Raw genomic sequence first — 57,671 nt, forward strand, 5'->3', positions numbered from 1 at the left:
TCTAATGGTTCTGCTTCGGTGACTCCTTCTGGTGGTGCTGGTGGATATACTTATTCTTGGTCGCCTTCGGGTGGAACGGTTGCGACAGCTACTGGATTAAGTGCAGGAACATATACTGTAACAGTAACCGATGCTAACGCATGTACTGCTACTAGAAACTTTACAATTACACAACCAACGGTTATCAGTATGGCAACAGCTATGCAAACAAACGTATCTTGTAATGGTGAATCTAACGGTTCTGCTTCGGTGACTCCTTCTGGTGGTGCTGGTGGATATACGTACTCATGGTCGCCATCTGGCGGAACGGCTGCGACTGCGACTGGACTTACAGCTGGAACTTATACTGTAACAGTAACCGATGCTAACGCATGTACAGCTACTCGAAGCTTTACAATTACACAGCCAACTGTTCTTATCGCAACCGCTGCTGCACAAACGAACGTTTCTTGCAATGGAGATGCTGACGCATCTGCTACCGTAAGTGTGTCTGGAGGAACAAGTGGTTACTCGTATGCATGGTCGCCATCTGGCGGAACGGCTGCTACAGCAACTGGATTAAGTGCAGGAACTTATACTGTTAATATTACAGATGCTAATGGTTGTTTAACGACTCAAGGTTTTACCATTACACAGCCAACAACAATTGATTTCACAACAACAGTTTTGTCTGGTTATGATTATAATACTGGATATAGTCAAAGTATTGTAGCTTCAGGAGGAACAGGGGCTAAAACATATGCAGTTACAACAGGAAGTTTGCCTTCTGGTTTTTCACTATCAACAGCTGGACAGATAACAGGTACTTCAACTCAAATTGCTGATAGTAATTTTACCGTTACTGCTACTGATGCTAATAATTGTACTGCTACATTTAATTATGTACTGAATTTAAACCAAATACCAGTTACTGTAACTGCTTCACCTTCGCAAACTAAAGTATATGGGGAAAGTGATCCTGTTTTAACTTATACAGTATCACCAAGTTTACTTTCTGGAGATTCTTTTACAGGATCTTTAACAAGAGTTAATGGTGAAAATATTGGTAATTATGCAATTAATCAAGGTTCGCTTTCAGCTGGGTCTAAATATTTAATTACCTATGTCGGTACTAACCTTGCCATCACAGCTAAACCAATTACAGTGACAGCAACTACATCACAAACAAAAGTTTATGGGGAAATAGATCCAGTTATTGCTTATACCGTTTCACCAAGTTTAGTTAGTAGTGATTCTTTTACAGGAGCTTTAACAAGAGTTGCTGGAGAAAATACAGGAACTTATGGCATTAACCAAGGAAGTTTGAGTGCGGGATCTAATTATATGATTAGTTATGCAGGTGCTAACTTTACTATTACTGCAAAACCAATTACAGTGACGGCAACTACCTTACAAACTAAAGTTTATGGAATAGCAGATCCTTCTTTTGCGTATACACTTTCACCAAGTCTAGTAGGTAGTGATGCCTTAACAGGAACTTTATCAAGAACTGCTGGTGAAAATATTGGAAACTACGCTATCACACAAGGTAGCTTAAGTGCAGGATCTAATTATAATATTACTTATGTAAGTAGAGATTTTACAATTACGGCAAAACCGATCACAGTAACTGCAAATGCTTCACAAACCAAAGTATATGGCACTACGAATCCAGTTTACTCTTATACTTTCTCACCAAGTCTAGTTAGTGGAGATTCTTTCACGGGAACTTTAACAAGAACAGCTGGAGAAAATATTGGAAACTATGCTATCACACAAGGTAATTTAAGTGCAGGGGCTAATTATAACATTACTTATGTAAGCAGAGATTTTACTATTACGGCAAAACCGATCACAGTAACTGCAAATGCTTCACAAACCAAAGTATTTGGTACAACGAATCCGGTTTACTCTTACACTGTTTCACCAAATTTAGTTAGTGGCGACTCTTTCACTGGAGCGTTAACAAGAACTGCTGGAGAGAATGTGGGAACGTACACCATTACACAAGGTACCTTAAGCGCCGGTACTAATTATACCATTACTTATAACGGCTCTAATTTCACGATTACGAAAGCAGATCAGTTGATAACTTGGAATCAGACTTTAGGATTTGGTTGTAATGGAGAAACTAGTATTGTTTTAACTGCTGTTTCAAATAGTGGTTTAGCAGTAAATTATACTTCTGCAAATGCGAACATTGCTTCTGTTTCAAATAATTCATTATTTTTCCAAAATTACGGATCTACAAATGTAACAGCATCGCAACCTGGAAACATGAATTACAACGCAGCTCCGACAGTTATTTTACCAGTAGTATCAAGTCAGCCCAACCTGATTAGAAAACAATTTGAAAATATTATATTCTTTGACAACAGTTCGAAGAATTTCAAATCGTACAGCTGGTATAAAAATGGAGTTTTAGTTCCAGGACAAACTTCACAGTATTTTAAAGAAAATGGTGCTTTGAATGGAACTTATTACGCAGTAGCAACAAAACTGGACGGAACATTAATTACAAGCTGTCCATTGACCCTCTCTCCAACAAGAGAAGAAGAGTACATGAGAATTGTTCCAAACCCTGTTAAAAGCAATACGAGTTTCCAATTAATGACTAATATTAGTGCAAGCAGAATACAAAATGCACGTGTTGAAGTTTTTAACTTAACAGGAAACTTGTTAACAACTGTAAATACAAGTCAAAACAATATTGACATGATAGCTCCGAGTGTTGAGGGAATATACATTGTAAAAATTACCTTAGCAAATGGTACCTATTTTACTAAAAATCTTTTAGTAAGAAAATAAAATAATTTAAAGAATATGACATCCTCATTTTTAATGAATGGGGATGGATTATTCTAATTTAAAAAACAAGTATGAAATCGCCATTACCAAATAGTTTTCGTGAGCAATAACCAACAAATAAAAGGCGATGACGCATAGGAATGCTAAAAAATAAATTTTATATCTATGAAATTCAATATTAAAAACATAATAGGAACTATAGCTTTCTTAATTTCACAAGGTATAGCTGCACAGTTTTATGTAGGAATACAGTCGGGAATAGGAAATATTCAGAGTGATATTGCTGGTATACAAACAGGTAATCGCCTTGGAGGAGCTATAAAAGCAGGCTATATCTACTCTTTAAATAGTCATTTTGGAATTGGTACAGGGTTAGAGTTCTCGCAATACAAGCAAGAAGTATCTTTTTCTCGGCCTACTGCAACACTTTCAAATTTTGAAGTTGATGCTTCAACTTCGGCATTTGTATATAACATGACTACAAACAATTATAGAGAAAAACAAACATTACAGGCTGTGCAAATTCCTCTTTTTGTGCAATATAAAAAAAACATAAATACTGGTGTTGACTTTAATTTTAGAGCTGGTGCTAAATATTTTTTACCTGTAAACTATGAAATTAATGCAACTGCCGATTATGCAAATGGTACTGCTTATTATCCAGATGTAAACCTGACTATTTTTGATTTACCAGAATTTGGTTTTGGTCAACAAAATAATTATTCCGCATCAGGAGAATACAAAACTAAAGGAATTGTAATGAGTTCTTTTGAGTTAGGATTTACATTTGATATGGGAAAAAAGAGTTCTTTGTATGCAGCCATGTTTTTGGAAAATGGATATGGTACAATCTTAAACCAAAACAAAAATGAATCTTATATTGGTTACAGCCCAACATCTACAGCTGAAAGGAAAGCTAATGGCTTGTACAGTACTGATAAAGATGCTGAAATTAAACCGGTAGCTTTTGGTGTAACGCTAGGATGGAATTTTAAATAATCTCATTTTTTAAAATAATGAAAAGGTCTTGACTCAAAATCAAGGCCTTTTTTTTTGCAGAAAACATCTTTTCAAAGTGGTTAAACTGTAATTAAAATTTGCAGACGGTATTACCATCACTTTGGCCCATATTACTGAGAGATTTCATAGTACTATTGATTTTGAATCAACTCTTGTTGTGGTTATTTACCCAAATCAAAGTTAATAAATTTATAACGTATAATCTGGCATAAATGCAGAATTTCTAGAAATCAATCTTTCTGATCAAGTACTAAAAACTTTTTAAACAGAAGCTGGTGTCAACAATATAATTGACTTGCAAAACTTTAGTACTACCATTTATTTTATAAAACAAATTAGTATTCTTAAAGCAAAACACACCGAATTATAATTTTAAAAAAAATCTCTATTTCCAATTTATGTTGTTTAAGAAAATCTTGAATAGCTTTTTTTGTTAGGCGGAAACCTTACTAATTGAAAAAGATCTGATACTTTTAATAACTTTCTAAATCCTTCAAAATTTAATTAAAAACCTGTAACATATAATATTGGCTTAACTTTGGGAATTGTAAATTTGCAAGATAATTACAATTGTAACCCTATGAAACACAATTACACATGGAACCATATTATGGTTTTATTTATTTTTTTTATGGGCTTCACGCCAAATCTTGAAGCACAAGTAACCCAACCTACACCTCAAGACTTACCTTTTACTCAAAACTTCTCTACACTTGATGCCACATCAACTACCTATTCAGCAGGATTTCAGGGGTGGAAAGCAAGTATTTTACCGACAAGCAGTTTCGTTACGACGGGAACGTTGGTAGGAGATACTCCTTTAACAGCAAGTAGTACGGCAGGAACAACTTCTGGTAACGTACATAACTACAATGGTAAAATTGGTTTTTTGAACTCAGGATCACTAGATTTAACAATAGCTCTAGCTTTAAAAACAACTGGAAAAACAGGGATTTTTGTAGAGTATGATGCCATGGTCATTCGTAATCCTTATAATGGAACCAACAATACCCGCATAAATGACCTTGTAATGCAATACAGAGTAGGCACTACAGATGCTTTTGTTACCCTTTCATCAACATTGTATTCTAGTACCACTACTCCACAAACCTCAGGAACTACAGAACAAAATCTACAAAAAATAAGAGTACAACTTCCAGTAGATTGCGAAGATAAAGACGTAGTACAAATAAGATGGATATCAAGACAAGCATCGGGCACTGGTTCAAGACCTTCATTTGCAATAGACAATATTAGGGTGATAAATGATGTAATTGCACCAGTATACGCAACTGGATTCCCAAAAATAAGTGATATCCTCTCAACAGGTTTTGATTTTGTAACTAAAATCAATGAACCTGGAAAAACTTTTTATGTTGTGCTACCTGTTGGTAGTGCTGCACCTAGTATCGCGCAAATAAAGGCAGGAACAGATGCTACCAATACCATTGCTTTTAAAGCTGGATTACTAACTATTACTGACCCAGAGGTTGAGTATATACAAAGTATAACTGGTTTGTCTATAGGTACATCTTATAATTTATATACCATTTCAGAAGACGGATCTGGTAATACGCAAGCGTCAAGTACTTTATTGCCTGTTACTACATCATCAGTGGCTGTACCTTCTATCAAGCCAACAGTATCAAATTTAAACTTTGGTTTCGTTGAACAAAATACAACCAGCGCTCCACTACAGTATGACATTCAAGCTGAAAATTTAAGCAATGATATCACAGTAACGGCAACGGGTAATTACGTTATATCTAAAACAGAAACTGGTACTTATGCAAACAGTTTAAATTATGGTGCTAATGAATTTACTAATGCAGCTTTAGCAAAAGTCTTTGTGAAATTCACACCAACAGCTATAGGAACGGTAACAGGAACTATTACCCACCAAACAACTGGTGGATCTAATAAAACTGTTACTCTTACAGGTAAAGGAATAAATCCATATTTCCAAGATTTTAATGATCCAAATGTACTTACTAATAGTGGCTGGACAGAATACAGTGTTGCTGGAAATAACTTAAAATGGACTAGTACGAATACACGCTTTAATAGTTCTCCTGCAGCCGTTCAAATGAATGGATATGCAGAAAACGGAGCTAGCAAAGACTGGTTGATTTCTCCCGTATTGCGTTTAAATGCTTTTGATAAATTTCCATTATTATCTTTTTACGCTCGAAAATTTTTCTCAGGAACGTCTCTTAAATTAATGGTTTCAACTAACTATGATGGAAAAAGCAATCCCGATACTGCAACTTGGACCGCCATTGAAGGAGATTTTCCAACAACTACAGGAACGTTCAAACAATCACAGTTTATTAACCTTGAAGCCTATAAAACAAATAGTACGTATGTGGCTTGGGTATATGAATCAGCTACATCTGGAGGAACTGATAGTGCCGAGTGGACTATTGATGATGTGATTATATCAAATGAAGCTACTTTTATTGCCTCAAATCCTAATTTAAACTTTGGAGAAATTAATCCTAATACCACTTCTGCTAGTCAATCGTTTATATTCATGGCTGGTGGCTTTGGAAACATAACTATTAATGCTCCAGCAAACTATGAATTATCAACAGACAATATTGTTTTTACAACTAGCCTAGTTGTAACTGCTGCCGATGCTGTGATAGGTAAATTAGTATATGCGCGTTTCGTACCAATTTCAAAGGAATTGAGTATCTCTGGCCCATTAAAAATTACAGGAACTGGACTAAATCAAGAAATTGGTTCTTTTAAAGGGTCTTCATTACCAAAAACTGAAACTTTTGACATTGTAACCTATAATTTAGAATTTTTTGGTACTGATGTTAAAGATACCAGCGGAAGTGAATTCGGTCCAACAAATGATGTACTTCAAATAGATAATGTTGCAAAAGTAATTAATACAATGAACGCTGATGTGTATGCAGTTCAAGAAGTATCAGATGATGCCGCATTAGAAACTTTGATCCAAAAAATAAGCGTGAATGGTAAAACTTTTGCAAAAGTAGTTTCTCCTGTATGGTCTCGCTCCTTTCAAGCACCAGATCCTAACTTTCCTCCACAAAAACTGGTAGTACTATATAATACACAAACTACAACCGTAAAGAAATCTCGTGTCATGTTTAGTAAACTTTATGATGAAGTACGTGCAGGAACTAAAACGTTACCTAACTACCCAAGTACAGGTGATAGCTTTTATTCGTCTGGTCGTTTGCCGTATATGGTTGAAATAGAGACAAACATTAACGGAATTAAAAAAGACCTTACCATTATTAATCTTCACGCTCGTGCAAATAGCGGTAGTGATATTGCTAGATACAACATGCGTAAGTATGATGTTGAATTGTTAAAAGACAGTCTTGATGTAAATTATCCTAATGCAAATATTATTCTTCTTGGCGATTACAATGATGATGTTGACCAATCTGTAATTGCAGGAAATCCGTCTTCTTATCAAAAATTAGTAGAAGACACAGCAAGATATAATACACTGACCTTAGATATTAGTAAAGCTGGTGCATTTAGTTATTTGTCATCTGGAGGATTTTTAGATCATATTTTAGTATCTAATGAACTTACTGATGAGTATGTTACAAATTCTACAGTAGTATATGATCCTAGAAATGATGTTCCAAATTATGTTACTACAACCTCAGATCACGGTCCTGTAATTGCTCGTTTTGAATTAAAAGCTGATCCTGTGTTGAGTGTAAATGATGTTTTACCAACGAATAAAACAATCGTGAAAATGTATCCAAACCCAGTATCCGATATATTAAACGTTTCAATGAATTCATTTGAAAATGAAAACGTGAAACTTCAATTTTATAATGTTTTAGGAAGAGCCATTGGAATGCCAATAGATTTGAGTCCAAAATCAAACAGAGATAATTCCTCTATTGATGTATCTCAACTACCTACAGGCATATACATCTACTCGCTTTCCGTTGGAAATAAAATTATTCAAACTGATAAAATCATAAAAAAATAATTTAAAGTAGATCCATAAAAAAAGCCAGATTTCATGTATTTGAAATCTGGCTTTTTTGTTACGATAAAACTAAAAACAAGTTAATATACTTGCGAATTATTTTGAAACAGTTATTTGATTTAGTATCTAAATAGCTAGAAAGTTTTTCTTAATTTTACAGTCTTACAAAAGAAATTTTATGTCAACTTTACTTCCTTTTTTATTTATTTTTTTGGTTGCATTAGGTCTCGGAATTTTTCTGGGAAAACTCATTTTTTCTGCTCGATTTCAGTCTGAAAAAATTGGATTAGAAGAAAAACTAATTGCTTACACCAGCCAATTCAATCAACTTAAGGAACAAGTTCAAGTAGACAAAGCAACTTTTGAAAAACAACTGGAGAGCGCCACAATTGCGAAAGAAGCAATTCGGAATGAAAAAGACAGTTTAGCGATTCAACTTTCAAAAAAAGAAGTAGATTTCGAAAATCTTTGGGAACGAAATAAAGAACAAAAGGACGAAGTAGAAAAACTACAAGAAAAATTCACCAAGGAATTTGAGAACCTTGCCAATAAAATATTAGACGAAAAATCGAATAAATTTACGGAGCAAAACAAAGAAAATATGAAAAACATCTTGTCTCCACTACAAGATAAAATTCAGTTATTCGAAAAGAAAGTAGAAGATACACATAAAGAAAGCATTGATTATCATGCAGCTTTACGCCAACAAATACTGGGCTTGCGCGAAATGAATATTCAAATGAGCAAAGAAACCATCAACCTTACCAAAGCATTAAAAGGCGATAGCAAAATGCAAGGAAATTGGGGCGAATTAGTTTTAGAACGCGTTCTAGAAAAGTCAGGCTTAGAAAAAGGTCGTGAGTATGAAGTACAACAAGCCTTTACTACCGAAGATGGAAACCGCGTTTTTCCTGACGTTGTTATTAATTTGCCGGATGGTAAAAAAATGATTGTCGACTCTAAAGTTTCCCTTACGGCTTACGAAAAGTACATTAATGAAGAGGATGATGCTGCAAAAGCTGGATTTTTACGCGAGCATGTCAATTCAATTAAACGTCATGTGGAGCAATTAGGCAATAAAAATTATCATGACTTATACCAAATGGAAAGTCCTGATTTTGTTCTGCTTTTTATTCCGATAGAGCCAGCCTTTGCTATGGCACTTAATGAAGATACTACGCTGTACAACAAAGCATTCGAAAAAAACATAGTCATTGTAACTCCAGCCACTTTATTAGCTACCTTACGAACTATTGATAGTATGTGGACCAACCAAAAACAACAGGAAAATGCACTAGAAATTGCGAGACAAGCTGGTGCACTTTATGATAAATTTGAAGGATTTGTTGCTGATTTAATCAAAATTGGTAAAAAAATAGACGAAAGTAAAACTGAATATTCAGGTGCTATGAACAAGCTAGTTGATGGAAAAGGGAACTTAATTGTCAGCGTCGAAAAATTGAAAAAAATGGGAGCCAAAGCTAAAAAAGCACTTCCAGAAAGCATATTAAATAGAGCCGAAAAAGACGATAATCAATTACTAAACTAAATAAAATGAGAAAATTTTTAATGATTACAGCAGCAATGATTATATTATTTATTGTTGGATATTTCACTTTTTTATACAATGCTACCTATAGTGAAGGAGTTCGTTCTGGCGAATTAATTAAAGTCAGTAATAAAGGAGTCGCTTTTAAAACTTGGGAAGGAGAAATCAGCCAAGGTATTTCAGGAGCACAAATTTTCACCTTTTCAGTATTAGATAGCGAGGAAAAAGTAATCTCAGATTTACAGTCGTTAGAAGGTCAATATGTTCAAGTAAATTACGTAGAACGATACCGTACTTTTCCATGGTGGGGCGATACACGCTATTTCATTACTGATGTTAAAAAAGTCAACTCGCCATTTAAAATAAAATAAATGAATCAGACATTTAAAACTGTTGCTTCGTCAAACATTACTATTTCTGAACTCATGTTGCCTTCGCATACCAATTTTAGTGGTAAAATACATGGTGGTTATATATTGTCGCTTTTAGATCAAATTGCTTTTGCTTGTGCCTCAAAATTTTCAGGAAATTATTGTGTAACCGCCTCGGTTGATACCGTAAATTTCTTGAAACCCATTGAAGTTGGTGAACTAGTGACCATGAAAGCTAGTGTGAATTATGTGGGTAAAAGTTCTATGATTGTGGGCATCAGGGTAGAAGCCGAAAACATTCAAACGGGAAAAATAAAACACTGTAATTCCTCCTACTTTACCATGGTGGCAAAAAACAGCGACGGTGAAAGCGTTACCGTACCTGGACTTATATTGTCTAACCAGAGTGATTTGAGACGCTATTTTAACTGCGTTAAGCAAATTGCTTTAAAGAAAGAAAAAGACTTACACGAAGAAATTTTTGACCATAATTCACCTGCAGCCATTGCTAGCCTTGATGGCCACAATGTAAAGCTCGATATAGAATTTCACTAATAAAGGTTTTGAAAAAATAAAGATATTTCAGAATTTCTAGAATGAAACTATATCAAATTAAGGAGTGAATTTTTAAAACAAAAAAAATGTTAACTGAATGTGTTATTTCGTTAAACAATTCCTCAAAGCACCTTCTAGATTTTTAAACTGAAATTGAAAACCTGTTTGCTCTATTTTCTCAGACGAAACTCTCCTACCGGTAAGTACAATTTTTGACATTTCTCCCATCATAAACTCTAAAACAAATACAGGAACATTGGGCAACCAAATAGCGTAACCGTATACACAGGCAAGGGTTTTCGAGAAAATAGTATTAGTAGTATTGTCTTGTATGGCAGCATTGTAGGCTCCGTTCATGGTTTCATTTTGCATGGCATGAAAATACATCTCACATAAATCATCTACATGAATCCAAGGCATGTACTGTTTTCCAGTACCAAGTGCAGATCCTAACCGAAGTTTAAAAACTGTGGATAACTTATTCAATACACCATCCTTTTTACCCAATACTAAGCCTGTTCTTAACTTAACAGTTCTAATATTTCTATTCTCTATAAAATCAATTGCGTCCTCCCATTTTTGACAAGTGTACCCTAAAAAATCATTTTCTGGAAGCATTGTTTCTTCACAAATCTCCTCGCCATTAATAGCACCGTAAATACCAACTGCAGAGGCAGATATAAATGCGTCAAGCTTTTTATTGTGTTTCTTGATCGTAGTGTATAATAATAAAGTAGATTGTTCCCTACTTTCAATTATAGCAGCTTTACGTTTTGCAGTCCATCTTTTCTCAGCGATGTTCTCTCCAGCAAGGTGTACAATAAAATCTGCTCGCAAAACTGCTTGTTCATCAATGGTTTGATTTTCAACGTCCCACTTATAATAAAAAACCTTTTCAAGGTTAGGTCTCAAAGTCCTTGTCAAAATGGATACTGTAAAGCCTTTTGATAAAAGCAAAGTCGTCAATTGCTTTCCTATAAATCCTGTTCCGCCACTTATTAATACGTTCTTTTTCATAATAGTGTAAAGCTAATGATTTTTTAAAGATATAAAATTATAATAAATTTTGTTTAACTTTATTAATATATAGTTAAACATTCACTACCTTTATACCTTAATTTGAAATAAACACTAAAATGGCTACCAAGAAAACAGCAATTACAAAAGATAAAATAGTTTCATTGTATATGGATTATGTACTAGAACACAGTGAAAAACCTAAGTCCGTATACAGTTTTAGCAAATCAAATGATTTTACTGAGACTGATTTTTATGCCTACTTTGGAACTATTGAGAGCATCGAAAAGGAAATTTTCAAAATGTTTATAGAAAAAACAGTAGAACTACTGCATAAAAACAAAGAATATGAGATGTATGACATGAAGAGTAAAATGCTAAGTTTTTATTTTACTTTTTTTGAGATTCTTACTGCCAATAGAAGTTATGTAGTTTTAGTTTTAAAAGAACACAACAATCAGCTCAAGAAAGTGATGCAACTATCTGGATTGAGAAACAGCTTTAAAAATTTCCTTACCGAGATTATCGCTGATGATTTTAGAACACAACAGGAACGTTTACAAAACTTTCAAGAAAAAGCTTTTCAAGAAACGTCTTGGATACAACTTTTATTAACCTTAAAGTTCTGGCTTGATGATGCTAGTCCCGCATTTGAAAAAACAGATATCTACATTGAAAAATCTGTTAAAGTAACTTTTGAGTTGATGAATATTGCTCCGATAGACAGTTTAATCGATTTTGGAAAATTTATTTTCAAAGAAAAAATATACAACAAGTAATGAAAACAATAGACTATATACCCACTTCAAAAATTGAGCGGGCAACTAAATTAGTACAAACAGGTGCAAAAGTTGGCGTAAACTACCTTAAATATTATGGTGGCAAAATGGTCAACTCTGATATGACTCGTGATCAATTGAATGAAGATAATGCAGAGGATATTTATGATGGGCTTAAAAGTTTAAAAGGAAGTGCACTTAAAGTAGCCCAAATGTTAAGCATGGATAAAAGTTTTTTACCACAAGCTTACGTTGAAAAATTCTCACTGTCTCAGTTTTCAGTGCCTCCATTATCTGCTCCATTGGTTTTAAAGACATTCAAAACTAATTTTGGTAAAACACCGTATGAAATATTTGATGAATTTAATGCTAACTCTGTAAATGCGGCTAGCATAGGACAAGTACACGTTGCAGTTAAAGACGGTAAAAAATTAGCGGTAAAAATTCAGTATCCTGGTGTGGCCAATAGCATATCATCTGATTTGTCAATGGTAAAACCTATTGCGATCAGAATGTTTAATCTACAAGGTAAAGATTCAGACAAATATTTCAAGGAAGTTGAAGATAAATTGATTGAAGAGACTAATTACTTACTGGAACTAAAACAAAGTCAAGAGGTAGTTGAAGCGTGCCAAAAAATTGAAAATTTAGTTTTTCCGAGTTACTATCCAGAGTTTTCGTCAGAGAAAATCATTACCATGGACTGGATGACCGGAAAACACTTATCTGAGTTTACAAAAATAAACATAGATCAAGTGGCATCTAATAAAATAGGTCAGGCATTATGGGATTTTTACATGTACCAAATTCATATTCTGAAAAAAGTACACGCAGATCCTCATCCAGGAAACTTCTTGGTAGATGAAAACAATAATCTTGTAGCACTCGATTTTGGATGCATGAAAAAAATTCCTACCGAATTTTACATTCCATATTTTGAGCTTATTGATAAAAAAGTAATCAACGACCCTAAGATATTTAATGCTAAATTATTTGAACTTGAGATTTTAAGAACAGATGACACCAAAGAGGAAATAGCTTATTTCACAACTATGTTTCATGATCTGTTATCCTTATTTACACAGCCATTTCAAGCATCAACATTTGATTTTTCTAATGAAAGCTTTTTTGAAGATATTGCAGCACTAGGGGAACGTTTTTCAAAAGACACTAACCTAAGAAAGATGAATGGAAATAGAGGTTCTAAACATTTTATATACATGAACAGAACATTTTTCGGGTTGTACAATTTAATGTTTGACTTAAAGGCTACAGTAGTTGTCAATGAGTTTGAAAAATACAAGTAGTGAAAAAAGAGCATTTGCCATCAAAGATGTGTCTAGTTTGTAATAGGCCCTTCAACTGGCGGAAAAAATGGGAAAAGGTTTGGGAAGACGTAAAATATTGTAGTGAAAAATGCAGAAGAAACAAAAAGGTTTAGTTTGGTTTAGAAATGATTTAAGAGTTCAGGATAATGAATCACTTAACAATGCAATTGATACTAATGAGACGGTTGTTGCTGTATATTTTTTTGACCCAAGACAGTTTGAAGAAACGCAATTTGGATTTAAAAAAACAGAAAAATTTAGAGCCAAATTTTTAATTGAATCTGTGGTTGCTTTACGCAAAAATCTAGAAAAACTAAACATTTCATTATTAGTTTACCAACAAAAACCTGAGGATGTAATTCCAGATTTAGTTCAAAAAAAAGAAATTAATTCTGTTTATTTTCAAGAAGAATGGACAAGTGAAGAAAAGCAAGTTGAACAAAATGTTAAAGAAAAAACAAAGGCTACAGTAGAATTTATAACTTCTTACAACCAGTTTTTGTTTCATCCTGATAGCATTCCGTTTGATATTGAATCGATACCAAATGTTTTTACACAATTTAGAAATAAATGCGAAAAATCAGCTCGAGTTAAATCTTTATTTGTGCCAAAAAGTAAATCTAAAGAGAATATAGAACCGAATGACACTAAGATTCCTACTCTACAAGACTTGGGATTAGAAGATTTTGAACTTGATTCAAGAACTGCATTTCCGTTTTATGGTGGTGAAGATGCAGCTTTGTCTAGATTACAAGGTTATTTTTGGGATAGCGAAAAGTTAAGCGTTTATAAACTCACTCGCAATGGATTGATTGGCGCCGATTTTAGTTCGAAATTTTCGCCTTGGTTGGCTAATGGTTCTATTTCGGCCAAAACTATTTATTGGGAAATCTTACAATACGAAAAAGAGGTAGAGAAAAACGAATCTACATACTGGTTAATTTTTGAGTTGATTTGGAGGGATTATTTCAAATACATTTCATTAAAAAACGGGAATTCTATATTTAAACTTGGTGGGATTTTAAACCGAGATTATGAATGGAAAAATAATAAATATGCAATTACTAAATGGATAAATGGTAATACCGAAGAGTCATTTGTAAATGCAAATATGATTGAATTAAAAGAAACGGGCTGGATGAGTAATAGAGGCCGACAGAATGTTGGGTCTTATTTTGCCAAGGAACTATGTTTGGATTGGCGTATTGGCGCTGCCTATTTTGAATCGCTACTACTTGATTATGACGTACACAGTAACTACGGAAACTGGATGTATGTTTCTGGAGTGGGAAACGATCCTAGAGATCGCAAATTCAACATTAAGTTACAAGCGTCTAATTATGACGGACAATCCAAGTTTCAAAATTTATGGTTGCAAAACAAACTATTCTAATATAAATGAATACCAATAAAAAAAATATCAATGTAGTCTGGTTGAAAAGAGACCTTCGTTTGCAAGATAACGAAGCTATTTTCAATGCAACAAAAACGGGAATACCTACTTTGTTGTTATATGTGTTTGAAAAATCATTAGAAAATGATACGCATTACAGTACAAGACATTGGAATTTTATAAAACAATCTATTGTAGATTTAAACAAGCAATTAGAAAAATCTAACACAAAAATATTAGCAGTTTCATCAGAGGTGATTCAAGTATTCAATTTTCTTGAAGAAAATTATAAAATAATAACTGTCTATTCACACCAAGAAACAGGAATTAAAATAACCTATGAACGAGATAAAACGTTCAAGAGATATTGTAAAAACAACTTTATTCAATGGCAAGAAAATATCAATAATGGTATTTTTAGAGCTTTAAAGAATCGTTCCAACTGGGTACAAGACTGGGAGCAATATATGAATTCACCGTTACTACATTTTGATTTTGATCCGAATAAATACATCTCAGCTGAAGAGATTAACGAAATAGAAAAAACATTAGAAAAACAGAATCTAGAAACCGTACCAGATACCATTTTTCAAAAAGGAGGTACCACAATGGGGCGTAAATATCTAGAAACATTTTTTAATGAAAGGTATTTTAATTATGGCTCGCATATTTCTAAACCGTTATTGGCTAGAAAAAGCTGTAGTAGGTTATCCCCTTATATTGCATGGGGAAATTTATCCACTCGCGAAGTATTGCAAAAAGCAGCTACTTTTAGATTAAATTGTAGTGATCCCAAACAAATTGATTCGTTTGTTTCTAGACTAACATGGCAAGCCCATTTTATTCAAAAATTTGAAATGGAAGAAATTATGGAGTTTGAGAGTGTTAATAAAGGATTTCATTCTTTACAAAAAAAGGTGAATTTGAACTATATAGAAGCGTGGAAAACGGGTAACACTGGATTTCCGCTTATTGATGCTTGTATGAGGTGTTTAAATGAAACGGGCTATTTAAATTTTAGAATGCGCGCCATGTTAGTGTCCTTTTTTACACATAATTTATGGCAACCTTGGCAAGAAGCTACGCATCATTTATCACAAATGTTTTTAGACTTTGAGCCGGGAATTCATTTTCCGCAATTGCAAATGCAAGCAGGAGAAACAGGTATCAACATGCTACGCATTTACAACCCTATAAAAAACAGTTATGAACATGATCCAGAAGGAGAGTTTATAAGAAAATGGGTTCCTGAGTTGCAAAACATTCCGCGTAGCTTTATCCATGAGCCATATAAAATGACATATCTTGACCAAAAGTTTAATGATTTTGAAGTTGGTGTTGATTATCCAAAACCAATTGTAAACATGGAGAGAACTAGAAAATTTGCAAGTGATTTTTTATGGAAAATGAAAAAAAATCCGCTCGTAAAAGAAGAGAGTTCCCGAATCTTAAAATTGCATACTATGGCCGATATAGGGGATAGTGAGGCTTAGATTAAAAAAAGAATAATATAAAAACTTAGTATCGTGACTATAAAAAAAGAACTTACTGATTTAGATAAAGACCGCGTTATAGAAATGGCTTGGGAAGACCGAACTACGTTTGACGCTATTTTATTGCAATTTGGACTCAAAGAACAAGAAGTAATCAATTTGATGCGCGCCGAAATGAAACCATCAAGTTTTAAAATGTGGCGTAAAAGAGTGCAAGGAAGAAAAACGAAGCATGAAAAACTAAGAGATTTTAGAGAAGGACGATTTAAATGCACCATGCAAAGACAAATCAACAACAATAAGATTTCAAAACGATAATTTACATACAACTACAAAAATAAATTTTAATAACTGATTGATATTAAACATGAAAAATATAGTAATCATTGGGGGAAGCAAAGGTATTGGTAGTGCTATACTATTACAACAATTAGAAAGCAATATCGTGTACAACATAAGTAGAAACAAGCCTGAAATAACCCATCCTAACTTAAAACACTTTTCAATAAATGTTCTACAAGATGCTTTACCTGATATAGAAAACGTAGATACTTTAATCTATTGTCCTGGTTCTATAAATCTAAAACCAATAGGAAGTTTAAGTATTGACGATTTTAGAAATGATTTTGAAATAAACGTAATAGGAGCAGTAAAAGCTATTCAAAAATACTTACCCGCTTTACGAAAAGGAACTAATCCGTCGATTGTTTTATTCAGTACGGTTGCTGTAAAATTAGGAATGCCATTTCATGCAAGTATTGCTACCGCCAAAGCAGGAATTGAAGGACTTGTAAAATCATTGGGAGCTGAATTAGCATCTGTGATTAGAATCAATGCCATTGCCCCTACTATTACCGAAACGACTTTAGCAGCGGGAATATTAAGAAACGATCGAATGAAAGAAAATATGGTAGAACGCCACCCGATGAAAGGGTATTTAAAACCTGAAGAAGTTGCGAATATGGCTAACTTCCTGATTTCTGAAAATGCAAAATCCATATCAGGTCAGATATTCGAAATGGATTACGGCATCGTATCTTTTAAAATCTAAAAATAATTCACCCAAAATAAAAATTGAAACCCAGAATAGAATGATCAAAGAAATGAAAAGTTACGAAAAAATTGAACAGTACGATACCGAAATAACAAACGCATTGGCGGATAATTATAAAGTAATAATCGACAATTTAGGTGAGGATGTGACTCGTGAAGGACTTGAAAAAACACCTGAACGCGTTGCAAAAGCAATGCAATATTTAACACATGGGTATGGCTTAGATCCTTTAGAAATTCTAAAATCAGCTATGTTTACTGAAGATCACCAGCAAATGATTGTTGTAAAAGATATTGAAGTATACTCTATGTGTGAGCACCACATGCTTCCGTTTTTTGGAAAAGCACACGTTGCTTATATTCCAAACGGTAAAATTGTAGGTTTGAGTAAAATACCTAGAGTTGTTGATGCATTTGCTCGAAGAATGCAAGTACAAGAACGATTGACAGACCAAATTAAAAACTGTATTCAAGAGGCCTTAAATCCATTAGGAGTGGCAGTTGTTATTGAAGCTCAACATATGTGTATGCAAATGCGTGGAATTCAAAAACAAAATTCTGTAACAACCACTTCCTCATTTACAGGTGCTTTTGAAAAAGACAAAACCAGAAAAGAGTTTATCAGTTTGGTATCTAATAAACTAAGTTAATTGTATCTTTAGATAAAAATTATAATCCTACCATAAATTCACAAAAGGAAATTACAAGATTTAAATATTGCGTAGTTTCCTTTTTTTGTTAACCTAATTTATAAAGCCATGAAAATTCTCTTAACTGGTGCCACAGGATACATAGGAAAAAGACTTTTACCCTTATTAGTAGAACAAGGTCATGAAGTCATATGTTGTGTACGAGATAAGAATAGGTTTTATTGCCCTATTGAATTTCAAAGTAAAATTACGGTAATTGAGGTTGATTTTTTAGACGAACTATCGGTTCAAAATATTCCGAATGCCATAGATGTAGCGTATTATTTGATACACTCCATGTCAGGATCTGCTACAAACTATGACGAACTAGAAAGTTTATCCGCTAAAAACTTTGTTTCCAAGTTAAACCAAACTCGCGTTCAACAAGTAATTTATTTAAGTGGTATTGTAAACGACCAAGCCTTGTCAAAACACCTTTCTTCCCGAAAAAAAGTAGAAGATATTTTGACCACCGGAACATTTGCTACCACTACCCTACGGGCTGGAATTATAGTAGGATCTGGTAGCGCCTCATTTGACATAATCAGGGATTTAGTCAATAAACTACCTGTAATGATCACCCCTAAATGGCTCAATACAAGATGCCAACCCATAGCCATCACTGATGTGTTGGATATTTTAATGCGATCCTTATTGAATCCAAAAACGTTTGATCAAAGTTTTGATATTGGTGGACCAGATATTTTAACGTATAAAGAGATGCTTTTAGGTTTTGCTGCAGCAAAAAATTTAAAAAGATGGATTTTCACAGTACCCGTAATGACCCCTAAGCTTTCCTCCTATTGGTTGTATTTTGTAACTTCAACATCCTATAGATTGGCATCGGCACTGGTAAGCAGTATGAAAGTGGAAGTGGTATGCAATGACAATAGAATTAATGACATTGTGCAAGTAAAACCTATGACGTACCAACAGGCATTAAAACGAGCTTTGATAAAAGTGGACGAAGATAAAGTAGCTTCCAGCTGGAAAGATTCTATGATTAGCGGACGTTTCAACACCAATCTTTCTAATTATTTAAAAGTACCCAAGAAAGACTGCTTTATTGATCGTAGAAAAATGGAAATCATTGACCGAGAATTTACCATAAGTAGAATTTGGTCCATAGGAGGCGAAACAGGTTGGTATTATGGAGATTGGCTCTGGGATTTACGAGGTTTTATTGATAAACTATATGGTGGTGTAGGTTCCAGACGTGGACGAACCAACAGACATGACATACATGCTGGTGATGCTCTTGATTTTTGGAGGGTTTTGTATGCCAATAAAAAAGAGGGAAAACTAATCTTATTTGCCGAAATGAAACTTCCAGGTGAAGCTTGGCTCGAGTTTAAAATAATTGGAAATACCTTATATCAATCGGCAACATTTAGACCTGATGGAATATGGGGTAAATTGTATTGGTACAGCGTTGTTCCTTTTCACGGATTTATATTCAAAGGAATGCTTCAAAAATTAATTTACTAATTCTGTTTAAAACTAAAAACCCAATACGCGTTTAAAACTTTTAAACATGTATTGAGAAATGTAAACTATTTTAAAATTCCTGCTTTATACGTAGCAATAGCTCTATCTCTAGCCATAGCGTGCTCTACCATAGGTTTTCCGTATCCTAAATCAAATTCTTTAATCCATTTTCTAATGTAAGATCCTTTTTCATCAAACTTTTTTTGTTGAATATCTGGATTAAAAACTCTAAAATATGGCGCTGCATCACAACCAGTTCCTGCTGCCCATTGCCAGTTACCTACATTTGCAGACATGTCATAATCCAATAATTTTTGTGCAAAATAGGCTTCGCCCCATTGCCATTCAATTAATAAATGTTTGCATAAAAAACTAGCTACAACCATACGGACTCTATTGTGCATGTAGCCGGTCTCATTAAGCTGACGCATCCCTGCATCAACCATAGGATAACCTGTTTTTCCTTCGCACCAACGCTTAAAATCAGCTTCGTCATTGCGCCATTCAATACCATCGTACGCTGACTTGAAATTACGATTCGCTATCTTGGGAAAATTGAAAAGAATTTGCATAAAGAATTCTCTCCATATTAATTCGCTTAAAAAAACATCATTTTTATGAAAAGCCCAATTGACTAATTTACGCACACTAACGGTCCCGAAACGCAAATGAGGAGACAAATAAGATGTTTTATCCATAGCTGGAAAATCTCTTGTATCTTGATAATTTGATATAAACTTGAGATTGTGAGGCTTAACTGTGATCACGCTTTTTTCAAAACCTATTTCTTCCAGTGTAGGCATTGCATAGGAATTCTTGTGAAAATTAGCATATAATGATTCCGTGTCATACTCCACAACGGGTGCCATCGTTTTGTATTTTTCTAACCATTTGTTTTTAAAGGGTGTATATACAGTATATGTCAACCCATCAGCTTTTGTAATTTCTTTTTCTTCGAAAATTACTTGGTCTTTAAAAGCTTGTACTTTTACATTACTTTGTTCCAGCAACTCACAAATGGCAGCATCACGCTCTAGTGCATACGGCTCATAATCTTTGTTATAAAAAACATTTTGAATATCGTATTCTTCTAATAGCGATTTCCAAACGACATGAGTTTGTCCTTTTTTTACAAGAAGTGAACTCCCTATTTGCGCTAATGCATCCTGAACGGTACTTAATGATTGATGTATAAAGTTGACCCTTGCATCATTTACTGGCAGTTTATCCAGTATGGCATCATCAAAAATAAACAACGGAATTACAACTTTGCTTGACTGTAAGGCCTGAAATAAACCTGCGTTATCGTCTAGTCTTAAATCCCGTCTAAACCAAAAGAGAGATACTTGTTGCTTGCTCATTATTTTGAATTAAAAATTTCATCAACCTTTGTTACACGGTATTCAAAAATTGATTTTAATTTATTTTTCACTACTAATGCGTTCATGATGCGACCTAAAATACCTAATGGCAAGCCATAATGCACCACATCAGTCATTTTTGTTCCTGTTGGGGTTTCTTCAAAGAAATGTTTGTGGTGCCAAAAGCTGTAAGGTCCAAAACGCTGTTCGTCTATGAAATAGCTGTTTTCTTTAACTTGAGTAATAATCGTCATCCAAGATAAGGTGATTCCAAAAAGGGGTGTCACTCTATATTGTATAACTTGTCCGGGATACATTGATTTTTGATCAAAATCAGTGATTTGAAAACCCATTCCTTCGGGTGTAATTTTTTGAAGGTTTTTTGGGTTCGAAAAAAAAGTCCAACATTCAGCAACAGATGCATTGACATGCTGAACGGTTTCTTGTTTGTATATTTTCATAATGGCTTTGTAAAAGAAATTGGTGTTTTTGTGCGCGTGAGGGATAGTAGTGGAGCTCTTTTTTTGGGTTGACTTTTTTTGTCAAGCCAAAAAAAAGCGGGAACGGATAGCCCGACCCGGCTGTAACGCTAGTGGAAGCGAGGTCACGCCCCAACGATTTTCATTAAATTTTGTAGTATTTGAAGGGTACAAAAAGCATCCCAAAACACTCTCCATGTTCTTTACCTAAATGCTTGTGGTGTACTTTGTGTGCTTTACGCAAGCCTATTAAATACTTGTTGTTTGTGTGTTTGAACCACTTAAAACGCTGATGAATAAGGACATCATGTATTAAGAAATAACACAAACCATAAAACATAATTCCTAGACCTATGAAAAATCTATAATTCAAACCGCCTTCAACTCCGTAATAAAAAAGAGCAATGCTTGGCGCTGCAAAAATCACAAAAAAGATGTCGTTTCTCTCAAAGATGTTTGCGTATTTTGGCTGATGATGATCTGCATGAAAATACCACATGGAACCGTGCATTACATACTTATGGGTACACCAAGTAATTCCCTCCATGGTTAAAAAAGTACCAAGAAAAATCAAAAAAAATATCATTTTATTATGTATTTAAGTGTAACAATTTTTATTAATGCTGAAAATTATACTAGTTTTAATTTATAAGACAGAAAAGATTTGGCTAGTAAACCTGCTTTGGTGTAGTTAGAAACCCTAATACGAGCGCTACCGATTTCGTGATACGGCGTATTTTCAAGTTTTTTTAATAATTTTTTGTAGTAAACAAATGCGGTGTAAACACCAAACTTAGCTTCGATTGGCAATTTCACAATCCCTTCGTAAGCCACTTTAAAATCTTCTTCGATTTCAGTAATGATGGCTGTTTTTGACTTTTCGTCAAATGAATTTAGGTCTACTCCTGGAAAATAATTTCGGTTCAATACCAAATTATCATCTTTTAAGTCTCGTAAGAAATTCACTTTTTGGAAAGCCGATCCTAATCTCATGGCTTCATCCTTAAGTTGATCATAACGCTCGTTATCTCCGGCTACAAACACTTTGAGGCACATCAGTCCTACTACATCTGCTGATCCGTATATATAAGCATCATATTCTTCTTTACTATCATAATCAGATTTGATTAAGTCTAATTTCATGCTACGTAAAAAGGCCTGAATTAAATCGTCAGTAATATTATATTGCTTTACGGTTTGTTGAAATGAATTCAAGATGGGATTCAGACTTATACCACGATCAAAGGCTTTATAGTATTCGTCTTCAAACTCTGTGATCAAACTTTCCTTGTCAAAACCATGAAAGGTATCTACAATTTCATCTGCAAAACGCACAAAACCATAAATGCTATAAATGGCGTCCCTAATGCTTGGTGACAGCATGTACACCGCTAGTGAGAACGAGGTGCTATAATTTTTGGTAACTAACTTGCTACATTTGAAAGATACGTCGTCAAATAATTGCTTCATACTATTGTTCTGAAAATTGCTTATTAATTAATTCCGACACTAATTTTCCAGAAATTAATGCGGGCGGAACACCTGGTCCAGGAACGGTCAACTGGCCTGTAAAATATAAATTTTTAACCTTTTTACTTTTCAACTTCGGTCTCAAAAACGCTGTTTGCAAGAGCGTATTTGCCATGCCGTACGCATTTCCTTTGTATGAATTATACTCTGAAACAAAATCATTTTTACAAAAAGACTCTTTAAAAATAATACTTTCTCTAACATTTTGCTGTGTTAGGGTTTCAAAACGCTTGATGATTATTTCAAAATATTCTTCTCTTAACGCCTCAGTATCATTTATCCCTGGTGCTAAAGGTACAAGAAAAAATCCAGACTCCATACCTTCAGGTGCAGCAGTTGCATCTGTTACCGATGGGAAATTTGCATAAAACAAAGGCTCTTTCGGCCATTGAGGTTCATCATAAATATCCTTAGCATGCTGATAAAAATCAACATCAAAAAACAAAGCATGGTGTACTATGTTTTCTAATTTTTTATTAAATCCTACATAAAACAATAATGATGATGGAGCAAAAACTTTACTGTCCCAATATTTCTCTGAATACGCTCGGTATTTTTGATCTAATAATGTTTCTGTGTGGTGGTAATCAGCACCACTCAAAATTAAATCAGATGCTATGCGCTCTCCGTTTATTTGAAGGGCAACTGCAGTTCCATTTTCAACAATTATTTTGTCAACTCCCGCATTGGTTACAAATTGTACTCCTTGTTCTTTTGCAAGATTTACCATGGCTCTCACCACATCAAACATTCCTGTTTTTGGATGCCAAGTTCCCAATCCGAAATCAGCAAAGTTCATGAAACTGTAAAAAGAAGGCGTATCCGATGGTTTTGCACCAAGGAATAAAACAGGAAACTCTAAAATCTGAATTAATCGTTCATTTTTAAATTGCTTGCGTACATCTCTACTGATGTTACTAAAAAATTCTCCTACTTTTAATGCCGTTTCGGTGGTAATTAATTCTAAAGCCGAAACTCCTGGACGATAGACTAAATCTTTTATAGCGATATCATAGTTGCTTTTGGCACGAGCCATAAATTTTTGCAGCTTTGCACCACTACCATTTTCGATGGACTCAAAAGTAGCAACAATTTCATCTAAATTATCAGCAATAGTAATAAAATCATTGATTCCGTAGTACACTCTGTAGGCTGGTGCTAGTTTAATCAACTCATAATAATCAGTAGTTTTTTTACCAAAATCAGCAAAAAATCGCTCAAAAACATCTGGCATCCAGTACCAACTAGGCCCCATATCAAACGTAAAACCGTCTATTTTGAGTTGTCTTGCTCTACCACCTAAAGAATCGTTTTTTTCATAAACGGTTACATCATGGCCACTTTGAGCTAAATAGGAAGCAGCAGCCAAAGCAGAGAAGCCTGATCCTATTATAGTAATTTTTTTTATACCTTTCATTTGTCTAGCAAATATACAAATTGTTTAAACAAAATATTAAATCCAATCGACTAATTCTGAAATAGAATTAAAAATTGTTATTTTCTCTGGAAGTTCGTCCTTTTTTATAAACTCAACCATGCGACCAATATACCATAATTCTGTGTTGTCATCTAATAATTCTTCTGACATCTTCTGAATATAATTATCCAGAATATCTCGTTCTGGCTGAACCGTCATGTAAGACACATATACAATAGAGTTAAAGTGTTTTTTTAAGTCTTTTAGGTTTTCAATAGGCATACTTTCACCCAGATAAATCGTTTTGTATCCGTGTAATAACACTTCATAGTTTAAGTACATCAAACCTAGTTCATGAATCTCGTTCATAGGTAAAGACAAAACAAAAACTTTATCATTCTTGGTTTGCTTCAAAACTTGAAGTTTCTCTGTATTAATTAGTAATTTTTGTTTGATTAAATAACTAATAAAATGCTCGTGAGCAGGTGTAATGGTATCGGATTGCCACAAAAGTCCTAATTCATTCATCAATGGAATAAAAACTTGATGAAAAATCTCTTTAAATGATTTCTCAGCTATTAACCAATTGTATGTGTTAAAAAACAACTCTTGATCAAAGTTCATCATAGCCATCTTAAACTCACTGATGGCGTGACTTTTTGCAGTTTTACTCGAAATTATTTCACGTACAAGCGAAGGAATTTTTTCCTGAGGATAGGTTGCAATTTTTGATATCTTGTATCCATAATCATGGAGCAAGGTTATGTTTAAAAGTTTTTGTAAACTAGCCAAATCATACAAACGAATGTTAGTATCTGTACGCATGGGCTGAAGAATATCGTAACGTTTCTCCCAAATTCGTATCGTGTGAGCTTTGATCCCCGAAAGGTTTTCAAGATCCTTGATACTGAATACATTTTTTACATTGTTCATCGTTTTTCAATATTTATTGAACAAATGTAAAATAAATTTTATTATAAATGGTACTAAATATACCAAAACAAGTAAAAACAGTTGTATTTACTTCAAACTCACCCGTTTTATTGTATTCAAAAGGTCTAAATGCAGAATTGTCTTAGAATTATCTTCGTTTCTAGTGTACATAGGTTCAAACTTAGCACCATAAATTAATTCGTTAAATGTATATGATGTTCTTGTGGCAACTGTATTGCTAAACATATCGTCAAAGGCGGTTAAGAATACAATAATTTCTCCGTTGGTAGATTTGAAATCCTCTTCGGTAAATCCATATAGTGGACTGCTCTCTGTAATAGGATGAACGAGTGTCCAGCTTAAAGTGAGTACATTTATTCTTTCTAATTCTAGGTCTAATGCAAAAAATTTATTGATATAAACCCCATTTTCTTTTATGCTCATTCTAATGGTGACCTTAGCAAAAGCATCAGTAAGATTGGTGTTTTTAAAAGGGGTTACTCGCATCATCAAACCCGTACCTTCTTTATACGGTGCAATGATAGCATTATGAGAAAACTTAAGAAAAGCGGTGGGCTTACTAAATCTTCCAAAAAATAAACCTGTAGCAATTGCAAAGCTCAGTAAACCAATCAATGCCTCGGCTGCAGCTAATAAACTACTTAAAAAACCATCTGGACTGATGTGACCATAACCCACAGTAGTAAAGGTTTGCGCACTAAAAAAATAGGCTTGACCAAATTTTCCCCAATCAGAACCCCCAGCATCTATCCCATTTAAGTGTTCAATTCCTGTAGCGTAATACAAAAGCGCAAAAATAAGATTCATTGCAATATAGAACAATAAAAGTATAGAAAGAAACCGCCAACGTGGCATATCAATCATGGTGTGGTACCAACTGATTCTATTTAAGATAAACATTCCTCTTTTTTCAACATTGGCACTTCCATCCTTGTTGATAAAACGGCCACCGTAATTATTGGCATTCGTACCAAAACCCGTATTTTGTTGTGATTCCCCTTTTGGATTCATAGCTTTTAGTTATAAAATGACAAAAACACCATTAGAATGGCCTCCTTAAATGCTTGATTGAAACAACAAAAATATAAATATAAAAACAAGTACGTTAACACATACTATAAAACGTTGTCAATCTCATGATAAACTACCATTTTTAAAAGTAATTCGTTCCCACTTTTTTTATAAATTAGTACCAACTAAAAAGAAACTATGAAAAAAATAACCAAAGAAGATATCAGTCAAGAAGTATTTGACTTGTATGACGATTATGCACACAACAAAATTGACCGTCGCGGATTTGTAGAAAAACTATCTTTATTTGCTGTTGGTACCTTAACGCTTCCTTCATTATTGAGCTTCATGTCACCTAATTATGTAGATTCTATTTTGATACAACCCGAAGACCCCAGAATAAAATCGGGATTTATTACTTACAATTCGGACAAAGGCGGTGGGCCAATAAAAGGACTTTTATCCCAACCCACAGGAACCAAAAAGAAACTACCTGGAATTATTGTAGTTCACGAAAACCGAGGTCTTAATCCGTACATTGAAGATGTAGGCCGTAGAGGAGCAGTTGAAGGATTTATTACGCTAGCGCCAGATGCTTTATCCCCATTAGGTGGTTACCCTGGTACTGATGATGCGGGAAGAGAGCTTCAAAAGAAACGTACGCGCGAAGAAATGCTTGAAGACTTTATTGCTGCTTACCATTTTTTAAAATCGCACAAAGATTGCAACGGACATGTAGGAGTTGTTGGTTTTTGTTTTGGAGGTTGGATTGCGAATATGATGGCCGTAAAAATACCAGAACTTGGCGCGGCAGTGCCCTATTATGGAGGGCAACCCACAGCTGCTGAAGCCGAAATGATTAAAACTCCTATCCTAGCCCAATACGCTGGCTTAGATACCCGTGTGAACGAAGGTTGGCCTGCTTATGAAACCATCTTAAAAAAGAACAACGTACAACATGTAGCCTATTTTTACGATGGTGTTAACCATGGTTTTCACAACAATACCACACCAAGATACGATGAAAAAGCCGCTACTTTATCTTGGACCAGAACCATTGATTTTTTCAAGAAAGAATTAAAGAAGAAATAATGACATACAAGATAAAATTCCCAAATTATCTTTGGGAATTTTTGTTTTGGTCTATAAAGATAAGTGCTTAAAATATTATACTGAACGTATCAATAACTTGAATTCCAAATAAATAAAAAGAATTAAATCAAAAATGAAACTAAAAATACTATCTCTCTTTGCTGTTTTATGGAGTATTAATGGAATGACGCAAGAATCCAAAGGATTGATCATAAAAGACATTAACATAATAACAATGACCAGTCCAAATGTTACTGAAAGAAAAAGCGTTTTAATTGAAAATGGCAAAATTGTAAAGATTGATGATTACAATAAAATGTCAAAAAAATCAAACCTTGAAGTAATTGAGGGTTACAACAAGTTCTTGATGCCAGGCTTAGCTGAAATGCACAGCCATGTCCCTACAGAAAAGGATGTAGAGAATTATCTTTTGGAAAATATTGCCGCAGGAGTAACTCACATTAGAATTATGAATACTAAAACACCACAATTCCTACTAAAAAATAAAATTGAAACCAATTCAAAGATAGTAAGTCCTAAAATACATTACAGTCATATTATAACCCGTGAGGATAAGTATACAGAACCGCAATTTGACAGCTTGATGGTTGCAATAAAAAAGAATAATCTTAATTTCATAAAAGTTCTTAGCATAGCTAATGAAGAAGTTTTTGACAACTTGATGAAATCGGCCAATAAAAATTCTGTTATCGTTTGTGGACACTATCCAAAGGAAGTTGCACTTGAAAAAGTACTGCAATCCGGCTACAAAAGCATTGAACATCTTGCTGGCTACGAAAAAATTAATGACCCAAGTGCTCTTGCAAATGCTATTCTATTAACCAAAAAATTTAGCGTTTACAACTGCCCTACCCTAGATTGGGATATTATGTCAGCAAAACTTAGTTATCCGAATGACTATAAAAATAGACTGGTTTATTTTAATGCACCTAAAACGTATCTCGAAAAATGGGAAAAGGAATTAAACGACTACGTAACTGTAAAAGGAAATGACCAAATCATACAAGCTGCAGAAGAATACAAACCTCAATTTCAATACAAGCAAAGAATTCTAAAGCAACTCAATGACAACAAATGCCTTTTGTTACTAGGTAGTGACCCTGCAGGGAGCTTTCAAATGAACGGATTTAATATGCACGATGAAATGGTAAATTGGTCAAATGCTGGTATTGATACCTTTACTATTTTAAGATCGGCCACTTCAACACCTGCATCCTTCTTTGGTGAAACCAAAAATTGGGGAACAATCGAACCAGGCAAATCTGCTGATCTAATAATTCTAGATAAAAATCCATTACAAGATATTACAAACATAAAAACAGTTGCAATCACAATTATTGAAGGCAAGGTATATTTTAAATCAGAACTATTGAAGAAATTAGAATCAAATTCTAAGAATTAAAAAATTGTGTGTTTCATAATACTTTGCTACGCTTACCAAAAAAATAAACAGCAAGCCAAACAAAAATTAGTACAGCTAGAACCCATTATATAACAACTCACAAGTAAATCCCAATTGTGACTCTACTGGTTTTTAATAGCCTACCTTACCAAGAAACTCATGGCTATAGCACATAAGGTTCAATTGGTAGAAGCATTATTTGACCGTCTTGAAAAGGAAATTATAGTCTTTCAGGCCCAATCACAATTAAACTGTTGTAGCGGTTGTGGTGCATGTTGCAGTACTCCTGAGATAGAAGCGTCGCCATTAGAGTTTTTGCCTTGGGCACTGCATTTATTTATGAATGGAGAAGCCGAACAAACGCTGGATACGTTACAACATAAATCCAGCACTTTTTGTTACTTGTATCAACCTTTAACTTTGGTAGATCGAGCTATGGGGCGTTGCAGCAATTACCGATACCGCGGTTTAATCTGTAGACTTTTTGGATATGCAGCCACGAGAGACAAATACGGTCAGCTACGATTAGCTACTTGTAAAATCATAAAAGAAGGACAAAACGAGCACTACAAAACTACTGAAGAAGCTATAAGTAAAGGGCTTTACATTCCTGTTTTTACAGATTATTATATGCAACTTTCTCAGATAGATTCACGTTTAGGAACTACTATGATGCCTATCAATAAAGCATTAAGCACAGCCATTGAAGAGGTGCTACACTATTATGCCTATCGCCCTTTTCCAACAGATTTGGCAAATATTGCTTAATCCAAAAACACAGTCCCACAAAAAAAGCCCCAGTTGGGGCTTTTTCATTATCAATATTTTGAGTATTATTTACTCAAATACATTTTTCTTCTGGAGTACAATTCATAAAATTGATCGTCTTTCAAGTCATCAATAAACAAAATGCTTTCCCCTGTTGATTTCATTTCGGGTCCTAAAGCTTTGTTTACATTGTGGAACTTACTAAAAGAAAACACGGGCTGCTTTATGGCAAATCCTTTCAACTGCGGATTGAAATCAAAATCAGTTACTTTACTATGACCTAACATAACTTTTGTTGCATAGTTCACATACGGTTCTCCATAGGCTTTTGCAATAAATGGCACAGTACGAGAGGCTCTTGGATTTGCTTCTATGATGTACACAATATCATTTTTTATCGCAAACTGAATATTGATTAATCCAACGGTTTTAAGTGCCAATGCAATTTTTTGAGTATGATCTTTTATTTGTTGCATCACAAATTCACCTAAGTTGAATGGCGGCAAAGTAGCATTACTGTCACCTGAGTGCACACCACAAGGCTCAATATGCTCCATAATCCCTATGATGTATACATTTTCACCGTCGCAAATAGCATCTGCTTCAGCTTCAATCGCACCATCTAAATAATGATCTAAAAGTAATTTATTCCCTGGAATGGTTTTCAATAAATTAATTACGTGTTCCTCAAGTTCTTGCTTGTTGATCACAATTTTCATTCCTTGACCTCCTAAAACATAAGAAGGACGAATCAATAATGGGAAGTCTAACGTATCTGCTAGAGCAGCAGCTTCATCAGCAGTTTCTGCAATTCCAAATTGTGGAAACGGAATCGCTAGTTCTGTTAAAAGTTCAGAAAAACGTCCTCTATCTTCGGCTAAATCCAGTGCATCAAAACTAGTTCCTATGATTTTGATTCCGTACTTAGATAGTTTTTCAGCTAATTTCAAAGCCGTTTGACCCCCTAGCTGAACAATAACTCCTTCTGGTTTTTCGTGTTGAATAATATCATAAATATGCTCCCAAAAAACAGGCTCGAAATACAATTTATCAGCAGTATCAAAGTCAGTCGAAACCGTTTCGGGATTACAGTTGATCATGATGGTTTCGTAACCGCACTCTTTAGCAGCAAGTACTCCGTGCACGCAAGAGTAATCAAATTCTATACCTTGCCCAATTCGATTTGGCCCTGAACCCAAAACAATAATTTTCTTTTTATCGGTAACAATACTTTCATTGTCTACGTAACGCGTACCATCTGCTTTTTCAATTTCAGCTTCAAAAGTCGAATAATAATACGGTGTTTTTGCTTTGAACTCTGCAGCACAAGTATCTACCAGTTTAAATACACGGTTGATATTTTTAGCGGTACGCAAATCATGAACTTGGCTTTCTAAACAACCTACCATATGCGCAATTTGTCTGTCAGCAAACCCTTTTTGTTTGGCTTCAAGCAATAATTCTCTTGGCAACGTTTCAACTTTAAAAGTAGAAATCTCTTTTTCTAAAGTGTAAAGTTCTTCATATTGCTTCAAGAACCACATGTCAATTTTAGTAATTTCATGAATGCGGCTCAAAGGAATTCCCATGGCAATAGCATCATAAATCACAAACACACGATCCCAACTTGCAAAAGTTAGTTTCTCAATAATTTGTTCGTAGTTGGTATACCCTTTTCCGTCAGCCCCTAAACCATTTCTTTTGATTTCTAATGATTGTGTGGCTTTATGAAGCGCTTCTTGAAACGAACGCCCAATTCCCATCACCTCACCTACAGATTTCATTTGAAGTCCCAACGTTCTGTCAGCTCCTTCAAACTTATCAAAGTTCCAACGTGGTATTTTTACAATTACATAATCCAAAGTTGGCTCAAACAAAGCCGAAGTTGATTTAGTAATTTGATTTTGCAATTCATCTAAGTTGTAACCCAACGCCAGTTTAGAGGCAATTTTTGCAATAGGATAACCAGTTGCTTTTGATGCCAAAGCAGAAGAACGAGATACACGAGGATTGATCTCGATAGCTACAATATCCTCTTTTTCATCTGGCGAAACAGCAAATTGTACGTTACATCCACCCGCAAAGTTCCCTATGCTACGCATCATCAAAATAGCATAATCACGCATTTTTTGAAACGTTGTATCTGATAAAGTCATCGCTGGCGCAACTGTAATGGAATCTCCGGTGTGAATCCCCATCGGGTCCATATTTTCAATAGAACAAATGATAACGACATTATCATTTTTGTCTCTCAAAAGTTCCAATTCATATTCTTTCCAACCCATCAAAGCTTTGTCAATCAAAACTTCGTGTATTGGAGATGCTTCTAAACCTCTAGTTAAAAGCTCATCAAAATCTTCTTTTTTGTACACAATAGCCGCTCCTGTTCCCCCTAGTGTAAACGAAGGACGAATTACCAATGGAAAACCAAATTCTTGTGCAATTTCTTTTCCTCTTAAGTAGGACGTACATATTTCAGCAGGTGCCGATGGTACATTTATTTTTTTAAGCAATTGTTTGAACTGCTCTCTATCCTCAGTAATATTAATGGCATTAACATCTACACCAATTAATTTTACATCAAAATCTTTCCAAATTCCCTTTTCTTCTGCTTCAAGACATAAATTCAAAGCCGTTTGTCCTCCCATCGTTGGTAAAACCGCATCAATTTGAGGATGTGCTTTTAAAATTTCAATGATTGACTTTGTGGTCAAAGGCTTCAAATAAACATGATCAGCCATTGAGGGATCAGTCATAATTGTAGCCGGATTAGAGTTGATTAAGATGACCTCAATTCCTTCTTCACGAATAGAACGTGCCGATTGTGAACCTGCATAATCAAATTCACAAGCTTGACCAATAACAATAGGACCAGAACCTATTATCAAAACGGATTTTATAGATGTATCTTTTGGCATTTTATGTAGTGTTGTGTAGTTGTTGTTTATAATTATTAAAAGTATCAAAAATAGACACTTAAGTTTAAAATAACCTGTCCTTTTTTAACGACTAGGTATAAAAAAAGGCGATACTAAAAAAAGTAACGCCTTAATTATGTTTATAAAAACATTATTTTTTGTGTCTTGGTTCACTAGAAACAGTCAATTTATGTCTTCCTTTAGCTCTTCTACGCGCAAGAACTTTTCTTCCATTAGCAGAAGCCATTCTGTCCATAAATCCGTGCTTATTTCTTCTTTTTCTTTTCGATGGTTGAAATGTTCTTTTGCTCATTGCTTTGTATCTTTAAAATCTTATTTATATGTCTACTAATTTGAATAATTGTTTATTCGAAAACCGAGTGCAAATATACAAAGACTTTTTTTCCTCACAAGTAGTTTTGCAAAATTATTTTCAATTCATTTTACTATATTTGTAATCTTAAATTAAACATACTATGTTTCACAGAAATATCAAACTTATTATTGCCGGACTTATCGTAGCTACTGGCATTTGGCAATTCACAGAGAGTAATATTGGTAACGGAATTTTTCTTTTACTAATCAGTGTTATCCCCGTATTTTTATACTTTAAAAATGAATTTATCCTTTTAGCATTTCTAAAATTAAGAAAACAAGACTTTGAGGGCGCTAAAAAATGGTTAGCATACATTAAAAATCCAGAAACAGCATTGGTACAAAAACAACAAGGATATTTCAATTACCTACACGGAATTATGCTTTCTCAAACCAATATCAATCAAGCTGAGAAATATTTCAAAAAAGCAATTGAACTTGGTTTATCAATGGATATGGATTTGGCTGTAGCCAAATTGAATCTGGCTGGAGTAGCCATGACGAGACGTCGTAAGCTGGAAGCAACCACATTATTGAACGAAGCTAAAAAGTTAGACAAACAGAACATGCTGAAGGAGCAAATTGTAATGATGAAAGAGCAAATGAAAAAGATGTAACTCTTTTTTTTAATAAATTAATTATGAACCACTTACAATTTTGTAAGTGGTTTTTTTATACATATTACAGTTTATCGATTTTTTTGGCAATTGAACGATTTTTTTACAATCAATAAAGTTATTAACATACTTTTAAACAATAATTAAAATATATGTGGAGAAAATTATACTTACTGTTATTTTTCCTCTTTACCACAGGCAACTATGCACAAGATAGTATTGTCTATTTTTCTGATGCTGTAAAACGCAATATTAAACCTTATCGATCAGCAAGTGCAATTGCTTTTGAAAATAAAGACTTCACAGAGGGCAAGCGTTTATTTGACTCTTTAGTCCAACATAAACTAAATGGTACTCTATTTGATGATTTTACCATAAAAGGATATCATTCAAAAAAAGTAATACTTCACAAAATAAACAAACCCATTTTATTAGTAACTTATGCCAGCTGGTGCGTGCGCAACAAAGGAGATGCTCCAGCTTTAAATACACTAGCTAATAAATATGGTAATAATTTACAAATAGTCATAGTCTTTTGGGACAAAAAGAAAAATTTAAAGAAAACAGCAAATCAATTTAATTCTAAAATAAAAATTTGCTATGCTAATGAGGCTTATCAAAATGATTTTAAAATAGTAGCCACCTTAAAACACACTTTAGGAATGCCTACCGTATATTACATAGACGAAAATAAAAATGTTGTAACCATCAATCGCATTAAAAATCAAAATAAAATAAAAATTTCTAAGGACGCAGCATTCGCTATGAGTTACTCTCTTTTTGATGACATGATTAACACTACTAACACCAAATTAAGTTTAAACACAACCACCAGAAAATTTTAAGTTGGCTGTTACTCAAAATGTTTCACACCGTTCTGGCACTACAGCGGGTTTGGGACTAAATTAAGCCCTATTTTCGGATTTGCCAAATCATTCCAAATACAAAACCATTTTCCCATTAAGCCAATTGCTCCAAATACGCTGAAGTGGATGTTATAGAGCGTTTTTTCGGCGGTTAATTTTCAAATAATGTCAAGTCTAAACCGATACATTCGACATTTATTTCGTCAAAGTCTTTTGAGTCTGTCACGCCAATACCTCCTTGTTGTTTTAGTTCAGTATTGTCTTCAAGTAAAATTCTAAAATTAAAATTATCAATATTAGAGATGCCCTGTGATTCAAAATTTTGTTGAATTGTTCGTTGATATTTTTTATAAATTTCGTTCGCAATTAAATCTCCACTAATAACACCCATATTCTCATCTATAATTGTAAAATAAACTTCTCCAATTTTGTCGTTGTCTATGTATAAGTATGCTTTCATTAATCCTCTCCATCTATAGAAATATCTAAAAACTCACTTCCAATTTTTAACTCCAACAATAAGTCCAACATTTCGCTGTCTCCTTTCACACAAATTAATTTGTATTTATTCTGTTCATTAGAAATTTCAACATCTTCAATTGAGTTAATTCTAACTGTCATTGCTAACGTGCTATTAAAAGGAATATTTATAAACCATTGTTCTTTAATAGTTCCTTCTTTTAATTGTCCAATTAGAAAAAATTCGTTTCTACGTCTTATTGCAAAACTTTCAATGACTTCAAATTGTCCTTCTGCGATTTTTTTCTGCATTATCGTCTTTTTAAAATGCTCTATAGCTCATAACTATCCGTAATTATAAGTGGTAATTTCTCATTCAACCATTTGTATTTATTTAAAATCATAATGTGAGTACCTCCTTTTACAACAATACATTTTTTTATATTTTTTATAGGAAAAACATCATCTAGATCTCCATGGATGTGAATGACACTTTCATCGATTGTGACTCTATCCCAAAGCACAACTTGCTCTACCGCCCAGGTTAAATAACGAATATCTCGAACCGATAAAAATTTCTCATACAACTTGAGCCTTTGATTTACTTTTTCACCAAAAGAGAATTTAGCTAAACTTTCTATGTTCAAAATCAAGTTCATCGGTATTAGTTTATATGCTTTAGTGGACTTTGCTAACTTTAATCGCACTGGAAACTCAGTATTACTCTTGACACTGGAAATAATAATAACTTTGCTAGCCGCAATATGTTTTGCCATTTCCTGAACTAAAATACCTCCAAAAGAAACTCCTACCAAAACTGGATTTTTGTGGGCTATTTTATCTGCAATTCTCTTGGCATACGCTACCAATGTCTCATTATCAAATGGAATTTCCCACTCCAAGTAGTGCATTTCAAAATCAGTCTCAGGAAGTTTTATACGCTCAAAAATAGTTGTACTAGCCGCCAACCCAGGCATAAAATAAACATGTATTTTACTCATAATTGCTTTTAACTTATTTATAACACCTTTCAGCATTATTATACCGAAATTTGTTTAAAATTAATTTTTTTTTAGAAAATACACATACATACAATCATATATTAATAATAAATTATGACTTCGCAACTTTATAAAGCAAATACAAGAGGTACTGCAGATTTTGGCTGGCTTCAAGCCAATTTTTCTTTTTCATTTGGCAACTATTTCAATCCAGAGCGTGTACAATTTGGAATGCTACGTGTACTTAATGACGACACGATTGCAGCGGGTGCTGGTTTTGGCACGCACGGTCACGCCAATATGGAAATCATCACTATTCCCCTCGAAGGTGGCTTGATGCACAAAGACAGTATGGGTAACGAAGGTGTTATTCGCTTTGGCGAAGTACAAGTAATGAGTGCTGGTAGCGGAGTTGAACACTCTGAAATGAATGCCAGCAAAACCGAACGTGCTAAAACGTTACAATTATGGGTTTTTCCGGATACGGAAGAAGTAACGCCACGATACGACCAAAAATCATTTGACCTAGAACAACATAAAAACACTTTCGTTAACGTAGTTTCACCAAAAGACCACAACGATGGCAACGCACTTTGGGTTCACCAAAAAACGTTTTTTTATTTGGGTATTTTTGATGCCAACACCAGCTACACCTACTCGATTCAGATTCCAAACAATGGAGTTTACTTGTTTTTAATAGAAGGTGAAATTGAAATAAACAATCAAATTCTGACTGCAAGAGATGCAATAGGAATAACCGCGACGACTGCATTTGACATCAAAATTAAAAGTAAAGCTAAAATTCTATTGATCGAAATCCCTATGTAACAATAACTACAATACTTTTTTTATGGAAATTAAAGATAATGCATTTTCGAGACAGTATGAGGCTACTACAACGCAAGGACTCGTGTCGGTGGAATACTCCTTTCAGGAAAAGAAACTTTTTCTAACCAAAATTAACACACCCGAAGGCTTTGACAATGAAGATTTTTTGAATGAGTTTTTAAAAAGTATTTTAGAAAATGCTATCGAAAAAAAGTGGAAAGTAGTTCCGATTTTGCCAAGAATTGTAGCATTCTTTAAAAAAAATCCAATTTACAAAGAATTACTTCCACCAGGAATAAGACTATAAAAAAAGAGGCTGTATCTTATGATACAGCCTCTTTTTTATCATTTCTAATCTAAAAAATTATTTTTCAATTTCACGCATACTTTCCATTTTCTTATTAGCCAAGAAACCGGTAATATCTTCAAAATGCTCCACCACTCGTTTGTTTCCAAATTCGAAAACCTTTGTTGCTAATCCGTCCAAGAAATCACGATCGTGTGACACTAGAATCAAAGTTCCGTCAAAATCACGCAAAGCATCTTTGATAATGTCTTTGGTTTTCATATCTAAGTGATTCGAAGGCTCATCTAGAATTAATAAATTTACAGGCTCAAGCAACAATTTAATCATCGCAAGACGCGTTTTTTCACCACCTGAAAGTACTTTTACCTTTTTAGTAACATCGTCACCGTGAAACATAAAGGCGCCCAAAATATCTTTTATTTTAGTACGTACATCACCTACGGCAATATCGTCTATGGTTTCAAATATCGTTGCATTTTCATCTAATAACGAAGCTTGATTTTGAGCAAAATACCCAATTTGAGCATTATGACCAATCTCTAAACTCCCCCCATCAATGCCAATCTCCTTCATAATGGCCTTAATCATAGTCGATTTACCCTCACCATTTTTACCTACAAAAGCTACTTTTTCACCTCTTTCAATAACCAAACTAGCATCTTTAAAAACTACGTGATCACCATACGATTTGGTCAATTCCTTTACAATAACGGGATATTGACCAGAGCGAGCTGCTGGAGGGAATTTTAACTTTAAAGCCGATGTATCTACCTCATCCACTTGAACAATCACCAATTTTTCGAGCATTTTTACACGTGATTGTACGGCATCTGTTTTAGAGAACGTTCCTTTGAAACGGTCAATAAAAGTACGATTATCAGCAATCATGCGTTGTTGTTCATCGTATGCTTTTTGCTGGTGCATACGACGGTCTTTTCTTAGCTCCAAATAATGAGAATACTTGGCTTTATAATCATAAATACGACCCATAGTAACCTCTATAGTACGATTTGTAATATTATCTACAAACGCTCTATCGTGTGAAATTACCACAACCGCCTTGGCTGAATTTATCAAAAAATCCTCTAACCATTGAATACTCTCAATATCCATATGATTGGTAGGCTCATCTAGTAAAATCAAGTCTGGTTTTTTCAAAAGAATTTTAGCTAACTCAATTCGCATTCTCCAACCTCCTGAAAACTCTGATGTTTGCCTTGTGAAATCCTCACGTAAAAAACCCAAACCAGTTAATATTTTTTCAACTTCGGCTTCGTAATTCACTTCTTCAATGGCATAAAACTTCTCGCTTAAGTCTGAAACTCTTTCGATTAATTTCATGTACGCATCACTTTCATAATCAGTACGAATGGTTAACTGGTCGTTGATTTCATCAATCTCAGCTTTCATTGAAAAAATTTCCCCAAAAGCTTTTGAAGCTTCCTCCATAACAGTAGCCCCATCAGTTGTTAACAAATGCTGCGGCAAATAAGCTACTACTGCATCTTTTGGTGCCGAAATATTTCCGGTTGAAGGTTTACTTTGTCCTGCAATAATTTTAAGTAAGGTAGATTTACCCGCGCCATTTTTACCCATCAAGGCAATTTTATCATTTTCATTTATGGCAAAAGAAACATCACTAAAAAGCGTTGTACCACCAAATTGCACTGAAATATCATTTACTGTAATCATTATTTGAGTTTAAAGTTTAATGTTCAAAAGAGTGAAGGATTCAACATTTTATGAAACCGTTTTTTGAAGGTGCAAAGATAGTTTAAATACAGAATTAGACAATTTGCAACTCAGAAAGTTTTGAGTATCCTAAAAACAAAAATGCCATTACTATAAAGAAAGGCCTTAAACAGAATTATCTTTACAGCAATAGCATTCTAAAATACTAGATGATAAAAAACGATCTTATTCTTTTCTCCACTTTTTGGTTTCCTCAAAAACATGCTCTAAAATAGCTGCTTCTCTTTCATCAAATTCTATATTTCTGCGGCTCATAACTAATCGGGCGGTTTCAAAAGCTTTTTTAGTGATGTATGTTGTAAATCCAGCTGCACCACCCCATGAAAAACTTGGCACGAAATTGCGCGGAAAACCACTTCCAAAAACATTAGCACTCACACCTATCACTGTTCCGGTATTAAACATCGTATTGATACCACATTTACTATGATCGCCCATCATCAAACCACAAAACTGCAGTCCCGTTTTAACAAATCCCTCGGTTTCATAGCTCCATAATTTCACTTCCTCATAATTGTTTTTCAAATTTGAGTTGTTACTATCGGCACCTATATTACACCATTCTCCAAGAACCGAATTTCCTAAAAATCCGTCATGACCTTTATTAGAATATCCAAATAAAACTGAATTATTAATTTCCCCACCTACTTTAGAATATGGTCCAACGGTGGTTGCACCATAAATTTTGGTCGCTAATTTCACCTTTGCATGATCACATAAAGCAAATGGACCTCTAATCACAGAGCCTTCCATAATTTCTGCATCCTTACCTATATAAATAGGACCTGTAGATGCGTTCAAAGTTACAAACTCTAACTTTGCTCCTTCCTCAATAAATATATTCTCGGGTGCAATGACATTTACGCTCTTCGGAATGGGTTGTGACTGTCTGTCTTCGGTTAAAAATTCAAAATCTTCTCTAATGGCGGCATCATTTTTAGCAAAAATATCCCAAGGATTATGCACAGTCAAACAATCGTCAGTGTACTCAAGTATCTCATAAGTATCAAAATCTACTTCCTCTTGCTCCTCCGTAGTGTAAAAAGCAATTACTTCATCTCCTTTAAAAATAGCTTGATTAGGCTCTAAGTTGCTTACCATCTCTGCCAATACCGCATTAGGTAGGTAAGATGCGTTAATCATTACATTGACTTCAAGTTCCACCATTGGATATTTTCCTGATAAATATTCCTCTGTAAGTGTTGTGGTTGTTGACCCTAGATGCAATTCCCATTTTTGTCTAATAGTCATAATACCAATCAAGATATCAGCAACTGGACGAGTAAATGTAAAAGGCAATAAGGCATTTCTTGAAGGTCCGTCAAAAAGGATGTAATTCATAGTGTGGATTATTTATAAGTATATCGGTGTCAACTTCACCTGCATGTTTGTAATATTGACTTCAAAGTTACAAAGTTTTCAAATAAATAGCATAAAAAAAGCCTTTCATGAAGAAAGGCTTTACTATTATAGAAAACAAGTTAAAATTATTTAACGTGTTTAGCGTATTTAGTTTTGAATTTATCAATACGTCCTGCAGTATCGATAAGTTTAGATTTACCTGTGTAAAAAGGGTGAGATGTTCTAGAGATCTCCATTTTTACAACTGGGTATTCAACACCATCAACAGTTATTGTTTCTTTAGTATCTGCAGTAGATTTAGTAATAAAAACTTCTTCATTTGACATGTCTTTGAAGGCTACTAATCTGTAATTTTCTGGGTGAATTCCTTTTTTCATCTTGTAAATCTTTTTTATTTGTTAATTATTAAGTTGCTTTGAAGCTTTTCTTTTTACAGAAAAGGTATAAACTCCTAATAACTTTTTGTTTTTTTAATTTTATTTTGAGTCTGCAAATTTACACTATTTTTTCAATAAACAAATCTTTGTTTCACTTTTTTTATGTTAACTCAAAAAACGTTTTTTAACGTTGAATATATTGGGAATTGTTATATTTGTAGATTAAAAAAAAAAACTTTCTATGGAAAACACTGTATCGCCAGCAAAGTCTGGTATTCCTTATGGAGCCTTATTTGGGGTAATCATGGTCTTGGAGATTGTAATTACCTACGTAATTGGAATGAAAGCATTGGCTGAAACTAGTTTTGGTGTAGTAATAAACATCTTAAACTTTCTAGTTTTACCACTCGTTTTTATTTATATTGGATGTACTAACTACAAAAATAAGTTAAACGGTGGTTTTATCTCTTTTGGGGAATGCTTAAAAATTGGTGTTACCATATCTTTAATTGCAGCCATAATTTATGCCTCTTTTAGTATATTTTTCAACCTGATTTTCCCTGAATTTGTTGAGGAAACGATGGCAATTGCAAAATCAACAATGTTGAAACAAAATCCAAACATGAGCTCACAAGAATTAGAAATGGGAATTAGCATGATGAAAAAATTTGCTAATCCATTAATTGTATTTCCTGTTACACTAGCTATGTATTCATTTTTAGGCTTAATACACTCTTTAATAATAGGCGCAGTTGTAAAAAACCCTAAACCTTAATGTTGTAATTTTAATGAACTTATCTATACTAATTCCTCTTTTAAACGAAGAGGAATCACTTCATGAACTTTACTCATGGATCATCAAAGTGGTTCAATCCCACAATTATTCGTATGAAATCATTTTTCTGGATGATGGTAGTACTGATAATTCTTGGGCACTCATTGAAGGCTTTTCAAAAGAAAATCCTCATGTAAAAGGAGTGCGTTTTATGAAAAACTTTGGGAAATCACAGGCCTTACATGCTGGTTTTGCTAAAGCACAAGGAGATGTTATCATTACCATGGATGCTGACTTGCAAGATAGCCCTGAGGAAATTCCGGGATTGTATGACATGATTACCAATGGGAAATACGATTTGGTTTCGGGTTGGAAAAAGAAACGCTACGACTCTGTTGTGGCTAAAAACCTTCCGTCAAAACTATTTAATTGGGCGGCTCGAAAAACATCAGGCGTAGAATTGAATGATTTCAATTGCGGCTTAAAAGCATACAAAAACATTGTAGTTAAGAATATCGAAGTTTCTGGTGAAATGCACCGATACATTCCGGTATTGGCTAAGAATGCTGGTTTTGGCAAAATTGGCGAAAAAGTTGTACAACATCAGGCCCGAAAATATGGTGAAACCAAATTTGGGATGGAACGTTTTATTAACGGATTCTTAGATTTGATTACGATTTGGTTCTTGTCCAGATTTGGAAAAAGACCCATGCACCTTTTTGGCGCGATGGGATCCTTGATGTTTATTATTGGATTTATGCTTGCTGGTTACATCGGTTTTTCAAAATTATACCACATGTATAATGATATGCGTTATAGTCTTGTGACCAATAATCCTTGGTTTTATATTGCCTTAACCACAATGGTTTTAGGAACACAATTGTTTCTAGCAGGATTTCTTGGAGAAATCATTTTGAGAACAAAAAATAATGAAGAGCGTTATAAAATTGCGAGTATCGTAAACTTATAATTTTAAAATAGACGCCTTACAACGGGATGATTACTAGCCCTGATAGTAGTGAAAATCCTTTTATTCGCCGCGGCGAATAAAAGATTGCAACGTATAGCAGGAAAGAGCTCCTAAAAATAAAAAAATAAGATGGAAATCAAACAAAACATTCTAGATGCGGTAAATGAGTGGCTTACGCCAACATTCGATAACGCTACACAAGTGGCTGTGAAAGAATTGATGACTACTTCACCAAAATATTTAGAGGAAAGTTTTTATAAAAACTTAGAATTTGGTACTGGTGGAATGCGTGGTGTAATGGGCGTAGGAAACAATCGCATTAATAAATATACACTAGGAAAGAGTACCCAAGGATTGTCTAATTACTTGCATACTGCGTTCCCAAACCAACCTTTGAAGGCCGTTATTGCTTACGATTGTCGTCATGATAGTGATACACTAGCCAAAATCGTTGCTGATGTATTTTCAGCAAATGGGATTGAAGTATATTTGTTTTCGGAATTGAGACCAACACCAGAATTGTCTTTTGCGGTAAAACATTTGGGATGCCAATGTGGTATTGTACTTACGGCATCACACAACCCGCCTGAATACAACGGGTATAAAGTGTATTGGCAAGATGGTGGTCAAATTGTTCCGCCTGAAGATAAAGGCATTATTGATGTAATTGAAAAATTGACCTACGATCAAATTCAGTTTACAGCAAATGAGGATTTAATTCATTATGTAGATACCGCTATTGATTCCGCATTCATAGCATCATCTATCGCAAATGCAAGTTTTAACACTTCGCAAACTGCAAAAGACGATTTAAATATTGTGTTTACCTCCTTACACGGCACCTCAATAACTATCATTCCAGAAACTTTGGCGCAAGCCGGATATAACAATGTACATATTGTAGAGGAACAACGCGAACCGAATGGCGATTTCCCAACGGTAAAATCCCCGAATCCAGAAGAACCAGAAGCATTGACGATGGCACTTTCATTGGCTGATAAAACTAATGCTGATATTGTAGTGGGCACAGATCCAGATTGTGATCGTTTAGGGGTTGCTGTACGTGACAATAACGGTAAAATGACTTTGCTAAACGGGAATCAAACTATGGTTTTAATGACCGCATTTTTGCTTGAGCAATGGAAAAAATCAGGAAAAATTAATGACAAGCAATTTATAGGTTCCACTATTGTATCAACTCCTATGATGATGGAACTAGCCACTAATTATGGCGTAGAATGCAAAGTAGGTTTGACTGGTTTTAAATGGATTGCTAAAATGATCAAAGACTTCCCAGAGCTAGAGTTCATTGGTGGTGGCGAAGAGAGTTTTGGATATATGGTAGGTGACGCTGTACGCGATAAAGATGCTGTTGCAGCAACACTTTTGGTTTGTGAAATGGCGGCTCAAGCCAAAGCCAATGGAAGTACTGTATATCAAGAACTGATTAAATTGTATGTAGACAATGGTTTTTACAAAGAACATTTAGTATCGATCACTAAAAAAGGAATGGAAGGTTTACAAGAAATCACACAAATGATGATTAACTTACGCGAAAATCCTTTGAAAGAAATCAACGGCGAAAGAGTGATTATGGTAGAAGATTACCAGTCAAGTATTGCAAAGAACCTATTAGACGATACTGAATCAGCCATGACAATTCCAAAATCGAATGTATTGATTTACTATACGGAAGACGGCTCTAAAATATGTGCTCGCCCAAGTGGTACCGAACCAAAAATTAAATTTTATATAAGTGTAAATACTACACTTGAAGCGGTTGAAGATTTTGAAGAAGTAGAAGCAATTCTGGACCAAAAAATCGCCAACATAATTACTGCAATGCAATTGAACTAATGGATCCGAATATAAAAAAATTAATACCTTTTACAAAACCCTATCAATCACATATTATTTGGAATGTGATTTATAATATTTTGTATGCTTTGTTTAGCACGATTTCAATGCTGACTTTGTTTCCTGTTTTACAGGTACTTTTTGGCAAAACAGAAAAAGTATATGAACAACCAATTTACACGGGAATAGGAAATCTTAAGGATTATGTAACAGAATACATTAACTTTAAAATATCCTCTTTATCTGATGGTGAAAGTACTGAGATTGTGTTATTGTTTGTGGTGGCCATGGTCATTACAACATTTTTTATTAAAAATTTATTCAACTACTTGGCTTCCTATCACATCATGCACCTAAAAAACGGTGTTTTGAAGGATTTGAGACGTTCGATGTATGCCAAAATCATTGAATTGCCTATCTCCTATTATTCTGAAAAAAGAAAAGGAGATATGATGGCGCGCATGCTTGGTGATGTGAATGAGGTTCAAAACTCTTTTTTCTCCATTTTAGAATTGGTAGTAAAAGAACCTTTGACGATTGTTTTCGCATTGGGAATGATGTTTGCCATTAGTACCAAATTGACATTATTTGTACTGATTTTTATGCCTATTTCGGGTTATATCATTTCTAAACTGGCTAAAAATTTAAGAAGCCAATCGATGGAGGCGCAAAAAGAAAGTGGTTCTTTAATTTCTGTGGTTGAAGAAACTTTAGGCGGTTTAAAAGTGATAAAAAGCTACAATGCCGAACCCACTTTTAAAGGTCGCTTTAATGAATCTGTAACACGTTTGTTAAATTTAAACAACAGCATCGGAAGTCGAAATAACTTAGCGACTCCATTGAGCGAATTTCTTGGAGTAACTACAATTGCTATTTTACTTTTTTACGGAGGCCTATTGGTTTTAAATGACAAAACTCTTGATGGAGCTTCTTTTATCGTTTATCTAACACTGGCATTCAATATTTTAACCCCTGCCAAAGCCATTTCAAAAGCATCTTATTCTGTGAAAAACGGATTGGCAGCTGCCGATCGTGTTTTTGAAGTTTTAGATGTGGAAAACGAAATCACTTCAAAAGAAAATGCTATACAAAAAGATACATTTGAATCTGACATTACCATTTCAAACATCAACTTCAAATACGAAGACGAAAAAGTGTTAAAGAACTTTTCGTTGCAAGTAAAAAAAGGACAAACGGTGGCGCTTGTAGGACAATCTGGTAGTGGAAAAAGTACTATTGCTAACTTACTAACTCGTTTTTATGATGTAAACGAAGGCACTATTTCTATTGATGGAACGGATATAAAAGATCTTGACTTACAATCACTGCGCGGTTTAATGGGATTGGTAACCCAAGACAGTATTTTATTTAATGATACTATCAAAGCAAATATATCATTAGGAAAACCAAATGCTACTGATGAAGAAATCATTGAAGCCTTGAAAATTGCCAATGCATTTGAGTTTGTAAAAGATTTACCAAAAGGAATTTATACCAACATTGGCGACAGCGGAAACAAATTATCCGGAGGACAAAAACAACGTTTGTCTATTGCTCGAGCGGTTTTGAAAAATCCGCCAATCATGATTTTGGATGAAGCGACTTCAGCACTGGATACCGAAAGTGAAAAATTTGTGCAAGTAGCATTAGAGAACATGATGCAAAACAGAACTTCAATTGTTATTGCTCATAGATTATCCACCATTCAAAAAGCAGATGTTATTGTGGTGATGCAAAAAGGAAAAATTGTCGAGCAAGGAAACCACGAAGAATTGATTGAACTCCAAGGTGTTTACAATAAACTGGTGAGTTTACAATCGCTTGAGTAGTTAAAATCTACAACTCAGAATTGCACTAAGACATTTCAGTATACATTTTTTAAAGGTTACGTAAGATAGCAATATATTTACGTAACCTTTAATCATTTAATACAATCTGTTATGCTATTCAAAATTATCTTGGTGCTGCACATTCTTTCTGGTTTTACCGGTTTACTTTTGGGTACTATTGTTTTAATTCGTAAAAAAGGAGACCAAATTCATAAAAAAATTGGCCTGATTTTTACAATAGCTATGGTCAGCACCGGACTGTGTGCTTTTTACTTATCGTACGTACATCCTAATTTATTTCTTTTTATAGTAGGTGTATTTACGATCTATTTGGCTATTTCGGGATACAGAATGATACAATTAAAAAAAGCACATTTAGGTCAAAAACCGCAACTTGGCGATGCACTGTTAACGATTGCTATGCTTATTTGCTCAGCGATTTTTTACTATATTGGCATACGTTATTTACTAGCCAAACAACTTTTTGGTATTGTATTTCTATTATTTGGAACAGTAAGTTTACGATTGTGTTACACCGAATACAAAGCCTACACGGGCAAAGTAACTGATACTTTATACGGTTTAAAAAATCATATTGGCCGCATGACAGGTGCCTATATTGCTGCCTTTACGGCTTTTATTGTGGTCAACAATACCTTTTTACCAGATGTAGTAGCCTGGAGTTTACCCGGAATTATAGGCGGTATTTTTATTTCGAGATCAATTAAAAAATTAAAATCAAACCCATAAAAAATTTAGTTATGAAAAGAATTTTTGCAGTAACACTATTCTTGAGCTTTTCATTTTCAAATTACGCTCAAAAAACAAAAATAGACACAATGGAACTAATAGTAGCAAATGGCAAAAAAATAACGCTAAAAAAACATGTTCTGAAATCATAAGTAAAAAAAAATGATGAACTTTACATAAAAGCATTTCCTATAAATTGTAGCTATGTACGTTAATAACACCTCGATTAAACTTCCTCAAGACCCGCACACAGTAGTATGGAAATACCTAGACCTATCTAAATTTCTGGATTTATTGCTTTCGCAAAAGCTATTCATGTCGCGCTCAGATAAGTTTGAGGATCAGTACGAAGGCACCTTTAGCGAACCCACTTTTGAGGAAATCAAAAAATTGTCTCAAGACAATCCTGATTTTTTAAATTATTACAAAAAGCATCGTGAAAAAGTAGCCATTAGTAGTTGGCATATTAATGAATACGAATCTTTTGCTATGTGGCAAATATTTACTCAAAATACCGAAGGACTCGCCATTCAATCTACAATTGGACGTTTGCAACAGTCCCTTCAAATAGAAAAAGAGTATCAACAATACATAGGAGAAGTCAACTACATTGATTACAAGAAAGAGCACATTCCATTTGACGACTTGTTTTTTCCTTTTTTATTTAAAAGAAAAAGTTTTCAATATGAAGGCGAGGTACGCATCATCACTGATATTGGCGAAAGCGAAGTTAAAATCAATGAAGGTCTGAAAATTAACATTGACATTAATACCTTAATTGAAAAAATTTACATTCACCCAAAATCCGAAAACTGGTATAAAAACTTGGTAATCCAACTGGTAAAACAACTCGGCTTTGACTTCACTATTGAAAAATCCGATTTAGAAAGTGAGATTTTGATTTAGAAAAACCACTTAAACTGGCTCGTAAGCATTAATTTTCCACTCGTTATTGCTTAGATCAATATAATAATAATGAACCAAATCATTTTTATCAACCTGACCGTTTTTATTAGTATCCTCAACCGTTCTAAAATACAAACGATTGCGAGAGGCTAGAAGTTTCCAATCTATTAATTCCTGAAAGTCAGGCGAAATTTTAGTAAGTCGCTCCCCACTTATAGTACTCAAATGCAAGGATTTAATGTCACTTGTATCTAACTTACCATCTTTATTGGTATCCATATCAACCATAGTGTACACCATGATTTGGTTTTTAGTTTTATCGGCAACTGTTTTTAAATAAGTAGCCGTTTGAATCAAAACGGGCTTTTCAGTCAATTTTCGAATAGAATCTGAATTTACTTTTTGGAATTTAATATTTTGTAAAAAACCTGTAATTTCATATTCTCCATAATTGGAAATCGTAAAACTCAAATCATTCACACTTGATGAACCATAACGCGATTTAACGCCACGATCACGAATACTCAAATCAGCAACAGGGTGAATTAAATAATCCGTACCTTCCATTTGCCAAGGCAAATCAGCAATTTGTATTTGGGTTGAGTCTGCCTTCACAATCGACTTTGCTTTATTAGTTGCATCGTAAGTCACTTTTGGCGTTGCTGTATCCTCTTTACAACTTGCTAAAAATAGCAATGCAATTCCTAAACAAGTGAAATGTATTTTTTTCATGTGCTGATAGTATTAAAACTCAAATGTAATCATTTTTAAAAATAGCTTCCTTATTCTAAGTACAATTTAACGAATAAATAGAATGAATTTGACTTTTGAAAGAACCTTATAACTTAGCAGTCAATTTCACATTAAAAACTCGTGTAGTCATGTAATTTGGTATTGCATATTGATTTTTAGAGTATACATCCCTAACCCAAGTATTTGTAATAGCATTTTGATTGTTAAAAAGATTAAAAATTTCTAATCCTAGAGCTAATTCTTTACAATCTTTAAATAAACCCGAGCTTCTTTTCCTTGTAGTGTTATCAATAAATACTTTAGAAAAGCCTACATCAACCCTGCGGTAGTCATTCAATCTGTTTTGATACAAATAAGGATCTGCGTATGATGGTGATCCTCCTGGTAATCCTGTATTGTAGACTAAATTTAAATATAACTTTAAACTTGGAATATTTGGCATATAATCCTGAAACAAAATACCAAATTTCAATCTTTGGTCTGTGGGTCTGGCAATAAATCCTTTATAATTGCTGTTTTCCTCTGTTTTTAAATACCCAAAACTAATCCACGATTCGGTTCCAGGAACAAACTCACCATTCAAACGAACGTCTACCCCTTGGGCGTAAGCCACTGCATTGTTATTAGCTGCATACCGTATGCGTACATTATCAATAGTGTAGGTATTAGCATCAGTTATAGATTTGTAATACACTTCAGAGAGTAACTTAAAAGGACGATCCCACAATTTAAAACTGTAGTCATTTCCTAAGACTATATGAAAGGATTGTTGCGCTTTTGTATTGGGTTGTACCACACCGTCTCCATCCCTGAGCTCTCTATAAAAAGGCGGTTGATGATAAAGTCCTCCAGAAATCCGAAAAACAACATCTTGTTTCCAATTTGGTTTAATGGCAAACTGAGCTCTTGGACTTATTGTGAATTGAGACTTACCCAATGTGCTGGCGCCAGAAACTTCCCAATTGTGCATTCGGATTCCTGCATTATACCAAACTTCATTCGTTCCTAAATTTGATTTTAAACTCCATTGTCCGTAGCCTGAAAACCGATTTATAGAATTGAAATTTATAGCTCGTATATCTTGATATGGAACCAACGGTCCCGTGTAAGGAGTATAAGGCTGATCGTTTTTTGGCAAATTTAAAATAGGTGGATTCAAAGCAAAACCAGCAGAATCAATGACTTCCCACTCTATTATTCGGTCTCTAATTGATTCACGAGTATACTTAACACCCCATTCTATTTGACTGTTTTTCCAGTCTTGAAATCCTTTTATTTCAGTATTTACAATTAAGGCATCAAGATCATTCCTAGCATGACTTAATTGTGATCCAATACCTCTCGTAAATGAAACATCACCTAGAGTTTCTGAACCAATATTAGTATTTACTTCACCCAGTCGATATTGCGCCAATATATCAAAATATTCTTGTTCTAACGTATGAAATATGGAACCTATAAATTTTAAAGTAAAATTATCCGATACATTAAATACTGATTTTATTGCTCCAAAATACGTATCGTATTTATCTTTTTCTTGACCTTCATAAAAAACCGTAAGTGCCATTGGACTGTCTAGTGTTCCAAAATTTGAAACGCGTGACAAAGGACGATATTGGTATTTATTTTGAGAAATGTTCCCTAAAAAACTCCACTGCCATTTGGCCGAAGCCTGATAATTAATATTGGTTTGGATATCAGCAAACGATGGTGTAAAATTAGTTTGTGTTTCTTGACTGTTCACAAGTAGCGAATTATTTCTATAACGTAATCCCGTTACAGCTGACCATTTTTTATCTTTAGAAACCGCATCAATAGCTACGCTTCCGCCAAGAAAACTTGCTTCTAGGCTTGCGCCAAAGGTGGTTGGTTTTCTATAAGTTATATCTAGTACAGAAGATAGTTTGTCTCCATACTTAGCTTGAAAACCTCCAGCAGAAAAATCTACATTATGAACCAAATCAGTATTGGTAAAACTCAATCCTTCTTGCTGACCAGAGCGAATTAAAAATGGGCGATAGACTTCAATCTCGTTTACATAGACTAAGTTCTCATCATAATTCCCCCCACGCACAGCATATTGTGTGCTTAATTCATTATTAGAATTCACACCTGGCAAGGATTTTAAAATATTTTCTACACCTGCATTGGCACCCGGAATTTTACGAATCATTTCGGGTTCTAGATTTACTATTCCCTGAACCACACTTCTATTCCCAGTCACTACAACAACTTCTCCCATTTGCTCTGCTTGGCTATTCATTACAGGGTTGAATTCCTTTTGCTCATTCGCCTCAAGCATAAAAACAACAGTGATTTTTTTAAGAGAAACGTGTGTGAAAACAACTGTTACTTTTTGATTTGCCGGGACTTTAACATCATAAAAACCATTCTCATTAGACTGTGTATTAAAACCGTCAAATGTAATATTGACATTCTCTAAAGGTTGTTTGTTTTCATTCAAAACAATACCACGTATTCTTGCCGTTTGTGCAGTTGCCGAAAAACCAAGACAAATAATAGATAAAGAAAGAAAGAATTTATTAGTACTCAATTGATTTGAATTTATTTTTTTTGACCTCTGTAAAAATGCGTTTCAAAAGTAGTTGAATTTCCCATATTATCAGTAACGTCTACTTTTAAATTATTAGCACCTTCTTGTAAAAATTCTGGATTCAAAATATGAGTGATTTTTCGAGTTTTATTATCGTATTCAAAAAGCACCCATTTCCCATTCAAGTATCCGTTGTAGGTTTTAATCCCAGATAAAGCATCACTTATAGAAAGCTGCAAAGACTTTTGCTCATTAATCCATTTGCCTTCAATAGGATTAGCCATCGTTACTGTAGGCGCCACAGTGTCTGACACCAACTTGTAATTTCCTAAAACCTTCACTTTGGTAGAAAAAACACTATCCTTTCTGTAAGTAGAATTGTAACTTATTTTGCCGCCCTGCACTTTACCAATAAACATTTTTTGACGTTGCTCTTCAGTACTTTTTGCATCTTTAATGGTAATTGTAAAATTTGAATGAGCCGGAACAGTATCATCATGCAAAAATAAAGTATCATTAACCACATTAAAATTCATATTGAAATCTTCATAAAAAGTGCCTGCAGGAAAAAATACTGACATGTTTCCAAGTTCAAAATTACTGTCATTTAACGCTTTTACAAAATATTTAGACTGAGGCTGATCAGTGCCAATAATTGTAGGTAACAAATCATAATGTATGGGTATAGAAATGGTTCTCTTATTACCAAAATAATCTGAAACTTCAATTCGATATAACGAGGCTAAGTTAGGAGAAACTTGTAAAACTCCTTTATTTTCATCTGCTTGAATAAAACGCAAATCATAAGGAGCTTTCATAAATAGCTTTTGTACCCGTTGTTGCATTTTTTTATAACGAGAATAATCAATTAAAGCATTGATATACCTCATGTCATTAAAAGAATAGGTGTTAAATGCATAACCAAAATTTGGTTTGCCGTTCAAAAAAGTCTGGACCTTATAAACACCATTATTATTAAATGATACATCATCAACGTCATGAGCCGTTATACCGAAACCTATAACGCCATTAGAAACAACTTTATCAGACAAGTAAGTACCATCTTTTTGTAAAGAAACATTTAATAACACAGGACGCTTTGCATTATTTACAGTGGTTTTACCATCTAGTGGATAGACATAAACACCCGTAACAACAGGGCTTTTAGTGTCTTTAAAAAAAGCATCAAAACCAAAAAGTAATGGATTTATAACAAATTCTGTTTTTGTGTCTCTAAATTCAAAATGCAAATGCGGACCTTCAGAAGCTCCTGTATTACCAGATAAAGCAATAACGTCTCCTTTTTTTACTGGCAATTCTTCTGGTTTTAAAAACATTTCAATCTCAAAAGACTGCTCTTTATAGTGGTTGTTTTTAACATATGATTCTATTGAACCTTCAGCCTTACTTAAATGCCCGTAAACAGAAGTATAACCATTAGGATGATTGATATAAATTGTTTTTCCATTACCAAAAGTAGAAATTTTAATTCTGGACACATATCCATCGGCTACTGCATAAACCCTTAAGCCCTCCTTTTGTTGGGTTTTCAAATCAAAACCCGCATGAAAATGATTGGGCCTCAATTCCCCAAAATTCCCAGACAATTGCATAGGAATATCAAGAGGTGAACGAAAATAATCTTTTGGATATTCATTTTGAGCCTGAATAGAGCTGCAAAAAAACACAAAAAGGACAAAAAATCTCATAATTTACATTTTGGCTAAGATAAAAAAAAACAACGGAAACCAAATGAGAAAAACAAAAATGTACTCCGCTGAAATTGAGTGTTTTAATTTATTTAATGCAAAAAAAATAATAAATTATTGCAAAATTAAAAAGGAATAGTAACTTTGTAAGATATGTAATGAAAAGGATAAATAATGAGTACAATTGCAGAAATTATTGATACTCTTGAAAATAAGGTTCTAAAAATTTTCAGCAAAATGAAAATTTTAGAACAAGAAAATCAAGATTTAAAAAACAAATTAATAAGGTCTGCAACCACAATACAAACTCAATCAAGAGAGATTGAGGCACTAAAAATGCAGTATGAAACACTCAAGATGGCAAAATCATTACTAGGCAGTGACGAAAATAAAAGAGATACAAAGCTAAAAATAAATTCATTAATTCGGGAAATTGACTACTGTATAGCTCAGCTATCAGATTAAGAAATATGGACGAAAAGCTAAAAATTAAAATATCAATCGCCGATAGAATCTATCCTTTAACGGTAGATCTTTCACAAGAAGAAGGTCTAAGAAGCGCTTCAAAAAAAATTGATATAATGATTAAGCAATTTGAAGAAAACTATGCTGTGCGTGATAAACAAGATGTTTTAGCCATGTGTGCGTTACAATTTGCTTCGCAAACAGAACAAAAACAAATTGACAATCAAATAAATGGCGAGGAAACCATGGAGCGAATTAAAAAAATTAACGCACTTTTAGACCAATATCTCGACAAATAAACGTTCTTTACAAAAACTAAGATACTGCCTACATTAGTTCATATTTGGTAAACTCAACACTAACAATTTAGAATGAGCAAATCATCGTTACTATAGCAAGCCAATTCAGTTTGGAAGCTTGAACAACGAGTTAGCTCAAAACTTGTCTTTTCGAGTTTATACAAGCAATCTAATGTAGGCTTTTTTTATATATAAATTTTAACAAACATGGACAACATATTAACGATCGTTATTACAGGAATTATAGGTATCGCAGCTGGTTTTGGGATAGCCAAACTAATTGAGAAAAGCAATATTTCAAACCTCATAAAAAATTCAAAAAAGGAAGCCGCATCTATACTTAAAGATGCAAACCTTGAAGCCGAAAACATTAAAAAAGATAAAATCCTTCAAGCAAAAGAAAAATTTATTGAGTTAAAATCTGAACATGAGCAAGTAATCCTTGCACGAGATAAAAAAGTAGCTGAAATAGAAAAAAGAATACGCGACAAAGAATCTCAAGTATCAAATGAACTATCAAAAGCTAAAAAGGTAAATGATGATTTTGAAGCTAAAACACAAGAATACAGTTCAAAAATTGAAAATTTAGAGAAAAAACAAACAGAGATTGATCGTTTACACAAAAGTCAATTACAACAACTTGAGGTAATTTCAGGTCTATCTGCAGAGGAAGCAAAAAACCAACTTGTAGAAGGGTTAAAGGCTGAAGCCAAAAGTAAAGCAATGTCTCATATTCAAGACACTATTGAAGAAGCTAAACTTACTGCACAACAAGAAGCCAAGAAAATAATCATAAATACCATCCAGAGAGTAGGTACTGAAGAGGCTGTTGAAAACTGCGTATCGGTATTTAATATTGAATCTGATGATGTAAAAGGTAGAATCATTGGACGTGAAGGTAGAAACATTCGTGCTCTTGAGGCTGCGACAGGTGTTGAAATCATTGTAGACGATACTCCAGAAGCAATTATTCTTTCTTGTTTTGATCCTGTACGTAGAGAAATTGCCCGTCTAGCCTTACATAAACTGGTTACCGACGGAAGAATTCACCCTGCACGAATTGAAGAAGTTGTTGCAAAAACAGCCAAGCAAATCGATGATGAAATTATTGAGGTTGGAAAACGTACTGTAATTGATCTTGGTATTCATGGTTTACATCCTGAATTGATAAAAGTTGTGGGTAGAATGAAATACCGTTCTTCTTATGGACAAAATTTACTACAACACTCGAGAGAAGTATCTAAGCTATGTGGTATTATGGCAGCGGAACTAGGATTGAATGTAAAACTAGCTAAAAGAGCTGGATTACTTCACGATATTGGTAAAGTACCTGATACTGAAAGTGATTTACCACACGCCTTATTAGGAATGCAATGGGCAGAGAAGTACGGTGAGAAAGAAGAAGTTTGTAATGCGATTGGTGCGCACCATGACGAGATAGAAATGAAATCTTTACTTTCACCTATAATCCAGGTTTGTGACGCTATTTCAGGAGCAAGACCAGGAGCACGTAGACAAGTACTAGACTCATACATACAAAGATTAAAAGACCTTGAAGAAGTTGCCTACGGGTTTAATGGTGTAAAAAATGCTTATGCTATTCAAGCCGGTAGAGAGCTTCGTGTAATTGTTGAGAGCGAAAAAGTTTCTGATGAAAATGCTGCAAGTTTATCTTTTGATATTTCGCAGAAAATTCAAACTGAAATGACCTATCCTGGACAAGTAAAAGTTACTGTAATTCGTGAAACAAGAGCTGTAAATATCGCCAAGTAAAATATTTAATTCCATAAAAAAAATCCAAATCCCAATGCTAATTTATTGGAATTTGGATTTTTTTTTGAAGTTTATTCTCTACTTCCTAGGGTGAAAACTATTCATTACTTGTGTTAAAAATGTACGGTCTAGATGCACATAAATTTCAGTAGTTGTAATAGACTCGTGTCCCAGCATGAGTTGTATGGCACGTAAATCAGCACCATTTTCCAGTAAATGAGTAGCAAATGAATGTCTAAGTGTATGAGGACTTATGGTTTTGTTAAGATCAATTGTAACGGCTAAATTTTTTATAATAGTGAAAATCATAGCCCGTGTGAGTTGTTTTCCTCTTCTATTTAAAAAAAGAGTATCATCAAACCCTTTTTGAATAGAGAGATGGATCCTCACAGTATTTTTATAGAGGAGAATGTATTTTTGAGTCACATCACTTATCGGAACTAAGCGCTGTTTATTTCCTTTACCCGTGATTTTGATAAAGCCTTCTTCAAAAAACAGATCTGATATCTTTAATGTTACCAACTCCGAGACTCTTAAACCACAACCATACAATGTTTCTAGCATGGCACGATTACGCTCTCCTTCATTTGAAGACAAATCAATCGCCTGTATTAATCCATCAATTTCTTCAACCGTAAGCGTGTCAGGAAGTTTTCGACCAGTTTTGGGCGTTTCAATTAGCTCCATTGGATCATCGTCGCGATAATCTTCAAAAACTAAATATTTAAAAAAGCTTTTTAAACCCGAAATAATTCGAGCCTGCGATCTCGGATTTACCTCTTTGGCAACACTGTAAATAAATTGCTGGATGATTTCGTCAGTTATTTTTAGAGGAGAAACAACAATTTCATTTTGGGATAAAAAAAGCAATAAACGCTCTAAATCAAACGAGTAATTCTCTACCGTATTCTTTGACAATCCACGCTCAATCTTTAAGTACGATTGATAACTTTTTATAATACTGTCCCAATTCATACTTACAAAGGAACGTATTTTTTAAGCATAAAAAAACCTCCTTTTAAAGAGGAGGTTTTAAATTTATTTCTTGACCATTAGAATTTGTACGCTAAAGAAAAAGAAAAAACAGAGTTCTGTACACTCACATCTTCTTGTAAAGCATCTATAAATTCGTCACTAAAAATGTTTGAAACTCCCATATTATAACGAATTCCTGCAGAAAATTTCTCAGTAAAATCATAACCCGCACCAAAATTAATTCCAAAATCAGGAGAAATAAATAGTCTTTTTGAATCTATAGAATTTCCATCCATCTTTATCTTTGCAGATGTTAAAAAGCCAACTTGCGGACCTGCTTCTAAATTAAATTTATCTGCTACATAATATTTCGCCATTAAAGGAATATTAATGTAAGTCAAATTAAAACTTCCTTCACCACTATCTGACCCTTGTCCTGAAAACAGGATCTCTGGTTGTAAAGCAAATTTATCGGATAATTTAATTTCTACAAATCCACCAATATTTATACCTGTTAGATTAGATCCATCTTTAATATCACCTGAAAAATTAGCAAGGTTTAATCCACCTTTAATACCAAATTTCGCTTCTTGCGCATTAGCAAATCCAAAAGCAAAAACAGCTGCAACTGTTAAAATAATTCTTTTCATTTTGTTTTTTTATTTGAATAATTATGAATCAAATATATACAATCACCTAATTTTAAAAAAATTTTTAGTAAGTTTTTTATACTCCTAGAAAAATAAATAACTACAATGATTGACGTAAAGAAAAAATACAAATAATTCGCAATCAATGCATTAAAAATATTCTTTATCACTGAAATTAGTGAGATAAAGTTTAAAAAATATGAATATTAAAAACTAGGACATAACCTACTAATATAGTTGATTGAAAATCTTTTTATACCTTAGATAGGTACTGTCTCAGCTAAAATATAATGAACTATTACAACTTAAAGAAGCGCGGTTTTTGGCATAAAAAAACCTCCTTTTTTAAGAGGAGGTTAATTAACTATTTAAGAACTATAATTTACAATTTGAAATTGAATCCTAAATTTAATGAAGAAAAAGTTCCACCGTCTACAGAAATCCCTTTGTATCCAACATAAACCTCAATTTTTTCAGTTTGGTAACCAAATTTTGGTTGGTAATATAGACCCCCTTCGCCTTCGCCTTTACCGACATATAAAGCATATCCTAAATCTGTTCCTAAAAACAAATTATCAGAAAGAGAATATTGAGCAGTTCCTGCTACTGGTAGAAAACCAGCAGGATCTGGCTTAAATTCAATTGAGGTAAAACCGTCATTATAAGTATAAGTCTTTGCTAAATATGAAGTATAACCTGTAACTAAACCAGCACTAAATTTACTATCTAAAGTCCAAACATAAGCAATATCAGCACCTAAATTCAATGATGCAGATTCTTTAATATCACCCATAGGTAAACCAAGATGAGCTCCTACTTTAAATTTTCCTTCTTGTGCATTAGCAAATCCGAAAGCAAATACAGCCGCAACTGTTAAAATAATTCTTTTCATTTTGTTATTTTTTTGTTTAATTATGAATCAAATATATATAAACCGTTATTTTAAAAAAAGTTTTTAATAAGATTTTTATATTACATGAAGATAAACCGCTGTAC

General features: G+C 33.9%; 53 protein-coding genes. 31 read left to right on the top strand and 22 right to left on the bottom strand.

Going from position 1 to position 57,671, the window contains the following annotated elements:
• The 6 genes from IQ05_RS00005 to IQ05_RS00030 all read left to right on the top strand — a co-directional run.
• On the top strand, positions 1-2,787 hold a 2,787-nt coding region (locus IQ05_RS00005; protein ID WP_144888886.1), incomplete at its 5' end, for an MBG domain-containing protein.
• Between the two features lie 165 nt (positions 2,788-2,952).
• Positions 2,953-3,786, top strand: coding sequence for an outer membrane beta-barrel protein (locus IQ05_RS00010; RefSeq protein WP_144888887.1), 834 nt, complete (start codon positions 2,953-2,955; stop codon positions 3,784-3,786).
• A 601-nt stretch (positions 3,787-4,387) separates the two neighbouring features.
• Entirely contained in the window at positions 4,388-7,798 is a 3,411-nt protein-coding gene (locus IQ05_RS00015) for a T9SS-dependent choice-of-anchor J family protein (RefSeq protein ID WP_144888888.1), read from the top strand.
• Positions 7,799-7,976: 178 nt separating this feature from the next.
• A complete protein-coding gene (gene rmuC / locus IQ05_RS00020) occupies positions 7,977-9,347 on the top strand; it encodes a DNA recombination protein RmuC (protein ID WP_144888889.1) in 1,371 nt (456 codons plus the stop codon).
• 5 nt (positions 9,348-9,352) lie between these two features.
• Positions 9,353-9,718 (top strand): 6-phosphogluconate dehydrogenase, encoded by a 366-nt coding sequence (locus IQ05_RS00025; protein ID WP_144888890.1) that lies wholly within the window; start codon positions 9,353-9,355, stop codon positions 9,716-9,718.
• Positions 9,719-10,273, top strand: coding sequence for an acyl-CoA thioesterase (locus tag IQ05_RS00030; RefSeq protein ID WP_144888891.1), 555 nt, complete (start codon positions 9,719-9,721; stop codon positions 10,271-10,273).
• A 102-nt stretch (positions 10,274-10,375) separates the two neighbouring features.
• On the opposite strand, the gene IQ05_RS00035 is transcribed toward IQ05_RS00030, so the two are convergent.
• Entirely contained in the window at positions 10,376-11,290 is a 915-nt protein-coding gene (locus tag IQ05_RS00035; protein ID WP_144888892.1) for a TIGR01777 family oxidoreductase, read from the bottom strand.
• A 119-nt stretch (positions 11,291-11,409) separates the two neighbouring features.
• On the opposite strand from IQ05_RS00035, the gene IQ05_RS00040 reads away from it, so the two are divergent.
• The 9 genes from IQ05_RS00040 (at position 11,410) to IQ05_RS00080 (ending at position 19,513) form a co-directional block, all read left to right on the top strand.
• The gene (locus tag IQ05_RS00040) at positions 11,410-12,069 is read left to right on the top strand and encodes a TetR family transcriptional regulator C-terminal domain-containing protein (protein ID WP_144888893.1); all 660 of its coding nucleotides are present in this window, start codon (positions 11,410-11,412) and stop codon (positions 12,067-12,069) included.
• Positions 12,069-13,376 (top strand): ABC1 kinase family protein, encoded by a 1,308-nt coding sequence (locus IQ05_RS00045; RefSeq protein ID WP_144888894.1) that lies wholly within the window; start codon positions 12,069-12,071, stop codon positions 13,374-13,376. The genes IQ05_RS00040 and IQ05_RS00045 overlap by 1 nt, the downstream gene beginning before the upstream one ends.
• Positions 13,376-13,510: a DUF2256 domain-containing protein gene (locus IQ05_RS00050; protein WP_144888895.1), complete on the top strand. Its 135-nt coding sequence runs from the start codon at positions 13,376-13,378 to the stop codon at positions 13,508-13,510. The genes IQ05_RS00045 and IQ05_RS00050 overlap by 1 nt, the downstream gene beginning before the upstream one ends.
• Positions 13,486-14,790: a DASH family cryptochrome gene (locus tag IQ05_RS00055; RefSeq protein WP_144888896.1), complete on the top strand. Its 1,305-nt coding sequence runs from the start codon at positions 13,486-13,488 to the stop codon at positions 14,788-14,790. The genes IQ05_RS00050 and IQ05_RS00055 overlap by 25 nt, the downstream gene beginning before the upstream one ends.
• Before the next feature lie 5 nt (positions 14,791-14,795).
• The gene (locus IQ05_RS00060; protein WP_144888897.1) at positions 14,796-16,283 is read left to right on the top strand and encodes a cryptochrome/deoxyribodipyrimidine photo-lyase family protein; all 1,488 of its coding nucleotides are present in this window, start codon (positions 14,796-14,798) and stop codon (positions 16,281-16,283) included.
• A gap of 33 nt (positions 16,284-16,316) precedes the next feature.
• The gene (locus IQ05_RS00065) at positions 16,317-16,601 is read left to right on the top strand and encodes a TIGR03643 family protein (RefSeq protein WP_262711522.1); all 285 of its coding nucleotides are present in this window, start codon (positions 16,317-16,319) and stop codon (positions 16,599-16,601) included.
• A 49-nt stretch (positions 16,602-16,650) separates the two neighbouring features.
• Positions 16,651-17,334, top strand: coding sequence for an SDR family NAD(P)-dependent oxidoreductase (locus IQ05_RS00070; protein ID WP_144888898.1), 684 nt, complete (start codon positions 16,651-16,653; stop codon positions 17,332-17,334).
• 40 nt (positions 17,335-17,374) lie between these two features.
• On the top strand, positions 17,375-17,986 hold the full coding sequence (gene folE / locus IQ05_RS00075) for a GTP cyclohydrolase I FolE (protein ID WP_244289503.1): 612 nt from the start codon (positions 17,375-17,377) through the stop codon (positions 17,984-17,986).
• A gap of 108 nt (positions 17,987-18,094) precedes the next feature.
• Complete coding sequence (locus IQ05_RS00080; RefSeq protein WP_144888899.1) at positions 18,095-19,513, top strand: SDR family oxidoreductase; 1,419 nt, start codon at positions 18,095-18,097, stop codon at positions 19,511-19,513.
• A 65-nt stretch (positions 19,514-19,578) separates the two neighbouring features.
• Here the strand turns inward: IQ05_RS00080 and IQ05_RS00085 are convergent, their stop codons facing one another.
• The 7 genes from IQ05_RS00085 to IQ05_RS00115 form a co-directional block, all read right to left on the bottom strand.
• Positions 19,579-20,874: a cryptochrome/photolyase family protein gene (locus IQ05_RS00085; RefSeq protein WP_144888900.1), complete on the bottom strand. Its 1,296-nt coding sequence runs from the start codon at positions 20,872-20,874 to the stop codon at positions 19,579-19,581.
• Positions 20,874-21,335 carry an SRPBCC family protein gene (locus IQ05_RS00090; RefSeq protein WP_086453576.1) on the bottom strand — a complete coding sequence of 154 codons (462 nt, stop codon included), beginning with the start codon at positions 21,333-21,335 and terminating at the stop codon, positions 20,874-20,876. Before IQ05_RS00090 ends, IQ05_RS00085 begins: the two co-directional genes overlap by 1 nt.
• A 163-nt stretch (positions 21,336-21,498) precedes the next feature.
• A complete protein-coding gene (locus tag IQ05_RS00095; protein ID WP_144888901.1) occupies positions 21,499-21,939 on the bottom strand; it encodes a sterol desaturase family protein in 441 nt (146 codons plus the stop codon).
• Between the two features lie 44 nt (positions 21,940-21,983).
• Positions 21,984-22,823 (bottom strand): phytoene/squalene synthase family protein, encoded by an 840-nt coding sequence (locus tag IQ05_RS00100; RefSeq protein ID WP_144888902.1) that lies wholly within the window; start codon positions 22,821-22,823, stop codon positions 21,984-21,986.
• Position 22,824: 1 nt separating this feature from the next.
• Positions 22,825-24,300, bottom strand: a complete 1,476-nt coding sequence (locus IQ05_RS00105; protein ID WP_144888903.1) for a phytoene desaturase family protein — start codon at positions 24,298-24,300, stop codon at positions 22,825-22,827.
• 36 nt (positions 24,301-24,336) lie between these two features.
• Positions 24,337-25,233 carry a MerR family transcriptional regulator gene (locus IQ05_RS00110; RefSeq protein ID WP_144888904.1) on the bottom strand — a complete coding sequence of 299 codons (897 nt, stop codon included), beginning with the start codon at positions 25,231-25,233 and terminating at the stop codon, positions 24,337-24,339.
• Between the two features lie 87 nt (positions 25,234-25,320).
• Positions 25,321-26,265 carry an ion channel gene (locus tag IQ05_RS00115; protein WP_144888905.1) on the bottom strand — a complete coding sequence of 315 codons (945 nt, stop codon included), beginning with the start codon at positions 26,263-26,265 and terminating at the stop codon, positions 25,321-25,323.
• A 198-nt stretch (positions 26,266-26,463) separates the two neighbouring features.
• Here IQ05_RS00115 and IQ05_RS00120 point away from each other — a divergent pair, with 198 nt between their 5' ends.
• The 3 genes from IQ05_RS00120 to IQ05_RS00130 all read left to right on the top strand — a co-directional run bounded on the left by IQ05_RS00120 (position 26,464) and on the right by IQ05_RS00130 (position 29,548).
• Complete coding sequence (locus tag IQ05_RS00120; protein WP_144888906.1) at positions 26,464-27,357, top strand: dienelactone hydrolase family protein; 894 nt, start codon at positions 26,464-26,466, stop codon at positions 27,355-27,357.
• A gap of 133 nt (positions 27,358-27,490) precedes the next feature.
• Entirely contained in the window at positions 27,491-28,780 is a 1,290-nt protein-coding gene (locus IQ05_RS00125; protein ID WP_144888907.1) for an amidohydrolase family protein, read from the top strand.
• 159 nt (positions 28,781-28,939) lie between these two features.
• Positions 28,940-29,548, top strand: a complete 609-nt coding sequence (locus IQ05_RS00130) for a YkgJ family cysteine cluster protein (protein WP_144888908.1) — start codon at positions 28,940-28,942, stop codon at positions 29,546-29,548.
• A gap of 65 nt (positions 29,549-29,613) precedes the next feature.
• Here IQ05_RS00130 and carB read toward each other — a convergent pair whose 3' ends face one another.
• Together carB and rpmH are read right to left on the bottom strand one after the other, a co-directional pair.
• Positions 29,614-32,466 (bottom strand): carbamoyl-phosphate synthase large subunit, encoded by a 2,853-nt coding sequence (carB, locus tag IQ05_RS00135; protein WP_144888909.1) that lies wholly within the window; start codon positions 32,464-32,466, stop codon positions 29,614-29,616.
• A gap of 151 nt (positions 32,467-32,617) precedes the next feature.
• Positions 32,618-32,779: a 50S ribosomal protein L34 gene (gene rpmH / locus IQ05_RS00140; RefSeq protein WP_008464848.1), complete on the bottom strand. Its 162-nt coding sequence runs from the start codon at positions 32,777-32,779 to the stop codon at positions 32,618-32,620.
• A 163-nt stretch (positions 32,780-32,942) separates the two neighbouring features.
• Here rpmH and IQ05_RS00145 point away from each other — a divergent pair, with 163 nt between their 5' ends.
• Positions 32,943-33,458, top strand: a complete 516-nt coding sequence (locus tag IQ05_RS00145) for a hypothetical protein (protein ID WP_086453558.1) — start codon at positions 32,943-32,945, stop codon at positions 33,456-33,458.
• A gap of 152 nt (positions 33,459-33,610) precedes the next feature.
• Positions 33,611-34,303 carry a TlpA family protein disulfide reductase gene (locus IQ05_RS00150; RefSeq protein ID WP_144888910.1) on the top strand — a complete coding sequence of 231 codons (693 nt, stop codon included), beginning with the start codon at positions 33,611-33,613 and terminating at the stop codon, positions 34,301-34,303.
• Between the two features lie 172 nt (positions 34,304-34,475).
• Here the strand turns inward: IQ05_RS00150 and IQ05_RS00155 are convergent, their stop codons facing one another.
• Genes IQ05_RS00155 through IQ05_RS00165 form a run of 3 tightly spaced genes read right to left on the bottom strand, consistent with a single transcriptional unit; the run spans position 34,476 to position 35,784 of the window.
• Positions 34,476-34,784 (bottom strand): hypothetical protein, encoded by a 309-nt coding sequence (locus IQ05_RS00155; protein ID WP_144888911.1) that lies wholly within the window; start codon positions 34,782-34,784, stop codon positions 34,476-34,478.
• On the bottom strand, positions 34,784-35,095 hold the full coding sequence (locus IQ05_RS00160) for a hypothetical protein (RefSeq protein ID WP_144888912.1): 312 nt from the start codon (positions 35,093-35,095) through the stop codon (positions 34,784-34,786). Before IQ05_RS00160 ends, IQ05_RS00155 begins: the two co-directional genes overlap by 1 nt.
• 20 nt (positions 35,096-35,115) lie before the next feature.
• Complete coding sequence (locus IQ05_RS00165; RefSeq protein ID WP_144888913.1) at positions 35,116-35,784, bottom strand: alpha/beta hydrolase; 669 nt, start codon at positions 35,782-35,784, stop codon at positions 35,116-35,118.
• 114 nt (positions 35,785-35,898) lie between these two features.
• On the opposite strand from IQ05_RS00165, the gene IQ05_RS00170 reads away from it, so the two are divergent.
• Positions 35,899-36,612, top strand: a complete 714-nt coding sequence (locus IQ05_RS00170) for a pirin family protein (RefSeq protein WP_144888914.1) — start codon at positions 35,899-35,901, stop codon at positions 36,610-36,612.
• A gap of 22 nt (positions 36,613-36,634) precedes the next feature.
• Positions 36,635-36,919: a GNAT family N-acetyltransferase gene (locus tag IQ05_RS00175; RefSeq protein ID WP_144888915.1), complete on the top strand. Its 285-nt coding sequence runs from the start codon at positions 36,635-36,637 to the stop codon at positions 36,917-36,919.
• 57 nt (positions 36,920-36,976) lie between these two features.
• Here the strand turns inward: IQ05_RS00175 and IQ05_RS00180 are convergent, their stop codons facing one another.
• The 3 genes from IQ05_RS00180 to IQ05_RS00190 all read right to left on the bottom strand — a co-directional run bounded on the left by IQ05_RS00180 (position 36,977) and on the right by IQ05_RS00190 (position 40,410).
• Positions 36,977-38,611, bottom strand: coding sequence for an ABC-F family ATP-binding cassette domain-containing protein (locus tag IQ05_RS00180; RefSeq protein WP_144888916.1), 1,635 nt, complete (start codon positions 38,609-38,611; stop codon positions 36,977-36,979).
• A 225-nt stretch (positions 38,612-38,836) separates the two neighbouring features.
• Positions 38,837-40,012, bottom strand: a complete 1,176-nt coding sequence (locus IQ05_RS00185; RefSeq protein WP_144888917.1) for a GlmU family protein — start codon at positions 40,010-40,012, stop codon at positions 38,837-38,839.
• 146 nt (positions 40,013-40,158) lie between these two features.
• Positions 40,159-40,410, bottom strand: a complete 252-nt coding sequence (locus tag IQ05_RS00190; RefSeq protein ID WP_086455156.1) for a type B 50S ribosomal protein L31 — start codon at positions 40,408-40,410, stop codon at positions 40,159-40,161.
• A 241-nt stretch (positions 40,411-40,651) separates the two neighbouring features.
• On the opposite strand from IQ05_RS00190, the gene IQ05_RS00195 reads away from it, so the two are divergent.
• The 6 genes from IQ05_RS00195 (at position 40,652) to IQ05_RS00220 (ending at position 47,497) form a co-directional block, all read left to right on the top strand.
• Complete coding sequence (locus IQ05_RS00195) at positions 40,652-41,185, top strand: DUF4199 domain-containing protein (protein WP_144888918.1); 534 nt, start codon at positions 40,652-40,654, stop codon at positions 41,183-41,185.
• A 13-nt stretch (positions 41,186-41,198) separates the two neighbouring features.
• On the top strand, positions 41,199-42,155 hold the full coding sequence (locus tag IQ05_RS00200; RefSeq protein WP_144888919.1) for a glycosyltransferase family 2 protein: 957 nt from the start codon (positions 41,199-41,201) through the stop codon (positions 42,153-42,155).
• 129 nt (positions 42,156-42,284) lie between these two features.
• A complete protein-coding gene (locus IQ05_RS00205) occupies positions 42,285-44,012 on the top strand; it encodes a phospho-sugar mutase (RefSeq protein ID WP_144888920.1) in 1,728 nt (575 codons plus the stop codon).
• Complete coding sequence (locus IQ05_RS00210; protein ID WP_144888921.1) at positions 44,012-45,841, top strand: ABC transporter ATP-binding protein; 1,830 nt, start codon at positions 44,012-44,014, stop codon at positions 45,839-45,841. The genes IQ05_RS00205 and IQ05_RS00210 overlap by 1 nt, the downstream gene beginning before the upstream one ends.
• Before the next feature lie 111 nt (positions 45,842-45,952).
• On the top strand, positions 45,953-46,591 hold the full coding sequence (locus tag IQ05_RS00215; protein ID WP_144888922.1) for a DUF2306 domain-containing protein: 639 nt from the start codon (positions 45,953-45,955) through the stop codon (positions 46,589-46,591).
• Between the two features lie 204 nt (positions 46,592-46,795).
• Positions 46,796-47,497 carry a hypothetical protein gene (locus tag IQ05_RS00220; RefSeq protein WP_144888923.1) on the top strand — a complete coding sequence of 234 codons (702 nt, stop codon included), beginning with the start codon at positions 46,796-46,798 and terminating at the stop codon, positions 47,495-47,497.
• Between the two features lie 9 nt (positions 47,498-47,506).
• On the opposite strand, the gene IQ05_RS00225 is transcribed toward IQ05_RS00220, so the two are convergent.
• The 3 genes from IQ05_RS00225 to IQ05_RS00235 all read right to left on the bottom strand — a co-directional run bounded on the left by IQ05_RS00225 (position 47,507) and on the right by IQ05_RS00235 (position 52,513).
• The gene (locus IQ05_RS00225) at positions 47,507-48,229 is read right to left on the bottom strand and encodes a hypothetical protein (protein WP_144888924.1); all 723 of its coding nucleotides are present in this window, start codon (positions 48,227-48,229) and stop codon (positions 47,507-47,509) included.
• A gap of 106 nt (positions 48,230-48,335) precedes the next feature.
• Positions 48,336-50,804: a TonB-dependent receptor gene (locus IQ05_RS00230; protein WP_144888925.1), complete on the bottom strand. Its 2,469-nt coding sequence runs from the start codon at positions 50,802-50,804 to the stop codon at positions 48,336-48,338.
• A gap of 11 nt (positions 50,805-50,815) precedes the next feature.
• Positions 50,816-52,513, bottom strand: a complete 1,698-nt coding sequence (locus IQ05_RS00235; protein ID WP_144888926.1) for a M23 family metallopeptidase — start codon at positions 52,511-52,513, stop codon at positions 50,816-50,818.
• A 174-nt stretch (positions 52,514-52,687) separates the two neighbouring features.
• Here IQ05_RS00235 and IQ05_RS00240 point away from each other — a divergent pair, with 174 nt between their 5' ends.
• The 3 genes from IQ05_RS00240 to rny all read left to right on the top strand — a co-directional run bounded on the left by IQ05_RS00240 (position 52,688) and on the right by rny (position 55,050).
• Positions 52,688-52,978, top strand: a complete 291-nt coding sequence (locus IQ05_RS00240; protein WP_144888927.1) for a hypothetical protein — start codon at positions 52,688-52,690, stop codon at positions 52,976-52,978.
• Between the two features lie 5 nt (positions 52,979-52,983).
• Positions 52,984-53,277 (top strand): cell division protein ZapA, encoded by a 294-nt coding sequence (locus IQ05_RS00245; RefSeq protein WP_086455282.1) that lies wholly within the window; start codon positions 52,984-52,986, stop codon positions 53,275-53,277.
• Positions 53,278-53,484: 207 nt separating this feature from the next.
• Positions 53,485-55,050 (top strand): ribonuclease Y, encoded by a 1,566-nt coding sequence (gene rny, locus IQ05_RS00255; protein ID WP_144888928.1) that lies wholly within the window; start codon positions 53,485-53,487, stop codon positions 55,048-55,050.
• Positions 55,051-55,128: 78 nt separating this feature from the next.
• Here the strand turns inward: rny and xerD are convergent, their stop codons facing one another.
• The 3 genes from xerD to IQ05_RS00270 form a co-directional block, all read right to left on the bottom strand.
• Entirely contained in the window at positions 55,129-56,025 is an 897-nt protein-coding gene (gene xerD, locus IQ05_RS00260) for a site-specific tyrosine recombinase XerD (protein ID WP_144888929.1), read from the bottom strand.
• Between the two features lie 77 nt (positions 56,026-56,102).
• Positions 56,103-56,675 carry a porin family protein gene (locus IQ05_RS00265; RefSeq protein WP_144888930.1) on the bottom strand — a complete coding sequence of 191 codons (573 nt, stop codon included), beginning with the start codon at positions 56,673-56,675 and terminating at the stop codon, positions 56,103-56,105.
• A 382-nt stretch (positions 56,676-57,057) separates the two neighbouring features.
• A complete protein-coding gene (locus tag IQ05_RS00270) occupies positions 57,058-57,567 on the bottom strand; it encodes a hypothetical protein (RefSeq protein ID WP_144888931.1) in 510 nt (169 codons plus the stop codon).
• Positions 57,568-57,671 lie beyond the last annotated feature (104 nt).

The organism is Flavobacterium tiangeerense, assembly GCF_007830355.1.
GTDB lineage: Bacteria > Bacteroidota > Bacteroidia > Flavobacteriales > Flavobacteriaceae > Flavobacterium > Flavobacterium tiangeerense.

What these genes read in the sequence shown, in the direction of transcription:
- carB (WP_144888909.1), bottom strand. Translation starts at nt 32,466, where the DNA reads ATGCCAAAAGATACATCTATAAAATCCGTTTTGATAATAGGTTCTGGT.
- IQ05_RS00270 (WP_144888931.1), bottom strand. Translation starts at nt 57,567, where the DNA reads ATGAAAAGAATTATTTTAACAGTTGCGGCTGTATTTGCTTTCGGATTT.
- IQ05_RS00265 (WP_144888930.1), bottom strand. Translation starts at nt 56,675, where the DNA reads ATGAAAAGAATTATTTTAACAGTTGCAGCTGTTTTTGCTTTTGGATTT.
- IQ05_RS00190 (WP_086455156.1), bottom strand. Translation starts at nt 40,410, where the DNA reads ATGAAAAAAGGAATTCACCCAGAAAATTACAGATTAGTAGCCTTCAAA.
- IQ05_RS00185 (WP_144888917.1), bottom strand. Translation starts at nt 40,012, where the DNA reads ATGAATTACATCCTTTTTGACGGACCTTCAAGAAATGCCTTATTGCCT.
- IQ05_RS00205 (WP_144888920.1), top strand. Translation starts at nt 42,285, where the DNA reads ATGGAAATCAAACAAAACATTCTAGATGCGGTAAATGAGTGGCTTACG.
- rpmH (WP_008464848.1), bottom strand. Translation starts at nt 32,779, where the DNA reads ATGAGCAAAAGAACATTTCAACCATCGAAAAGAAAAAGAAGAAATAAG.
- IQ05_RS00245 (WP_086455282.1), top strand. Translation starts at nt 52,984, where the DNA reads ATGGACGAAAAGCTAAAAATTAAAATATCAATCGCCGATAGAATCTAT.
- IQ05_RS00085 (WP_144888900.1), bottom strand. Translation starts at nt 20,874, where the DNA reads ATGAGCAAGCAACAAGTATCTCTCTTTTGGTTTAGACGGGATTTAAGA.
- IQ05_RS00155 (WP_144888911.1), bottom strand. Translation starts at nt 34,784, where the DNA reads ATGAAAGCATACTTATACATAGACAACGACAAAATTGGAGAAGTTTAT.
- IQ05_RS00160 (WP_144888912.1), bottom strand. Translation starts at nt 35,095, where the DNA reads ATGCAGAAAAAAATCGCAGAAGGACAATTTGAAGTCATTGAAAGTTTT.
- IQ05_RS00100 (WP_144888902.1), bottom strand. Translation starts at nt 22,823, where the DNA reads ATGAAGCAATTATTTGACGACGTATCTTTCAAATGTAGCAAGTTAGTT.
- IQ05_RS00195 (WP_144888918.1), top strand. Translation starts at nt 40,652, where the DNA reads ATGGAAAACACTGTATCGCCAGCAAAGTCTGGTATTCCTTATGGAGCC.
- IQ05_RS00165 (WP_144888913.1), bottom strand. Translation starts at nt 35,784, where the DNA reads ATGAGTAAAATACATGTTTATTTTATGCCTGGGTTGGCGGCTAGTACA.
- IQ05_RS00095 (WP_144888901.1), bottom strand. Translation starts at nt 21,939, where the DNA reads ATGATATTTTTTTTGATTTTTCTTGGTACTTTTTTAACCATGGAGGGA.
- IQ05_RS00120 (WP_144888906.1), top strand. Translation starts at nt 26,464, where the DNA reads ATGAAAAAAATAACCAAAGAAGATATCAGTCAAGAAGTATTTGACTTG.
- IQ05_RS00105 (WP_144888903.1), bottom strand. Translation starts at nt 24,300, where the DNA reads ATGAAAGGTATAAAAAAAATTACTATAATAGGATCAGGCTTCTCTGCT.
- IQ05_RS00180 (WP_144888916.1), bottom strand. Translation starts at nt 38,611, where the DNA reads ATGATTACAGTAAATGATATTTCAGTGCAATTTGGTGGTACAACGCTT.
- IQ05_RS00030 (WP_144888891.1), top strand. Translation starts at nt 9,719, where the DNA reads ATGAATCAGACATTTAAAACTGTTGCTTCGTCAAACATTACTATTTCT.
- IQ05_RS00055 (WP_144888896.1), top strand. Translation starts at nt 13,486, where the DNA reads ATGCAGAAGAAACAAAAAGGTTTAGTTTGGTTTAGAAATGATTTAAGA.
- IQ05_RS00060 (WP_144888897.1), top strand. Translation starts at nt 14,796, where the DNA reads ATGAATACCAATAAAAAAAATATCAATGTAGTCTGGTTGAAAAGAGAC.
- IQ05_RS00015 (WP_144888888.1), top strand. Translation starts at nt 4,388, where the DNA reads ATGAAACACAATTACACATGGAACCATATTATGGTTTTATTTATTTTT.
- rmuC (WP_144888889.1), top strand. Translation starts at nt 7,977, where the DNA reads ATGTCAACTTTACTTCCTTTTTTATTTATTTTTTTGGTTGCATTAGGT.
- xerD (WP_144888929.1), bottom strand. Translation starts at nt 56,025, where the DNA reads ATGAATTGGGACAGTATTATAAAAAGTTATCAATCGTACTTAAAGATT.
- IQ05_RS00225 (WP_144888924.1), bottom strand. Translation starts at nt 48,229, where the DNA reads ATGAAAAAAATACATTTCACTTGTTTAGGAATTGCATTGCTATTTTTA.
- IQ05_RS00145 (WP_086453558.1), top strand. Translation starts at nt 32,943, where the DNA reads ATGTTTCACAGAAATATCAAACTTATTATTGCCGGACTTATCGTAGCT.
- IQ05_RS00235 (WP_144888926.1), bottom strand. Translation starts at nt 52,513, where the DNA reads ATGAGATTTTTTGTCCTTTTTGTGTTTTTTTGCAGCTCTATTCAGGCT.
- IQ05_RS00175 (WP_144888915.1), top strand. Translation starts at nt 36,635, where the DNA reads ATGGAAATTAAAGATAATGCATTTTCGAGACAGTATGAGGCTACTACA.
- IQ05_RS00115 (WP_144888905.1), bottom strand. Translation starts at nt 26,265, where the DNA reads ATGAATCCAAAAGGGGAATCACAACAAAATACGGGTTTTGGTACGAAT.
- IQ05_RS00215 (WP_144888922.1), top strand. Translation starts at nt 45,953, where the DNA reads ATGCTATTCAAAATTATCTTGGTGCTGCACATTCTTTCTGGTTTTACC.
- IQ05_RS00130 (WP_144888908.1), top strand. Translation starts at nt 28,940, where the DNA reads ATGGCTATAGCACATAAGGTTCAATTGGTAGAAGCATTATTTGACCGT.
- IQ05_RS00010 (WP_144888887.1), top strand. Translation starts at nt 2,953, where the DNA reads ATGAAATTCAATATTAAAAACATAATAGGAACTATAGCTTTCTTAATT.
- IQ05_RS00125 (WP_144888907.1), top strand. Translation starts at nt 27,491, where the DNA reads ATGAAACTAAAAATACTATCTCTCTTTGCTGTTTTATGGAGTATTAAT.
- IQ05_RS00210 (WP_144888921.1), top strand. Translation starts at nt 44,012, where the DNA reads ATGGATCCGAATATAAAAAAATTAATACCTTTTACAAAACCCTATCAA.
- IQ05_RS00080 (WP_144888899.1), top strand. Translation starts at nt 18,095, where the DNA reads ATGAAAATTCTCTTAACTGGTGCCACAGGATACATAGGAAAAAGACTT.
- IQ05_RS00045 (WP_144888894.1), top strand. Translation starts at nt 12,069, where the DNA reads ATGAAAACAATAGACTATATACCCACTTCAAAAATTGAGCGGGCAACT.
- IQ05_RS00240 (WP_144888927.1), top strand. Translation starts at nt 52,688, where the DNA reads ATGAGTACAATTGCAGAAATTATTGATACTCTTGAAAATAAGGTTCTA.
- IQ05_RS00220 (WP_144888923.1), top strand. Translation starts at nt 46,796, where the DNA reads ATGTACGTTAATAACACCTCGATTAAACTTCCTCAAGACCCGCACACA.
- rny (WP_144888928.1), top strand. Translation starts at nt 53,485, where the DNA reads ATGGACAACATATTAACGATCGTTATTACAGGAATTATAGGTATCGCA.
- IQ05_RS00150 (WP_144888910.1), top strand. Translation starts at nt 33,611, where the DNA reads ATGTGGAGAAAATTATACTTACTGTTATTTTTCCTCTTTACCACAGGC.
- IQ05_RS00040 (WP_144888893.1), top strand. Translation starts at nt 11,410, where the DNA reads ATGGCTACCAAGAAAACAGCAATTACAAAAGATAAAATAGTTTCATTG.
- IQ05_RS00110 (WP_144888904.1), bottom strand. Translation starts at nt 25,233, where the DNA reads ATGAACAATGTAAAAAATGTATTCAGTATCAAGGATCTTGAAAACCTT.
- IQ05_RS00200 (WP_144888919.1), top strand. Translation starts at nt 41,199, where the DNA reads ATGAACTTATCTATACTAATTCCTCTTTTAAACGAAGAGGAATCACTT.
- IQ05_RS00170 (WP_144888914.1), top strand. Translation starts at nt 35,899, where the DNA reads ATGACTTCGCAACTTTATAAAGCAAATACAAGAGGTACTGCAGATTTT.
- IQ05_RS00025 (WP_144888890.1), top strand. Translation starts at nt 9,353, where the DNA reads ATGAGAAAATTTTTAATGATTACAGCAGCAATGATTATATTATTTATT.
- folE (WP_244289503.1), top strand. Translation starts at nt 17,375, where the DNA reads ATGATCAAAGAAATGAAAAGTTACGAAAAAATTGAACAGTACGATACC.
- IQ05_RS00070 (WP_144888898.1), top strand. Translation starts at nt 16,651, where the DNA reads ATGAAAAATATAGTAATCATTGGGGGAAGCAAAGGTATTGGTAGTGCT.
- IQ05_RS00090 (WP_086453576.1), bottom strand. Translation starts at nt 21,335, where the DNA reads ATGAAAATATACAAACAAGAAACCGTTCAGCATGTCAATGCATCTGTT.
- IQ05_RS00035 (WP_144888892.1), bottom strand. Translation starts at nt 11,290, where the DNA reads ATGAAAAAGAACGTATTAATAAGTGGCGGAACAGGATTTATAGGAAAG.